Below are 57,671 nucleotides of genomic sequence, written 5' to 3'. Positions count from 1 at the left end.
AGCGGCAAGATCGTCAGCGCTTTCGATATCGCCAGCGTGCTGGCCATCGGTGCCGACTGGGCCAACTCGGCGCGCGGCTTCATGTTCGCCATCGGCTGCATCCAGTCGCAAAGCTGCCACACCAACAAATGCCCGACCGGCGTCGCCACCCAGGACACCCTGCGCCAGCGCGCGCTGGTGGTGCCGGACAAGGCCCAGCGGGTCTACAACTTCCACCGCAATACGCTCAAGGCCCTGGCAGAAATGCTCGCTGCCGCCGGCCTCGACCATCCGTCGCAACTGTCGGCCAAGCATTTGGTGCGGCGCATGTCGGCCACTGAAATCAAACTGTTCTCGCAGCTGCATGTGTTCCTGAAACCGGGGGAATTGCTCACCGGAGAGGTGAACGGCGAGTTCTATTCGCGGATGTGGCAGATGGCGCGGGCGGACAGTTTTGAGCCGCAGGATGGAATGGCTGCGTAGCCGAATCTATGTACCTTCCTTCAAGGTAAAACGCTGGATCAGAGGTGATCGGAATCTTTCACCTCATTCCAGCGTTTCATAAACACATAACCGGTTTTGTCCAATATGTAGATGTCGTAATAGCGATTACTTAGAACTTGCTGACACGTCCCACACCCCACTGTATCGCGTTCGTCTTTTACACCGCCAAAAACATTTGTCAGTCCAGCCCTGAGCATATTTTCTGGCAGCAAGATAAAATCCAGACCAAGTATGTAAGGAAGCACAGGTGAAGCATCAATTGTTTTTTTTGCACCAGGAATCCACAAATAACGGGTATCGGCGATTAAATTGATCCGCTCCAGAGCTCGAAGATTTGCATGAGAAACAACGTCATAGTTTAGGTTCTGAACGACAACTTGTTCGAATTGTTTTTTCGCCACCATGACCCGACCATAGGAAAAAGAGAAGCTAAGCATAAAAGCAATCGGAATGACCAACAGGTATGTCAGGTATCGGTTTACTTGCATCAATCCTTGTCGGTTCAAAAACATCAAAAAAACCAACATAGAAGAAAACCCCATCAGATTCCGCGCACCAAAGTTTGGATAGCGCACGAGAAGTCCGATGCCATAAATCGCAGACACAGCCCCGAGCAATGTCATCAGGTACAACACCAACGTGTTCGACTTGGCCCAGCCGCCCTCCTGTCGAGCGACACAACGATACCCCGTGAGCACAAAACACAAAGCTGCAACAAAGATGAGCAACGAAAAAAACCAAACATTGCCAATATTGAATAGAAGAAACATGTGCTGATTGAAAGTATCAATTCGCATGAGCAACTCTCTCACAGTGGAATTATCAATCTCGACAAATCCCTGACGGCTACCGCTTATCAACTGATACGAACTCAAGCAGTAAACAAGCAATCCCCCTGCCAATTGTCCGGTTCTCAGCAAGAGTTCCTTCCGCACTTCAGACGCTGTACCAGAGATCATGCAGCGGTAGACATCGATACACGCCAGACCGATAAAAACGTTCAGACACACCTGATAAAAAGAAAGCGCCAGAGCAATCAATATCGCGGAGAGTACTACCCGCCCCACAGCCGATGCCGGATTAGAAGTGATTGCATAAATCACTGCAACCAGGCCCAACGTCATGCTCGGCCCGTCATATTGATATGAAAGGTTCTGTAAATAAAACGGACTGAACCACAGGGGTAAAACCACTAGGCACTCAACAAACCCCGGAGTAGAAAAATAGTGAGTGACCAGTCGCCTCAGTCCAAAAGACATGGCAACGGTGGCAATGAGTAACGGTAATGGAAAAATATTCAACGATGAGGAAAATGTCAGAACGGAATACAGCAACTCCACCAACGGTCGGCCGTCTTCAGTCCAGCCCTTGATTCCGAGCATCGATCGCCCTTGGTCATCGATGTACAAGTAGTCGGCGAACAAAATGGGAAAAACATGCAGCAAGGTTGCTATCTGAAAAAAGAAATAGATTTCCTGTGCGCTCCAGGGCCTGCTCAGAAAGTGTTCGTTCGCATTAGCAGAAGCGCTTTTCATGACTGCCGCCCCCGAAACAGCACAAACCGGAAAAAGCAGTACCCCAGCAACAGATCCAGCAGTGAAAACACCGACACCGTCACCAGCCCCGGCAGACTCCGTGCATCGGCGATCACGCCTGTGCCGTAACTCAACGCCCCCATCACGCTGATAAATATCAGGTACGCCAGCACCGACGTTCCGGTCTCGAACGTGTAGAGCGCGTTCATGTAAAACGCGAAGGATGCGGCGATGCAAAACGCAGCGAAGTTGCTGGCCGCCTGATCGAGCTGAACCGCGCTGGTCAGTACGAAAAAAACCTGCCAGTGGACCAGCGTTGCGGCGAGGCCGATTGCCGTTTGTGCGGGAAATCCTTTCCACAAGATCCTCATCGTGAATCCTTACTATCACTGCAACAGGCGGAGCTTTCACGCTAGGGCAAGGTACGGGTGCGGTCTACTGTCAGAAATTACAGGTAGGCGCTGGTTTCTGACCAACGGTCACCATTGCAATAACCGCCCGTGGGGCGGCTCTTTCATAACGATGAAGCCGTAGTCGCCGATCAGGTAGAGGCGGTAATAGAGGCTTTCCACCAAGGGTGGATAGCCCATCAGGCCGACATGGGTCGCGTTGCGCCGTTCGCGTTCGGCGACCACGTTGGTGATGCCCGCCGAGGGCAGGTTTTCGGCGAGCATGAAGTAGTCGATGTTCAGCAAGTAACGCAGCACCGGCAGTTGTTTGAACGTCCCCTGCGTCCCCGCGAGCCAGCGGTCGGAGTACGTCACCGAGATATAAATCCGTTTGGCTTCGCGCAATTCGCGATGGGACGAGATGTCGTGGCTCAGGCTGTAGAGCGCACTGCTGGCGAAGGTTTTTTCCATCGTCAGCACCCGGCCATAAGCGAAGGACAGCGACAGCGTGGCCAGAAGCGGAATCGCCAGCATCAAAGGCAACCGTTGGTGCAGCGGCATCAAACCCAGCCAGGCCAGATAGAACAGCAACATCAACAGCACGCCGAACCCCATCAGGGTGCGTGCACCTTCGTTGAAATCGCGAAACAGCAGCGTCATGCCCGGCACCAGCAGCGCAATCAGCGGCAATGCCAGCAGGCAGCTGGAGCCCAGGAGCAAAGCCCTGGCGCGCGACAGGTTGCGCTCGCGAATCTGCCGCCCCAACTGCACGGCGCCGAACACAGCACACAGCACCAGCACAATAAAAATTGCCGTGTAGCCGCCGTGAAACAGCAGCGCAACCTTCTCCATCACCCGACCGATATTGATGCCGATCTGCAGCAACGGATCGGCGCTCGCATTCAGCAATTGCGTGCGTCCGGCGTCAGTGAATGGATAGGCCGTGACGCTGTAGATCAACACCGCCAGCAGCAGTTGCGCCAGCCGCCAGCCCGACCGGTGCCAGAGTTCATTCCATGGCACTCGCCGGTGAACATTCCTGAGCAATTCCAGGCAGCACAACCCAAGAAACACATTCAGGCTGATCTGATACAACCCGATCGCCAGCGCCAGCAGCACCGACGGCACCAGCCAACGCTGAATGCGTGAAGCGCCATAAAAAGTGATCGCATAAATCACCGTGACCTGGCTCAGGGCCATGCCGGCCCCGTCGTATTGATAGGACAGGTTCTGCAACAGGAACGGGTTGTACCAGAGCGGCAACACCACCAGACAACAGGCCAGGGTCGGTTCGGGAAAATAGTGGAAGGTCAGCCGGGTCAACGCGAACGACATGGCGACCGTGGCGAGCAACAGCGGCAATGGGAAAATATTCGGCGCAGCGCCGGTGACGCTCAGCGCCTGATACAGCCAGTCCATGAACAACCGCCCCTGCCCCGCCCAGGCGTTGCCGGCAGCGAGGGTGCGCCAGTTGTCGTCGATGTAGGGGAAGTCGGCGAGGATCAGCGGCAGGATGTACAGCAGCGTGGCGAGCAGGAAGAACAGCACGACCTGACGGCGGCCGAGTTCTCGTACGAGAAAATCGCTGATCCTCATACCTGCGCCTCTGTTCACGGCTGCGCTGGAAACAACGTAGCTAAACCTTCGAACATGACTCTGAATCAGAAGTCGTTTTTTGCGGCGTTTTCAGACCAGCGGCCTCAAGCTTGCCCCCAACGAAAAAGCCCCGGACTTTCGACCGGGGCTTTCAGGGTTCCATAACAACGAATTACGAAGCCGAACGCACCGCGCCCTGGGACGCATCGCTTGGTTGCAGCTTGAACACGTAGAACAACACGGTCAGCAGCACCAGGAACGCCGGGCCCACATAAAGTGCCACGCGGGTATCCGGGAAGTACGCCATCAGGCCGACCACCAGTACCAGGAAGGCCAGTGCCAGATACGAGCTGACCGGATACAGCCACATTCTGTATTTGAGGCCGGCCCGTTCGCTGGCGCTCAGACCTTTGCGGAATTTCAGCTGGGCCAGCAGGATCATCACCCAGGTCCAGATCGCGCCGAAGGTGGCAATCGAAGTCACCCAGACGAAGACTTTTTCCGGCACCAGATAGTTGAGCAGCACGCCCAACAGCAGCGCGAAGATCGACAGCAGCAACGCGCGACGCGGTACGCCGTTGCTCGAGGTGCGAGCGAAACCGGCCGGCGCCTGGCCGTTCTGCGCCAGGCTGTAGAGCATGCGCCCGGTGCTGAAGATGCCGCCGTTGCACGACGACAGCGCCGCAGTGATCACCACGAAGTTGATGATGCCGGCGGCGGTCTTGATGCCCAGACGTTCAAAGGTCATCACGAACGGACTGCCCTGGGTGCCGATTTCATTCCACGGGTAGATCGACAGGATCACGAACAGCGCGCCGACGTAGAACAGCAGGATCCGCCAGAACACCGAGCCGATCGCATTCGGGATGGTCTTCTGCGGGTTCTTCGCTTCACCGGCGGTCAGGCCGATCATCTCCACACCGAGGTAGGCGAACATCACCATCTGCAGCGACATCAACACGCCCGTCACGCCGTTGGGCATGAAGCCGCCGTGGGCCCACAGGTTGGAAATCCCCAGCGCCACGCCGTCGTTGCCGAAACCGAAAGCGATGATGCCGATGCCGCCGAGCACCATGGCGATGATGGTGACGATCTTGATCAGGGCGAACCAGAACTCGAATTCACCGAAGGCCTTCACCGCGATCAGGTTGATCGAGCCCATGCTGACCAGCGCCGCCAGCGCCCAGATCCAGCGCGGGACATCGGGGAACCAGATGCCCATGTACACCGCCACCGCGGTGATTTCGGCGACGCAGGTTACCAGCCACAGGAACCAGTAGTTCCAGCCGGTCAGAAAGCCCGCCAGCGGGCCGAGGTAATCCTGTGCATAGCGGCTGAAGGAGCCGGCCACCGGATTGTGCACGGCCATTTCGCCGAGGGCGCGCATGATCACCAGGATCGCCAGACCGCCAATGATGTACGAGAGCATGATCGCCGGGCCGGCCATTTCGATGGCCTTGGCCGAACCGAGAAACAGACCGACACCGATGCAGGCGCCGAGCGCCATCAGGCGAATATGCCGTTCACCGAGTTCGCGTTTGAGCGGGCCGCCTTGAGCGGTTTCGCCATGGGGCGGGTGATTGCCGACTGGCATGGGGGACTTCCTCGTCTTGTTATTGGATGTGACCACCGAGTGTTCAAGCGTCGGCCGATAAGCCTGCGCCTGGGGTAGAACCGGCCCTGCTTCGTGGGCAGAACCGTCCCGCAGAAGCAACCTGCGGGATCAGCGGGGCGTGCAGTATAAAAAGCTTGCGACAGGTTTTTTCACTCTATAAGGCATCTGATTCAGACGTAAACCTCGTCAAATACGAGGTTTACGAGACAAACCATCCTGCATTTCGAGGATTATTCACCGCGCAAATGGCCGGCGAGTATTGCACAGCAATGGTGCAACGTCACAGGCCGGCCGGTGCGACAGACCTTTCGATGGTCGTCACTGGCCGGGTATTGATCTTCAAGACTTTCGTCCGGCCAAAGACTCGTACCAGCGTATCGGGACGGGAAAACCAGCCCGGTTGCTCCTTCGAATAGTGGGCAATGGCGGTCGCCCCTTGATTGGATTGATAGTGCAGTTTCCAGACGCGAGCCGTTCGGTCGTACTTCATGAAGGCGAAGCCCGTCAGTATCGAGTCGGGATTGCCGTTCTGGTCCAGACGGAGTCCGTAGTCCGGAAGCTCCATGGCGGCACTCAGCCCCCATCCATGCTCTTGCGGGGCCAGATCGACGTATTGGGCAGCTTCATGGCTGGCCTCGACATGCCGGACCCGAAGCAGGTTTTCATCCATCTGTTCCACCACCAGGGAGCAACCGCTGAAACCGGGTGTGAAAACATGATCCGGTTGCCCCCATCCAGGGTGAATGGGGACATCGACGTAGCCTCCCTGCGGCGACCAATACGCAGAAATCGCATTCGTACCCTCAGGGCGTTCGCCCGCCTCAAGGTCGATGACTTTGAGTGCATTGAACTCCCCTTCGACGGCACCGGAATACTTCATGCGCTGCATGGTAAACAGGAAGCTGCCCCCTCCCTCTCGCATGTCGAGCTGCGACGCGATTCCCGGCGACAATTTCCCCGTGGGGCCTTCCATCAAGTCGGTTGCAACAGGCAGTCGACCCAACTCGGACATCTCGAGTGCCTGGTGAATGCTGGTCGGTTCGATGGAAAACGGAAGCTCATGCATGGGCCCCCAATCACTTGGCAAATACCTCGTGTCGGACAGGGAAACCACTAGGATTTTCGGCTCCCATAGACCGTTGGGCAGTTGCTTGCGCTCGAAAGCAGCTATTTTAGCCAGTAAGTTGTCAGGCCTGGCCCCCCCTCTCAACGACAGAGGTTGCCATTGATCGGGCGCGACCTCGCGCAGGCGCAGCTCTGTCGCACGATTACTCTGCGGATCAACAATGTTGACGTCCATGATCTCGGCGTTGAGATTGAACGAATCACGGATCCGATACACCGAGACGACGCCGGCATCGTCGATGTTGCGGATGTAGCACCATTGCCCGTCGACACTGCGATAAACACCTTTGGCCGGTTGAAGTCCAAGAATCAGCGACTCCTCGACCGCGTATCGGGCATTGACTCGGTTATCGATGCCCGACACCGCCGGGGGATGTGCGGGAGCGACGTCAAGCGAAGCCCCTTCGCCCGTTAGAACGTGCCCGTCAACGGGCGCAACGGGGGGGAGTTCGGGCGACAGTGCCGGTACGGGGCGGTGCGGGCCGTGATTCCAGCCGTTTGCACTTTCGGAAAGCAAAGGCTGATAAGCGTTGGGGTTGCGAGGATGGACGATGCGCCAAGCGTTGGTTACTGGATCGAAACGTTTTTCATAAACGTGTCCTTCGACGCGTACATACAGTTTGTTCGCGACGAGAAACTGCTCGCGAGCATTGGGCTCGACATCGGCCAGCGACACTTTGCTCCGGTAAGCCGCCAGGTCTGGTTTCCAGAGCCGTTTCTGTCCATTTTCCAGTTCGATCGGCAAAAACTCCGTGCGGCCTCCCGATGCAAGTTTCCCGATCAACGCGGCCCCGGCCCCCATGATCGCCAGATTCACCAGAACCCCGTGGATGAGCTGCCAACCGTTTTCCCGGTCGCCGAGGCTCAAATCCTCAATTCCCTCCAAAACATCATCCATGAGCTGAATCGCCGTGACGCCGAGCATCAGAACCCCGACTGCGGGCACCACGAAAGACACCAGGTTCAACGCCATCAAACCAATGTCCAGGAGTTGTGAAAGCCAGGCACGGCGCCCGCGAGCATCAGCGTCAGCGGTAGGCACAGCGGCACTGCGTGCATCAGCCAATAATCGATGCCTGAAGCGTCTGAAAGATACCTGCCAGATGTCGAGGCTCGTATCCCAGCGATCGCCTGAAGGGCTCACTATCAGCTCCTGCAGGAGAAAGTCCGGCTCCTTTTTTTGACGACGGATTTTCGGACCGTTCGCAGTGACGAGTTCGGTAAAGCTGGAAAAAAACTTCGGCCGGTCTTTATGTTTTACGAAGCGGCTAAAAAACACCTGATAGTCGGTCGGTGCTTGCGGGTCGGCCTCTTCATCCTGAGGCTTGCGCACAAACTGGCTGACAAGTTGAGACTTGAGTGCCGTTAGCTTCGGATAAAGTTTCAGCGGATGATCGGGATCATCAGGAATCCAGACGATCAAGTCGTTTGGCCAGAATCCATCAACAGTTGGCAGCAATTTATCGAGAACGCTATCGTCTTCCGGATCGGCAATCTCGAAAATCGCGCAACCTTCCAATGGCATATTCATGAAGCTAATGCCGCGATACCAGAGAGACTTGCCGTCAACCTTCACATCTTTTTTGCCGTCAGCTACTTCAAGCAGGGCCCGATGATGTCTGGCCTCAATATCGCCCTTGAGCACAGCAACATGACTTGACGCTTTCAACGAAGCGCTCTGATAAGCAGTGAAGGCATCACTCAGCGTTTTAAGACCCGTCGCATCATCCAGCTTCAGTGCTTGCCGGATATGGGCCTGATAAAGCTGGCCGACATCCAGCTCTCGACACAATTCGATGAAACGAAGTGCACTGATCCGCATATCGGTCGGTTGATAGGCTTCCCAACCGATACGGGAAAATGACCTGAAGTCCGTTTCTTCTTCATCGAAGTTGTGAAGGGCTGCTTGCAAAAACGTGTAACGTTCAGTCGGAGGATGCGAAGAGGGGATCGAAGAAGGAGAGAATGCCAGCCAAAAGTTCTGCAGCTCAATATCAAATCCCGTCTCGTCCTTCAGCTTCGCCCTGAGCAGTGGCTCGGCGAACGCCTCCGGGGACTTGACCTGGTCCATCAGGGCACTGAATGCAGTGTGCGCGGCCACGCTTTCCTCTATGGCCCTGCGTGCCTCCGCCCGTTGTTGAGGCGAAGCGCTTTTCAGCCAATCAGGTGTCGACGGTGTAATCTTTTTCAACATCTCAAGATTGGACTTCGACATATTAACAAGCGCGGGTGGAATTGCTGCCAGGACCACTTCCGAATACTCATCGGTTAAACTTTCAACATTATTAATTACTGCAGGCGCGAAGCGTGCAAAAGACCGGAAGTACGTACCCACGATGAAACTCCAACTTAAGAAATGAGCATTTAATAAACAACACCCAACTTGAATTTGACACTTGAAAAACACATCAATTAATTGCAAAACCAGACAACTTTTTTCCAGATTGGCGAGCGTCAGTCAGAAACTTTTTGCTCACCTTGTTATGTTTCCCGATACAGACGCGACGATACCTGTGCGCCTCGGATCCTCACCGCCCCGTCGCTCGATCCCGTCTCCGCTCGATGACCTTCACAATTTTTTCACCGACGCCAACCAGCGACTAAGCTTCAGTCAAGTCCGATCAATCTGCGTGAATGGATCAATCGACTATGGGCGCTTTGTGGCAAACCGATTCGAGTGAAAAAGTGGTTCCGACTGAACGTGTGGATGAAGCGCCTTTACCTGAAAAACCCCGCCGCAACCGGCACGGGTGGAAGGCTTTCTGGCTTCTGGTGGTGATCATCGCGATTGTCGTGGGCCTGGCCGCGATGAAGGAAATGCGCACCTCGCGTTTCCAGTCCCGCGAGGTCAGCCAGTACGCCGCCAAACTCAAATACGAATTGCAGCCGGGGCCCAGCGAAGCGATCCGCTATCCGGGCAACGGGCCGTTCGACCTGCGTCTGGGGTACAGCTCGCTGGACGAGTTCCTGCCACGGCTGATCAAGCGCAACTACGTGATCACCGAGCAGACGCGCTTCTCTCCGGCCCTGCTCAACTACACCGACAAGGGCCTGTTCGTGCCCTATTCCGAGAAGATCCAGGCCGGCCTGTCGATCACCGATTGCCGCGCCGCGCCGCTCTATCAGTACAACTATCCGCAACAGCTGTACGCGAGTTTCGAGTCGATTCCACCGGTGGTGGTCAACAGCCTGCTGTTCATCGAAAACCGTTTTCTGCTCGATCCAAAACAACCGTTGGCCAACCCGGCGGTGGACTGGCCGCGCTTCGGCATGGCCGCGTGGTCGCAAGTCGCCAAGTTGCTGCACTTGCCGGGGCAGTCGGCCGGTGGCAGTACCCTGGCCACCCAGCTTGAGAAATACCGCCACTCGCCCGATGGTCTGACGGTGTCCGGTGCAGAGAAGATCCGCCAGATGATTTCCGCCAGCGTGCGCGCCTATCAGGGCGGCCCGGACACCTTGCCGGCACGGCAGAACATCATTCGTGACTACCTCAACAGCGTGCCGCTGTCGGCCGTGCCGGGGCATGGCGAAGTGCACGGCATGGCCGAGGGCCTGCGGGTCTGGTACGGCGCCGATTTCAACGAGGCCAACCGCAAACTCTCCAGCTCGGCGACCGATCCGCAGTCCATGGCGGACAAGGGCCTGGCTCTGCGCGAAATGCTCTCGCTGATGATCGCCCAGCGCCGCCCTTCGCATTACCTGACCAAGGGCCGCGAAGAATTGGTCGAACTGACCAACAGCCACCTGCGCCTGCTCAGACAGAACGGCGTGATCGACGCCGCCCTGGCCGATGCGGCGCTGGCCAGCACCATCAGCTATCGCGACTGGCAGACCCAACCGACGATCCAGCCAATCGAAACCAACAAAGGCATCAGTGTCGCCCGCAGTCGATTGGCGTCGATGCTCAACCGTCCGCTGTATGACCTCGACCGCCTCGACCTGTCCGCCACCAGCACCCTGCAAGGCGAACTGCAAACCCAGGCCACCGCCTATCTGAAACGACTGGCTGACCCGGCCTATGCGACCGAAGTCGGCCTGATGGGCGAACGCCTGCTGACGCCCACCAGCACCACTCAGGTGCGCTACAGCTTCACCCTGTTCGAGCTGACGCCGGACGGCTCGCGCGTGCGGGTGCAGACCGACAGCACCGACCAACCGTTCGATATCAACGAGGGCAGCAAGCTGGAACTGGGCTCCACCGCCAAGATGCGGGTGCTGACCACCTACCTGCAAATCATCGCCGAGCTGCATGACAAGTACGGCGCCATGACCTTGCAGGAACTGAAAAAAGTCGACGTGCCGGAACAGGATCGCCTGAGCCGGTGGGTGGTCGATTACCTGATCCAGAACAAGGATCGCGACCTGTCGAAATTGCTCGGCGCAGCCCTTGATCGCAAATACTCAGCCAGTCCCGGCGAAGCTTTTTTTACCGGTGGCGGGCTGCACACGTTCCATAACTTTCGCAAGGAAGACAACGGCCGCCTGCCGACCCTGCGCGATGCCCTGCGTGAGTCGATCAACCTGCCGTTCATTCGTCTGATGCGTGACCTGGTGCGTTACACCACCTACTCCGGCCCCAACAACAGCGCCGAGCTGCTCAAGGACGACCGCGACCCGCGACGTCAGGAATACCTCGCCTCGTTCGCCGACCGCGAAGGCACTTCGTTCCTGCTCAAGTTCTGGAAGAAGTACCGCAACAAGGACACCCAGGCCCGGCTCGACACCTTCCTCGACAGCATGCGCCCGACCCCGATCCGCATGGCTGCCGTGCACCGTTACCTGCTGCCCAACGCCAGCCAGGAGGATTTCAACAGCTTCGTGCGTTCGCATTTGAAAGGCGCCAAGCTCACCGAAAAACTCACCGACGAACGCCTGGAACGGCTCTACCTGGCCTACGGCCCCGGCACCTATGACCTGCCGGATCAGGGCTTCATCGCCAAGGTTCACCCGCTGGACCTGTGGATGATCGGCTACCTGCTCAACCACCCCGACGCGACCTTCAAGGACATCGTCAAGGCCAGCCAGTTCGAGCGTCAGGAAGTCTACAGCTGGCTGTTCAAGAGCAGGCACAAGGGTGCCCGTGACAGCCGGATCCGCACCATGCTGGAGATCGAGGCGTTCCTCGAGATCCATCAGCGCTGGCAGAAAGTCGGCTATCCGTTCGATCACCTGGTGCCGTCGCTGGCCACCGCCATCGGCAGCTCCGGCGACCGCCCCGCTGCGCTGGCCGAGCTGATCGGCACCATCCTCAACGACGGTGTGCGCATGCCGACCCTGCGCATCGACAGCCTGCACTTTGCCGCCGGCACGCCTTACGAAACCAAACTGGTCAATGACCCTCATGTGGGCAAACGGGTGATGCCGTCCGAAGTCGCCACGGCGATGCGTGAAGCGCTGTCGCAAGTGGTGGACTCGGGAACCGCCAAACGTGTTTCCGGCAGTTTCAAACTGAACGATGGAACACCGCTGGTCATGGGTGGCAAGACCGGTACCGGCGACAACCGGATCGAGGCGATTGGCTCCGGCGGGCGGATTCTCAGCTCGAAGTCGATCAACCGCACCGCGACCTTCGTGTTCTACATCGGCGACCACCATTTCGGCACGCTCACCGCGTTCGTTCCGGGACGCTCGGCCGAGAATTTCAAATTCACCTCGGCCCTGCCGGTGCAGGTGCTCAAGGGCATGGCGCCGATCCTGATGCCTTACCTGCAACCGGGCAGCGACTCGCAATGTCTGCCGCCCGAGGCATCGAGAGTGGCTTCCCTGAATGCGCGCGCCTCTGTGCCGGATTGAAAACGCCCGGGTGTTATTTATATGTTTTAAACATTCCAATATTCAATCGGACCCGCTATTAAAACCGCACTTGTACAACCAGCTTTTAAACTAATCATTCCCATCCCCGAACGTTAGCCTTGAAACTTCCGACTGACTCAAGGCTTTAGCAATGACCGCAACAATTGAAAACAAAGGGCAACATTACGACTTGATTAAGTCGAACATCGACTCCGTTTTTCTCGATATGCAATTGCATCGAAGTCACGCACTGAGGCGAGTGCCCCTGCGCAATGAAAAGTGGATAAGCGCAGCACCGCCCAAGCACCTGGAACGCATGAACAATGCCAACAGGAAAGCCTGGAATGCACAAAACACGATCGACAATACACTCGCAAAACTGAAGGACATTCAGGCTTTCGCCGAACCTTTGCTGAAGGCAAAGCTGCTTGAAAAATTCAACATCGATGTCGACGTAAAAAATACTTATCTGCGGTTATACGTTTCCCGGGAAAGCAGCTGGTGGGCCATTCAAGTTATACCCGGCTATACCGCAAGAACAGTTTCATTGCTGGATGCAGCACTGCACAACTTTGCCTACGACGAAACATTCGAGAAACACTCCGCGTTCCTGGAAAAGACCGATGCGGCCCGTGAGCTGTTCGATATTTCACCGATCGACAAAATCATCAGTGTGAGCCAGTTCCAGTCACTGTGTCGGGAGCTGGATATCGGTGCGCAATACAAGGCCCACCTCGAAGAACATCTGCTCAACAGGGAGCCGGTCGCCCAGGCTTTTCTGAAACTGCAAGTCCAGCGCAGTCAGCAAGCGGCCCTAAAGGCAGCCGCGCACATTGCGCTGGCCAAAAAAGATATCGGCCGGCAGGCCCATTTGCTCATTCGGGACCTGCTCGAAGGTCAGGAGCACCTGAAGCTGGGCGAGCAAGCCATGAAGGTGTGCGAGCTGGGCATGATGGACCTGAACTTCACCGGGATCCTGATCATCCGGCCCGATCCCGATCAGAAGCAGCACTCGCAGACAATGATCGCCTACGTGCCACAGGATCCCGAACACCCGCTCAAGGAGTACCCCTCGACGATCGAATTCATGAACGAACTGAGCCGCCAGCTGAGAGACAACCAGACCGCGCAGTCCAGCGGTATCACGTATCGCCAGTTTTTCAGTCAGTTCGTCGATCACGAACAGCGCGGCCATTTCTTCGCCGACCTTCAACAGCGGCTCACTTACATCAAATGGTATCCAAAGGAACGAGGCGATCCCCGCCCCTCCTGGCGTGAAACGCCTGTGGACAAACCACAACTGCAATTCAGCGCGCCCCCGATCACCGAACCGCTGTGGACTTACCTCTACCAGCAACAACTCAACAAGATCCTCAACGACGCCCGAGTCATCGCCGTGTCCACAGCGGACGCAGACAGCCGCGCACGCTGGGCCTGGTGGGAAAACTTCAAGAAAATCGCTTCCGACATCTTCAGTGTGGCGTTGCTGGTCGTGACCCCTTTCGTGCCATTGCTGGGCGAAGCCATGCTGGCCTATACCGCGTTTCAAATCATCAACGAAGCGATCGAAGGGGTAGGAGATCTGATTCAGGGGCACTACGCCGAATTCGGCGAGCATGTGCTGGGTGTGATCACCGATATCCTGCAACTGGCGGCATTCAACGCCGGCTCGAACATCGGCAGTGCATTCCGGCTCAAATTGTCGCCCCTGGTCGAGAATATGAAACCGGTGCGTTCGATCGACGGCAAGACGCGCCTGTGGCACCCCGACCTCACGCCCTACGAGCAACTGGGCCTGGCGCTGCCAGAGACATCAAAACCCGATGCACTTGGCCTGCATCGTCATTCGGGCAAGACCTTCCTGCCCATCGAAGGCAAACACTACGAAGTGCAACTCGACCCGCAGGGCGAGACGCATCGCATCGTTCACCCGACACGCGCCCAGGCCTACTGGCCCGAAGCCCGGCATAACGGCCAGGGGGCCTGGACTCTGGAAGGCGAAAAGCCGCAAGACTGGGAGGGATCGCAACTGATGCAGCGTCTGGGGCACTCCACCGAGGGCTATAACCCCGCCGAACTGGAAAAGCTGCGCAGCATCAGCGGTACCTCCGACGACTCGCTGCGTCGCATGCACGTCGAAAACGCCGCCCCGCCTCCGTTGCTGGCTGACACCCTCACCCGCTTCAAGACCTGGGAACGTACCCGTGGCTTGAGCCACCTGGTGCGCACCGGACAGCCGCTGCCCGCCGGTTCGTTCTGGTTCGAGACCATCGCCCCAAGCTTGCCGGGATGGCCCGTCGAGAAGGGCTTGAGAGTCTATGAAAACGCGGACCTCAGTGGCGCCTTTCGCCAGTACGGTCATTCAGGCGTCACGCCTGAGAACACCCTGAACATCAGCCTGGCGGACATGACAAGCGGCCGACTGCCGGAGCGACTGACGGCGTTTTTGAGTGAACAGGACATGACTGCCCTGCTGGGCAGTCCCTATCCCCGCGACCGGCAGGTCCAGGCTTTGCGGGACAAACTGGCGCACGCCGTGGAAACCCGGACACCCGAGATTTTCGATTACCAATACCGTCTTCAGGACCGCTCCGACGATCCACAGGTGCACCTGCTGCAAAGCGAATTTCCACAACTGCCGTCCTCGGTGGCGCGTCCATTGCTGGAACGGGCAACGGATGGCGAGCGGCAAATCATCGCCGAACAACAGCGTATTCCGCTGCGCGTGAAGAACATGGCCCGTGAAAGCGCTTTCGAAACCCGTGCGACGCGCGCCGTCGAGGGCCTGCACGAACCCGCGCTGCTGGTACCGGATACCGAACGGCTCATCCTCAATACCCTGAAGATTCACACCGACACCTTCGGCGACTTGCGTATCGAAGTCCGGGACGGAACCCCTGACGGGCCACTACGTTCCAGCACCGGCCCCGAAGAAGCGGGCACCGTGCGCACGCTGATCAGAGACGATCGCGGCCGCTACGAAGTGTTGGATGCCGCTCAGCGAAAGCAGCATGACGCCGATGATTTCTATCAAGCTGTCCTGCTGGCCCTGCCCGAAGACAAACGTGCTGCGCTGGGCTATCGCACTGACCAGGGAGAAATGTTCAGACAATGGGTCACGGTCAAAACCGCCCCCCCGACCGAACGTCGGACTCTGCTCGCCCGCCCCCCCCTGCGCGCCGTTGTGCCACGGGACACCGAGTTGCTGCTACGAGGTCCGGGATTGTCGAAGGTCTGGCCGTTCGCGGAAAAAACCGTCGAAACCAAAGTGCAGGAGATGTATCCGCACTTCGATGAAAACGAGGTGGCCGCATTCACCCGCTCACTGCATGCCAAAGGCGACCCGCATCAGGAAATCGCACGCCTGAAACAGGAGCGCGAGGAGCTGAAGCAAAAACTCGAGAACTGGCGCCAGCGCTATCTGGAGGACTATGACCCGGATGACGGCGGACGCTTGCCGGACGCCTATTGGGATTACGAGCGCAAGGGTGGCAGGCTCATCGCGGAGCGCCTGATGGAGTGTTTCGACCGAAAGTCCGAGGTTTTCGGTGAACGCAGCTCCAGTCTGGAAGACGGGTATGCCCTTGACCTGTCCACGGAAGTCCTGCCAAGCGACCTCGAGCGCTGGTGGAAACAGATGCCGAATGATCTCAAACCCTTTCTGCAACAAGTCACTACGGTGAATCTGGATCGCCAGCAGTTCTCACCCGGACCAAGCGGCCTGCTCAAGGACTTCCCCAATCTGCAGCAGCTCAGCGCCAGAAACTGCGGTTTGAGAACGCTGCCCGACAGCATCGGCCAACAGCGTCAGCTCAGAACCCTGCGCCTGAGTGACAACATGATCGAACTGACTCCGCCCGCCATCGAACAGCTGCAGAACCTCGAGCATCTGGAAACCCTGAGACTGGACAACAATCCCCTGGGCGACTCGCCGCCCATTCAGCATATGCCGAAACTCAAGGTGCTGAACCTGGCCAATACGAATATCACCGCCTGGCCGGCGGGGCTGTTCAGCCATCCCAGGCCCAAGGGCTTTTTCCTCGATCTGCTGAAAAACCGGCTCCACTCGATTCCCGAAGTTGCCCCGGGCTCGGACAAGGCCTTTCTCATTGCCCGCACCCGGGTCGATCGGACAAAGCTTACGCCAGAGGTACGCAAGTCGTACGGACTGTACCGCGAATCAGTGGGGATGAGTCCCAGGGTAAGGTATCAGCAGCCCGCCGAAGATCTGATGTTGATGTGGATACCGCCCAGCGATGCATCGATGTACAGCGAATCTCCCGGTACCGGTGCCTATCGACCGGAGGCCTGGCACTATCTGGTGAACGAACCCGATTCCCTCGGCTTCTTCACCGTGCTGGAAGGACTTACTCGATCGGCCGACTACAAGCAGGGAGGCCGTGCGAAAGCGCAACTCACCGATCGTGTCTGGCGCATGGTCAATGCCATTGAAATCGACACCCCGTTACGCGAAGAACTGTTCCTCATGTCCACCGAACCCGAAGGTTGCGCAGATGCCGGTGCGCAGCTCTTCAACAACATGGGGGTGAAGGTGCTGGCTTCGGAGGCCCGGCACTTTTCAGTCAGCGCTGACGAAGTCGAAGGCAAGCTGGTGAAACTGGCCAAAGGCTCCGCCCGCCTTGAGCAAGTCACCGGGATTGCACGGGCCGATATCCGGCAAAGAGGAGGCAATCCCGATGAGGTCGAGGTCCACCTGGCTTATGAAACCGGGCTGGCCAAACGCCTGGAACTGCCATGGCAATCCGAAGCCATGAACTTTCGCCCGACAGCCGGCGTCACGGATAAAACCATCGATCAGGCATACGCTACGATCATCGACGCGGAAGCGGGCGACGGTCTGGTCAACCAGATGATCGAGCAACCCTTCTGGGAGCAATACCTGCGCAAGCAATATCCGAGTGATTTCGCTCGCAACACCGAGCTTCATCAGGACAAGCTGGAATTATTGTCCCTGACGAAGGAGTGGCAGGAAGCGCAAAGCCAGGGTCAGGAACCGACGGACGTGCTCAAGCGGCTTGTCAAACTGGCCGAAAAACTGTCCGTCCCGCTGGATGAAGTGCTGACCGGCGAGGAGATGAGTCAGGAAGAGTTCGAAAGCCGGCAACGGGACATCGGTTATCAGGAACGGGAACTGAGCAGACAACTGACGCGTGAAGCGATGGCCCGGGCTGGCATCTGATACACGTCAGCCCGCCCAGCCTCCGGAAGGCCCGGTTGCCAAGGCCTTCCCGGGGCAACACCCTGTGCCTACACTTCCGAATCCCAGATGACGGTGATGTCCCCCTTGTACGTACCCTTGACGCCGGGACGAAACATGAAATCCATGGCCTCCTGAGGCATCTCGAACCGCAGGTTGCCCGACTTGCGCTCCACGTAGTGGCCGGGCTGGAACGGCCCCACCCAGGCATTGTTCATCAACTGCACATTCCTGACCGGTACTCCGCCAGGCCCGGTAATACCGCCGGGCAGACTGAGCAGTGTGTGAACCCAGGTGGCGCCCGACTCTCCGACCAGGCGGCAATCGGGTCCGAAAACCTGGAAGGAATCACACTTCATCATGACCTTGAAAGGGGCGGAGGCGGAGATAAAAAAATTCTGGTCACGGTAGATCTGCGCAGGACGGCTGCCGTTGGCGAGCCAGCGCTGCCAGCCACCCTGAGGCTCCAGCGAGACCTTGTTTCCGCCCGGTGGCAGGTCGACTTTAAGGGTGTGCTGCACATCCAGAACAAAGTCCAGCATCAGGTGGCTGTCCACGGGCCTCAACAAAGGGCCGAAGTCGATTTGTCCACCCGAGCCAAGGATATAAGGTATCGAGCCGGTGTATTGCCCGGTGGACATTGTCAGAGGATTGGGTGTACGCAACTCGTAGGCGAAATCCAGTGTGGAAAACGCCATCGACGGAATCCGGTAGGCAGCGGCTTTGACGCAGGCTGCCTCGACCGGCGTTTTCCAGAAAAAGCCGAAGGTCGTGGCGGTGTAATAACCGACACCGGAATTCTGACAGGGGGGGGCTGCGTTGGCCCAGTTAGTCCCCCACAGCAAGCCATGGGCCTCAGCCGGGTCAGAAACCCCGACCAGACTGGTCGCCGGATCGCTCAGATAGTATTGGGAACCGACACCCATCATGCGCACCTCCACGATGGCTGTCTCCTGTGTATCCCGGTTGGTCACCACCGCCTGACGCCAGTTGGAAGGGACACGCAGCGACACCTCATCTCCGGGCATCAGAGAACGAATGGCCTGGAAAATCAGCGGCGTACGAATACTGAACATTTTATTGGCCGCACATTGCGCGGGATAATCCGCGCAATAGCCGCTGTTCGGCGTCGTGTTGATGAACATGTTTTTTCCGGGTTTGGAAGGGTCGGGTTGAAACACCGCCCGGATTTCCTGATTCGCAGCGTGCGTCACTGACATACCCAGCAGCGCAGCCAGGCCTATCCCTGCTGTGGATCTATTCATCGTTAAAAATCTTTGGCCGAACAATAAAGGGAGTCGGGTGATGTTCATGCGCCGGGTGCCCGTGCATTGAACAGCAGCATCACATTGCCGCTGTAGTCTCCTGGTCGATACCCACCGGCAGGCTTCACCGGTTCGATTTCCAGCAGGACCCGTTTACCGATGGCCGCGTCTTCCTTCGAGACCACTTCTCGCGGGGGCACCTCGGGTCCCAACACAACGCCATTGAAACTGACCTTGAGCCAGATCTCTTCACCCGAGCGGCCGTTCGACAGGTAGGCGGGGCTGTCCAGACGCGCCTCGATTGCACTGGTGTCGTGCCGCACGTCGAAATGCTTGCTCAGGGTGCTCAGAGTTTCGGAGGGATAGTCCCAGTGCAGTTGCTGCGTGCGATGCACCCAGTCCGGTTCGCTGGGAATGATGTAGAACGGCCGGCTCGGAATCGTCAGCGACACTTCGAAGACGTGTTCTTCCCGGGCCGCACCGGCCAGAGCACTCATCAGACTGCCGGCGACCATCAGCGCCAGGCGCGCGCATTGTTTGTTCATGTCTTTGTTACCTGCTGCGTCCTTGGAGGGCGGATCATCGACTCGCGACCTTGAGTGCTTTCTTGCTGTCACCCTCGATCAGAAAAAAGCGGTATTCACGCCCCTTCTCCTTGTCGAACCCGAACGACTTGCCAGCCAGGACATGGTGTTTGGTCACCGCCCCGCAATCGGTGTCATTGCTCAGCGAACAGCTCTTGAACTCATCGACGATCACCACGGAGTTGCCGTTGTTGCGCAGTTCGTAACGGCGGTCGTTTTCCTCCACGGTCGTCTGGAAGCGAGTGTCCTTGGGGCGCACGAACAGAATCGTGCCGAAGCCGGTCATCAGGTTCACCCCTGCCGACATGCTTTTGGCATAGTCCTCGCGCTCCTCGTCCCCCACCACGAAGGCGTCTTCCTTTTCCGGCACCACCGGTACGAAACGCACACGGAAGTAGCGCTCGCGTGTCCGCTCGCCCATGTACAGCAGTCGCGTTCCCTGCATGCCCTCGGCCGGAACGATCAAACGCGCCGGACTCGCCATCACGCCATCGCGAGAGCCTCCGTCGGCTGCATTTTCCAACGGGACTTCCTGCGGTTTGCCTTCGGCGTCGTAGACGATTTCCAGCACGTTCACCTTGACGAACGCCGTGCTGTCACCACTGTTGAACACACGTTTGAGGTAGGTGCTCTTGTTGCCGTCCAGATAGTCATACACCGTGCCGACATTGATTTGCGGCCCGGCCAGTACGGGCCCGCCAGGCAGACCGAGCAGTAAAAGCAGAAACAGGCGTGTCATCGTTTTCAACCCTTTTGAAAATGAAAAGAGATCGATCCGGCTCGTCAGATTTCCGAATCCCAGATAATGGTGATATGGCCCGTGAGCGTGTCGCTGACCCCGGGTTGCAGAAAACTATAGAAATATCGTTCGGGTATCTCGAAACGCAGGTTGCCCGCCTTGCGATCGACGTACTGAACAGGCTGGAACGGGCCAATCCAGGTGTTGTATTGCAATCTGCCGCTCCAGCCGTCGGCACCACCGGGGCCGGAGATCCCCGGCGGTACCGTCATCGTCGTTTCCACCCTGGCACTGCGTCCCGTCGGACTGCCCATATGGCATTCCGTACCGCCCAGAGAGTTGCATTGCATCATCACTTTGAAACGTGACGAGGCCGACAGGTAATACGGCTGGTCGCGGTAGATCCGGCTCGGTCGGCGACCGCTTTCCAGCCAGCTCTGCCAGCCGCCGGCAGGTTCCAGGGACACCTTGTTGCCACCGGGTGGCAGATCGACCTTCAGGGTGTGTTGAACGTCCAGGACGAAATCCAGCGTAAGAAGGCTGTCATCCGGATACATTTGCGAGCCGACGTCGAAGTCCCCTCCTGGCCCAAGGGTGTAATTCAAAGACCCGGTGTAGAGCCCGGATGACATGCGCAGCGGATTGGGTGTGCGCAGTTCATAGGCGAAATCCAGGGTTGGGAAAACCATCCCGGGAATGAGGTAAGCCGCCACCTTGGTACAGGCAGCTTCCACGGGGGTTTTCCAGAAGAACCGATAAGCAGTGGGCGAGTAAGCACCCACGCCGCTGTATTGACACGGAGCCGGTGCATAAACCCAACTGCTGGTGGTCCAGAGTTTTTGATGACCTTCAAGGATGTCCGATACACCGACCAGATTGGCGGCGCTGTCGCTCAGCTCGAACCGGGAGCCGATGCCCGTGACCCGCATTTCGACAATTTCGGTTTCCCGGGTGTCCTGATTGGTGACCGTCACTTGTCTCCAGCTGGCGGGCACTTTCAGTGAAAGTGGAAAGCCGGCCGTCATGAAGCGGCTGGAGGTGAAACGCACGGGCAACTCGATACTGAACACCTGGTTGTCGGCGCATTGTTCGGGATAGATGGCGCAATAACCGCTGCTCGGCGTCTTGTTGATGAACACGTTCTTGTTCGGATGCGCCGGATCGGGCTGAAACAGGGCGCGGATCTCCTGATTCACGGCACCTGCCGGAAAGGTGCTCGCCGCCGCGAGCAACCCGAGCCACCATGTAGACTTTTTCATGGATTCAACCTGCCTTCTGATCGGTTGCGTTGACATCGGCCAACGTATCGGGCGTGCAACGCAGATCACCGATCATCAACACATTGTTTTCGCTGCGGTGGCGGTCGGCGTCGAGGCGGAACTGGCAGAGCAGTTGTTGCCCCTGACGCACCTCCAGCGTGGGGGAGCCGGCGTTCATTTCCATCGAGAAGAAACCGTCGACCTCTGTCACCCCGCGACTGGCGTGGTTGATCACATGGTGGCCCTTGAGCGGACGTCCCTGGGCGTCGACCAGCCGCCCGAGCACGGTCATGGTTCTCATCACGCGCACCTTGCGGTACTCCACGCCGCCCTTGTTCATGTGATAGCGGGTGCGAGCCGGCTCGATCGTGGCGGCCGGAACGGTATTGCCCTCGAAGTCGAAGCTCACCGAACTGTTCTGATAAGCCGTGATCGGGATGAAGTTGCGGCCCGGTCTCAGCGGTGCGCTGCCGCCGCTGTAGTCATCGGCACGCAGCGCGATGTCATCGATATCGGACTCGACGTCGACAATCATGCCGGCGCCGCGCATGTCATGCTGGCTGGTCAGCACCATCCGCTCGCCGCCCATCACCAGTGTGCTGTCCAGGTTCAGACCGCCGGTGAAATTGCCGTTGTACGACGAGCGCTGCACGAAGCCGTCACCGTTGACCGAGTCCGTGCGAAAGCTCGCCAGGCTGGACAGGCCGAGGCCATAAGTGTCGCTGAGCGCGGTCACCGAGACGTTTTGCAGCACGTGATCCTGCAGATTCATGCGCCAGCCGAGGGATGCATTATTGTCGCGCCCACCCTCTCGCGCCGTGCGTGAGCCGATGCTGCCGGTGATCTGCTGACCCGGCCCGCCCAGCGCCAGATTCAGGCTCAGGTCGACCCCGCGATTGCGCGCATCGCCGCTGCTGAAGCTGCCGGGACGATCGAACAGCGAAAGCCGCCAGTTGGCATCGCTGCCGAACAGTACGGTGCGCTGAGTCCAGCCCAGATCCACGCCGAATCCTTCGGTGTTGCCTTCACTGTGGGACACACGGGCATTGATCGAGCTTTTACTGCTGACCCGGTGATTGAGTGCCAGCGATGAATTGCTGGTCTGGCCGATGAACACATTGCGCTGACGCACTCGCGTGCCGTCAGGCAGCGTGTCATAGATGTCGGTGGTATCCAGCCAACTGCGGTTATGGCTGATCACAAGGCTGCCGGCGCCGTAGTTGTAAAGCCCCTGCACGTCCAGACCGGTGCCGTGGTCTTCAGTCTGGTAAACGTTGGCGTACAGGCTGACGCTGTTGGCCAGCGTCCAGTCGATGGAGGTGCCGTATTGCAGCTTTTCGCGGATCTGGCGAGCCGAGAGTCCGAGAATCACCCGTGGGTGCCACAGGTAATTGATCGACGCCCCCGCCGTGGGGTCGCCGCTGGCCTGGCGGTCCCAGTTGCTGAGCAGCTTGGCTTCCTGCCCCGCGAACAGGTTGTAGCGCCAGCGCTCGTCGAGGTTGCGCCAGTTGTTCGGCTTGTACACCAGCTCCTGGGTGGTCGAGGTGGTCTGGCCATCCTCGATCAGGCGCACTTCGACTTCATAGATTCCGCCGGGCAATGGCCGGGTGTCGAGGGTCTGCAAGCCTGCCGGCACCGACTGCGTATTGATCAACAGCCCGTCGCGATAGACCTCCACCGATGCCTGACGGTTGGCCGTCACATAGATGGGATAGATGCTCGGCTTTGGCGAATTGATCGCCAGGCTGTCCGAACTGCCGTACATCACGCCCACGGTCGTATCAGGACTTGTACCAAATGTGCGGGGCTGACGGGTCAGGCCTTCGGATGCCGGCGTGAAGTAGCCCAGACGCACGAAACTGCCCTGCAGCTCACGCTGCGTGTGCAGTTCATGCACGGCGTGATACAGCTGGTCATCCGGTCCGCCCAGACGGGCCAGCTGCATGTTGAATGTCTGGCTCCAGTTCCCGAGGCTGGCGCTGGCTTCCAGGCCGAAACGCCCGCCCAGATCCTGTTCCTGGCCACCATTGAGATTGAGCTGGTTGCGCACGATCAGACCGCTGCTGCCGCCGTCGGGCTGGTCATAGAAGCGCTTGGCCTCGGTGTCGCGCTCGGCGTTTTCGGTGACGATCGATACCAGCGAGCTTTCCAGGTTGTAGTGCACCGCCAGCATCTGTTCGGGGCACTGCCCGGTGCAGGCGCCGAGGGCAACCCCCGGTTTCAGGTAGCTGGCCCAGACGTCGCGTTCTGCAGCACTGAAACGACTGTCATGGGTATCGGTGAATTCCAGCAGTGTCAGGCGATCGTCACGGGACAAGACCACCATGGCCTCGCCCAGCGGTTGCTGATCGAGCTCCACCCGCACGGCCAGGGGAACATCAAAAAAGTGCTCTTCAAAATCCGTCGGCAAACCTTTGGCCTGAGCCAACAGGCTTCGCGGTGTCGTACCGGAAGCCGCAGGTGCCGCCACAGCTGCGGCACAAAACAGCAACGCAAGCGCAGCCGCGATGGGCGTCATCGGAAACATGAACAGTTACTCTGATTACAAAACACACAGGAAGCCCGACTGACAGAAAGTTCTGTCAGTCGGCTTTCGTTACTTTTCAGAAGTCAGAGCTTGACACCGGCCACCGGAGTAACAGCGTCAAACATCATGGTCACCGAACCGGTGTAGTCACCCGGAGTGTAGTTAGTGCCTTTGGCGGTAATACTTACCGGTGCACGATAGTTCACATCGGACTCGGCTTCACCGACGACCATTTGCGGAGTTTGGGTGAGCACCACATTATTGAACTTGACTTCCAGATCGATAACGCTCGAACCACCGACCAGTTTCGGTACACCTTCCAGAGAACCGTGTACCGAGCCGTTGTTGTTGCGCACATCGAAGAAGCCGTTGACCGGTTTCATGGTGCCGGTAATCGGGCTGAAGCTCATGTCCTGATCCTTGCTGACCAGGTCAGGGTCGACCGGCACCACGTAGAAACCGTTGGTTGGCACGTGGGCCACCAGGCTGATGGAGTGACGCGCTTCACCGGCGGCAAATACCATGGAAGAACCCAGTGCCAGTGCAGCCAGTGGAGCAGCCATTGCGATTTTCTTGAACATCATTCATACCCTGTCTTTTTAAAAGGATGGAGCATTGAAAGTTCAAAACAACGCTCGCCCGGACGGTTCGTGCCGGTTTGAACTTTCAACGCCGGGGCATGATCGACGGTTATCACCGGAAAGTAAGCAGGCAACTTCCCACGAACATGTAGTTAAACATGCTCACATCCAGAAAGAAAAAACGCGCATTTTCAAATATTCGTGTCACTAACTGTAAGCCAGACCCTACATACACTTTCTGATAAAAAACCATACAGCAATTGCAACTAACAAACCCGGCGATAATGGCACTTTCTAGAGCATATGCTCAATCATTTATAGAGTGACAACTTTAACTTTGTGGTCATTGCGTTTACAGAAAGCCACTCGCTTCGTGGGCTCGCGAAAAAGCTCTTGAGGCTGGGCAGCCACTCGTCAGGGCGCAAGCGCGATGTGAAAAAAACGCTTGCCGCAACTTAAAGATATATCTTACGTTGTATCTAAATATGACGAGAGAAGACTGAAATGAGAGACCATCATTCCCCCCACCGCGAGCATGGCGACAGCCGTGACGGCTTCGAAAAACGCCACGGCCGCGAGCGCGGCGGTCGCGGACCACGGGTGTTTGCCCCCGGCGATCTGAAACTGCTGTTGCTGGCGCTGATCGCCGAACAGCCCTGCCATGGCTACGACCTGATCCGCCAGATCGAAACCATGTTCGACGGCGCCTACAGCCCCAGCCCCGGCGTGATCTACCCGACCCTGACCTTCCTTGAAGAAAGCGAAATGATCAGCGGCGATGCCGAGGGCGGGAAAAAACGCTACGCCGTGACCGATGCCGGTCGCCAGTCCCTGAGCGAACAGGCGGTGGCCCTGGACGGCGTGCGCATGCGCATCGACGTCAGCAAGCGCTCGCTACGCGGCCACGACCGGCCGCCGGAAATCCATGAAGCGGTGCACAACCTGCGCCATGCCCTGCAGATGCACCACGGACGCTGGAGCCCGGAAGAAATCCTGCGGGTGCGCGACCTGCTCAACGACACCGCCAAAGCCATCGTCGACGGCCCCGCCGTTCAATCTGCCCCGGAGAAAGCCGAATGACCGCAGTCGATACCCAAACCATTCACCGCGTCATGCATGAAATCAAACGTCGTCGCCTGGAAGTCTTGCGCGTCGTCGACCTGACTCCGCGCATGCGCCGCATCACCCTCGGCGGGCCGGAACTGGCCGGCTTCATCAGCCTCGGTACCGACGATCACGTCAAACTGCTGTTCCCGCAGAACGCCGAACAGGCCGCGGCGCTGGAAACCCTGGTGCTCGGCGCCGGCAAGAGCGACGTGCCGATGCCGGAAATGCGCGACTACACCCCGCGCCGCTACGACCTCGACAAGCTTGAGCTGGACATCGACTTCGTCCTGCACGGCGACGGCCCTGCCTCGACCTGGGCGGAACAGGCCAAGCCCGGGCAATTCCTGCACATCGGCGGCCCGCGTGGCTCGATGATCGTGCCGGACATTTTCGACAGCTACCTGCTGATCGGCGACGAAACCGCCCTGCCCGCCATCGCCCGCCGCCTAGAAGGGCTGGCAGCCAATCGCAAGGCGCTGGTGGTGATCGAAGTGGAAAACGGCAAGGAGCAGCAAACCCTGGAAAGCGCGGCGCAGGTCAATGTGATCTGGGTTTTGCGTGAGGGTGGCAAGGACAATCTGCTGACGACCGTCAAACAGTTGCAGGTGCCCAAGGGCAATCTGTATGCGTGGGTGGCGACCGAGACCAAGGTTTCGCGGCAGATCCGCCGGGTGCTGCTCGATGAGCACGGACTCGACGAGAAGTTCGTCAAAGCGGTCGGTTACTGGCGCGCCGAGGGCTCCGAAGAGGAGTGAATACGAGCGGCGGCGCTGCTAAAGGCGCCGCCCCTGCCAGCGGTCGATGCCAATCACCAGCAACGCAATCAGCACAAACCCCAGCAGAATCCCCCCGGCATTGACGAACACCTGTGGATAACCCAACAGCGCCACGTCAATGAACGGGTACGCGTAAGCCCCCAGCAAATGCCCGCGCAACAGCGCATAGGCGAAGTACACCAGCGGATAAATCAGCCACAGCGGCAGGTGCTTCAGACGCAAGCTGCCCTTCGGCACGCACAACCACCAATAAGCCAGAAACAGCAGCGGCATCACGTCGTGGAGCAATTCGTCGGCGATAAATTGCCAACCCTGCGGATGCCACAGATGTCGTAGCAGAATGCTGTAAGCCAGGCCCACCACCGCAATACTGACGGCAATCCCGCTGCTGACCCACGGTTGCAGAAACCAGCGCCGCGCAGCGGATTCGCGCTCGGTCACCGCGCAGGTCAGCACCACCGCCACCAGGGTGTTGGTGAGCACGGTGAAGTAACTGAAAAAACTCACCAGCCCGCCCAGCAGACTGGCGCCGACGCTCAGCCGGGCGAAGAAAATCAGGTACAGCTGAATCACCAGCCCGGCCCAGCCCAGCACCGCAGCCGAAGTAATCAGGCGTCGCCGCAATACGGCGTCCATCTCAGAGTGGTCGCTTGGTGCGCATCAGTTTCACGTACAGCCGCTCGACTTTCTCCCGCGCCCATGGCGTCTTGCGCAAAAAGGTCAGGCTCGACTTGATGGTCGGATCGCTCTTGAAGCAACGGATGTCGATGCGCTCGGCCAGGCCCGACCATTCGTAGTGGGTCACCAGTGCATTGAGGATCTGTTCGAGGGTCACGCCGTGCAGCGGATCGGGGTTGTGGTCGTTCATGCCGGGCCTTTGGGCGAAGTGAAAATACAGAAGCCGCGCACCTTAGCCGAGGGCATGGGCGGGTGGAAGCCCTTGGGTTAAATGTAGGCCAACCGGAGAAGATCGCAGGTCTGCGCCAATGCCCGCAATGCGCTGTATTGCCGCACTGTTACCGAATCCGAAAGGGTTCATGTCAGCAAAAGCCCTTTGTGTTTTTGTAACAGGACATTATCCTGCCGCCCTTCTGCTGAACCGCTTCACTGCCTGCGTCAAATCGTAGCGGCCAGCTTATCCCCCAAAAAGATCAAGAAAGACCCTATTCATGCCCGATTTTCCGTTCTCCCGAGACAGCGCTATCTCCACCCTGCGCCTGATCGGCGGCTGCACCGCCCTTGGCCTCGCCACCTGCACTCAGGCCGCCCCGGCCTTCGACAGTGAATCATCGTGGATGCTCGGTGACTGGAACGGCACCCGCAGCGAACTCGCGGCAAAAGGTATCGACTTCAAGCTCGACTACACCGGCGAAATGGGCAGCAACCTGCACGGCGGCTACGACCACGACCGCACCGCGCGCTACAGCGACCAATGGGGCCTCGGCACCCATCTGGACCTGCAAAAACTGCTGGGCTGGAACGACGCTGAATTTCAGCTGACCGTGACCAAACGCAGCGGCAACAACATCAGCAACGACCGCATCAACGACCCGCGCGTCGGCGGCTTCACCTCGGCCCAGGAAGTCTGGGGCCGTGGCCAGACCACCCGCCTGACGCAGATGTGGTACCAGCAGAAATTCTTCGACCAGAAGCTCGACATCAAGGTCGGCCGCTTCGGCGAAGGCGAAGACTTCAACAGCTTCCCGTGCGACTTCCAGAACCTGGCGTTCTGTGGCTCGCAGGTCGGCAACTGGGTCGGCGGTATCTGGTACAACTGGCCGGTCAGCCAATGGGCGCTGCGCGTCAAATATCACCTGACGCCAGAGCTGTACGCGCAAGTCGGCGCTTATGAGCAAAACCCGTCGAACCTCGATCGTGGCAATGGCTTCAAGCTCAGTGGCAGCGGCACCCAGGGCGCGATCCTGCCGATCGAACTGGTGTGGAAACCGAAGCTCAACGGCCTGCCGGGCGAATACCGCGCCGGTTACTACTACAGCAACGCCAAGGCCACCGATGCCTATAAAGACAGCAACGGCCAGCCCGCTGCCCTGAGCGGCGAAGCCTATCGCAGCGCTTCGAGCAAGCATGGCGTGTGGCTCGGCGTGCAGCAGCAGATCACCAGCGTGGCCAGTGACAACTCCCGCGGTCTGAGCGTGTTTGCCAACGGCACGATGCATGACAAGAAGACCAACGCCATCGACAACTACGTCCAGGCCGGTGTGGTCTACAAGGGCCCGTTCGACGCCCGCGCAAAAGATGACATCGGCTTCGCCCTGGCCCGCGTCCACGTCAACCCGGCGTACCGCAAGAACGCCGAGGCGACCAACCAGGCCCGCGCTGTCTACGACTACGACGATCCGTCCTTCCTGCCCCCACAGGACACCGAATACAGCGCCGAACTCTATTACGGCGTGCACGTCACCAACTGGCTGACCGTGCGCCCGAACCTGCAATACATCCGCCATCCGGGCGGTGTGGACAAGGTCGACGACGCGCTGATCGGCGGGATCAAGATCCAGTCGTCGTTCTAATCCAGCGCACGCGGCTCAGTCCTGCGAAAGAAATTCGATAGCAAGACAAGTTTTTATCTGAACCATGCCTGCGCCCAATCGTCATCTAAAGTGACTACAGCGCGGGACTACATAAACGTCACGGAGAATCACACTATGAGCACTGAAGGTGCTTCGAGTCGAAGCCGTCTTCTGCCGAACCTGCTCGGCATTCTGCTTCTGCTGATGGGCCTGGCCATGCTGGCCGGGGGAATCAAGCTGAGTACGCTCGGCGGCTCGCTGTATTACCTGCTGGCCGGTATCGGCATCACGCTGACCGGCATTCTGATGCTGATGCGTCGCCGCGCAGCATTGGGCCTGTACGCCATCGTGCTGTTCGCCAGCACCGTCTGGGCGCTGTGGGAAGTCGGCCTGGACTGGTGGCAACTGGTGCCGCGTCTGGCGCTGTGGTTTGTCCTCGGTTTTGTGATGCTGCTGCCGTGGTTCCGTCGTCCGCTGCTGCTCGCAGGCCCTGCGCCGATGGGCACCGGCGGCCTGACCGTGGCCGTGATTCTGGCCGGCGTCACCGCCCTGGCCAGCCTCTTCACCCACCCGGGCGAAATCTTTGGTGAACTGGGTCGCGACACCGCCGACACCACCAGCACCGCGCCAGCCATGCCTGATGGCGACTGGCAGGCCTATGGCCGCACCGAGTTCGGTGACCGCTACTCGCCACTCAAGCAGATCACCCCGGCCAACGTCGGCAAACTGCAGGAAGCCTGGCGCATCCAGACCGGCGACCTGCCGACCGCCGATGACCCGGTCGAGCTGACCAACGAAAACACCCCGCTCAAAGCCAACGGCATGCTCTACGCCTGCACCGCCCACAGCAGAGTGCTGGCGCTGGACCCGGACACCGGCAAGGAACTGTGGCGCTTCGACCCGCAGATCAAAAGCCCGGTCGGCTTCAAGGGCTTCGCCCACATGACCTGCCGTGGCGTGTCGTACTACGACGAAGCCGCTTACGCCAAGTCTGAAAACGCAGCCTCCGCTGTCATCTCCGAGGCCGGCAAAGCCGTCGCCCAGGCCTGCCCGCGTCGCCTGTACCTGCCGACTGCCGATGCACGCCTGATCGCACTGAATGCCGACACCGGCAAGATCTGCGAAGGCTTCGGCACCAACGGTGTGGTTGACCTGACCCAGGGCATCGGCCCGTTCACTGCCGGTGGTTACTACTCGACTTCGCCTGCCGCTATCACCCGTGATCTGGTGATCATGGGCGGCCACGTGACCGACAACGAATCGACCAACGAGCCATCGGGCGTGATCCGCGCGTTCGACGTGCGTGACGGTCACCTCGTCTGGAACTGGGACAGCGACAAGCCAGACGCCACCGAGCCTTTGGCGCCAGGCGAAACCTACAGCCGCAACTCGGCCAACATGTGGTCGCTGGCCAGCGTCGATGAAAAACTCGGCATGGTTTACCTGCCACTGGGCAACCAGACCCCGGACCAATGGGGCGCCGACCGCACCCCGGGCGCCGAGAAATTCAGCGCCGGCATCGTGGCTCTGGACCTGGCCACCGGTAAAGTGCGCTGGAACTACCAGTTCACCCACCACGACCTGTGGGACATGGACGTCGGCAGCCAGCCAACCCTGCTGGACATGAAAACCGCCGACGGCATCAAACCTGCGCTGATCGCCCCGACCAAACAGGGCAGCCTGTACGTCCTCGACCGTCGTGACGGCACGCCGATCATTCCGATCAAGGAAATCCCGGTTCCCCAAGGCGCCGTGAAAGGCGACCACACCGCCCCGACCCAGGCCCGTTCGGACCTGAACCTGCTGGCCCCGGAACTGACCGAAAAAGCCATGTGGGGCGCCAGCCCGTTCGACCAGATGCTGTGCCGCATCCAGTTCAAGGAACTGCGCTACGAAGGCCAATACACGCCTCCGTCGGAACAGGGCAGCCTGATCTACCCGGGTAACGTCGGTGTGTTCAACTGGGGCGGCGTCTCGGTCGACCCGGTTCGCCAGATGCTGTTCACCAGCCCGAACTACATGGCCTTCGTCTCGAAAATGGTGCCTCGCGAAAAAGTCGCGGCCGGCAGCAAACGCGAGAGCGAAACCGCTGGCGTTCAACCGAACACCGGCGCGCCATACGCGGTGATCATGCACCCGTTCATGTCGCCACTGGGCGTACCGTGCCAGGCTCCGGCCTGGGGCTACGTCGCCGGTATCGACCTGACCACCGGCAAAGTCGTCTGGAAACGCAAAAACGGCACCAGCCGCGACAGCTCGCCAATCCCGATCGGCTTCACCCTGGGCGTGCCAAGCATGGGCGGCTCGATCGTCACTGCCGGCGGCGTCGGCTTCCTCAGCGGCACCCTCGACCAGTACCTGCGCGCCTACGACGTGAACACCGGTAAAGAACTGTGGAAATCGCGTCTGCCTGCCGGCGGCCAAGCGACCCCGATGACCTACACCGGCAAGGACGGCAAGCAATACGTCCTGCTCGTGGTGGGTGGTCACGGTTCGTTGGGCACCAAGATGGGTGACTATGTGATTGCGTACAAACTGCCGGAATAAGTTTTAGCGGCGGTAAAGGAAAGGCGATGCCCTGAGAGGGGTGTCGCCTTTTTTTGTGGGCTGCGTATTTTTAAACGGGGTGTTTATGTCCTACAGACGGGGTGTTTGCAGGGGATGTTTCTGACATGTCGCGTCGGTTGTGGCTCGGAAATGGGGTGGATAGGCTTTGGGGGTCGCTGAAACATTCAGCGAACGGGCGTCGCAGTCCGTGCAGTTCACTTGGTGCATAATCGCCACCCCAAACTGGAGTGCTTCGGTATTTCTCGTTTGCTTATGGTGGCTGTGCGCGGGATACCTTCGGGTATGCCGGGTTTTCAGGTGGACCGGTCTGCGACCCCGCGCACAGCTACCACCCTCCGTCGCGTCGCAGCGATTCGTGGTAGCTCAAATTGCCACTTGGAGTTCCATCATGAAAAAACCAACACCCAATCCTCCCGAATCAAACGACACCTCACCCTACGAATCCGCCGATTCGAAGAAACTCCACGAAGCCGCCGAACGCGCGCTCGACCACCATTTCAATCCGATTCCAAAAAAATGCCCCGGCCGCCGACCGAGCCAGATGTTCCAGATATCGCCAGACATGGACGATGAAAGCCTGTTGGCCCATGCCTGTGAGTCCCTGGCCACCGCCAGCGTCATGGCCAGTGATGTAGCGGCTTTTGTCGATACGCCGCAGCGACATCGGATCCTCGGGATTCAGCAGGTGATCATGCTGGCGGAACTGGCGGTGAATCGGGTGCTGGATAACGTCGAAGTACAGCGTTACCCGACACACAGCTAAGTCGCCCTGACGGAATCGACTGCCAGCCACAGACCGCATTCGCTGGCAGATCGATTGGGACGCAGAGCGTCCCGGGCTGCATTCCCACGCAGAGCGTGGGAACGATCAATAACGTCGAGGTCAGTCGATATCCGGCATAAATGCTGATGAGGTCTCTGCGGGAGTCAGGCTTGTGGTGAGTCAGTCAGGACGCTGCCCTCACCCTAGCCCTCTCCCGGAGGGAGAGGGGACTGACCGCGTTGTCTGGGAGAGGTACGCCGACGTGAGATACCGAGTCGAACTCAGGTCTTAGAGCCCCAATCGGCTCCCTCCTCCTCTCACCATCACCTTCTCCCTCTGGTCTTCCCTGGTCTTCCCTGGTCTTCCCTGGTCTTCCCTGGTCTTCCCTGCTCTTCCCTGCTCTTCACCACTCAACACGATGAGCGTTAGCTCGAGTAAAGCTCTTGACGTGCCGGCCCCATCGGAAGGCTGAGTGGAGGGATTTATCCGGGGGTGGGAGCGCAGCGACCGTGCGGCGCAGCCGCATGCATCGAGAGGAGGTGCAGCGAAGCAAACCGTAGGCGATGCCCCCGGATGAATCCCGGAACGAAGGGACGCCGAGCCACAGCGAGGCGCCGAACGCAGGGGCCAAGACCTTTGGTTACTTTGGGGCGTTTGCCAAAGTGACCCGCTGTAAGAGCGGAACCGCCAGCCGCAACACCCGCAGAAACGGATATGCACACAACCCCAATACAGCATGGCCGGCCCAAAGGCCGCCAAGCCCAACCCCCAAAACCCTGTCAAAACCCTGAACACACAAGCAGAAACACCCACCCCCATTGAAACCACCCAACCCCTGCCCCATCTAACAGCCATACCCAATTGCGCAGGTGCCCCATGAGCGACCAGCAAGAATTCCCCGAGAACCCCGACGACATCACCGAAACCGACGCCGAACACATCGAACACCACGTCCCCGGCAAAGGCCTGGCCCTGCCCGGCCAGAACCTGCCGGACAAGGTCTACATCATCCCGATCCACAACCGCCCGTTCTTCCCGGCCCAGGTCCTGCCGGTCATCGTCAACGAAGAACCCTGGGCCGAAACCCTCGAACTGGTCAGCAAATCCGAACACCACTCCCTGGCCCTGTTCTTCATGGACACGCCCCAGGAAGACCCGCGCCACTTCGACACCAAGGCGTTGCCGCAATACGGCACCCTGGTCAAGGTGCATCACGCCAGCCGCGAAAACGGCAAACTGCAATTTGTCGCCCAGGGCCTGAGCCGCGTACGCATCAAGACCTGGCTCAAGCACCATCGCCCGCCGTATCTGGTGGAAGTCGAATACCCGCACCAGCCCACCGAGCCGACCGACGAGGTCAAGGCCTACGGCATGGCGCTGATCAACGCGATCAAGGAACTGCTGCCGCTCAACCCGCTGTACAGCGAAGAGCTGAAGAACTACCTCAACCGCTTCAGCCCCAACGATCCGTCGCCGCTGACCGACTTCGCCGCCGCCCTCACATCGGCGACCGGCAATGAACTGCAGGAAGTGCTCGACTGCGTGCCGATGCTCAAGCGCATGGAAAAAGTCCTGCCGATGCTGCGCAAGGAAGTCGAAGTCGCGCGCCTGCAAAAAGAAATCTCCGCCGAAGTGAACCGCAAGATCGGCGAGCATCAGCGCGAGTTCTTCCTCAAGGAACAGCTCAAGGTCATCCAGCAGGAACTCGGCCTGACCAAGGACGACCGCAGCGCCGACCTCGAACAGTTCGAGCAGCGTCTGGAGGGCAAGGTCCTGCCGACGCAGGTGCAGAAACGTCTCGAAGAAGAGATGAACAAGCTGTCGATCCTCGAAACCGGATCGCCGGAATACGCGGTCACCCGCAACTACCTCGACTGGGCGACCTCGGTGCCATGGGGCGTGTACGGCGAGGACAAGCTTGACCTCAAGCACGCGCGCAAGGTGCTCGATAAACACCACGCCGGCCTCGAGGACATCAAGGACCGGATCCTCGAATTCCTCGCGGTGGGTGCCTATAAAGGCGAAATCAGCGGCTCCATCGTGTTGCTGGTCGGCCCGCCGGGCGTGGGTAAAACCAGCGTCGGCAAGTCCATCGCCGAATCCCTCGGCCGGCCGTTCTACCGCTTCAGCCTCGGCGGCATGCGCGACGAAGCCGAGATCAAGGGCCACCGCCGCACTTACATCGGCGCGCAGCCGGGCAAACTCGTGCAGGCGTTGAAAGACGTCGAAGTGATGAACCCGGTGATCATGCTCGACGAGATCGACAAGATGGGCCAGAGCTATCAGGGCGACCCGGCCTCGGCGCTGCTGGAAACGCTTGATCCGGAACAGAACGTCGAATTCCTCGACCACTATCTGGACCTGCGGATGGACCTGTCGAAAGTCTTGTTCGTCTGCACCGCCAACACATTGGATTCGATCCCCGGCCCGCTGCTGGACCGGATGGAAGTGATTCGCCTGTCGGGCTATATCACCGAAGAAAAAGTCTCCATCGCCAAGCGTCACCTGTGGCCAAAACTGTTGGAAAAGGCCGGTGTGTCCAAGGGCAGCCTGAGCATCAGCGACACCGCCCTCAAGGCTTTGATCGACGGTTACGCCCGTGAGGCCGGCGTGCGCCAGCTGGAAAAACAGATGGGCAAACTGGTGCGCAAAGCGGTGATGAAGCTGATCGAGGATCCGAAAGCGGTGATCAAGATCGGCCCGAAAGACCTCGAAGCGTCCCTCGGCCATCCGGTGTTCCGTAACGAGCAGGTGCTGTCCGGCACTGGTGTGATTACCGGTTTGGCCTGGACCAGCATGGGCGGCGCGACCTTGCCGATCGAGGCCACGCGGATTCACACCCTCAATCGTGGTTTCAAACTCACCGGGCAACTGGGCGATGTGATGAAGGAGTCGGCGGAGATCGCCTACAGCTACGTCAGTTCGCACCTCAAATCCTTCGGTGGCGATCCGAAATTCTTCGACGAAGCCTTCGTTCACCTGCACGTGCCGGAAGGCGCGACACCGAAAGACGGCCCGAGCGCCGGCGTGACCATGGCCAGTGCCCTGCTCTCCCTCGCCCGTAACCAGCCGCCGAAAAAAGGTGTGGCGATGACCGGCGAGCTGACGCTGACCGGGCATGTACTGCCGATTGGCGGGGTTCGCGAGAAGGTGATTGCGGCGCGGCGGCAGAAGATATTCGAACTGATTTTGCCGGAGCCGAATCGCGGAAACTTTGAAGAGTTGCCGGACTACCTGAAGGAAGGGATCACCGTGCATTTCGCCAAGAAGTTTGCGGATGTGGCGAAGGTGCTTTTTTGATTTCGTCTTGAGGTATTGAGGGGGGCTGGCATCGTAGCCCCTCACCCCAGCCCTCTCCCGGAGGGAGAGGGAGCCGAGTGGGGGATATTTAAGAGATACGCCGACCTGAAAGCTCTTCACTGAATCCGTAATCAACTCGATCTTTCAGGTCGATGTATCCCAAAAGACACCTCGGTCGGTCCCCTCTCCCTCTGGGAGAGGGTTAGGGTGAGGGCCGGCGATGCTGAAGAATGACGCCAAGCCTGGCGTTGTCACACTTTGTCTCATCTTCAGTTATGCTCGCCGTTCGTCGCCAACGCCGGAGCCGCTGAATTCATGTCCCCCCTTCGCCTGTTTGTCCCGCTGTCCATCGCCCTGCTGGCCGCCTGCACCACGCAACCGAAAACCAACGTGACCGTGGAAAAACAGAGCCAATGCCCGGTGCGGCTGACCAACGGGCAAAACCTGATCGTCACGCTCCCGAGCAACCCCACCACCGGCTACCGCTGGGCCATCCAGGATTCTGCCGGCGGCGTATTGCGCGCCCTCAGCCCCGAGGTCTACAGCAATCCGGAAGATGCCGGCGTGGTCGGCGCGGCCGGTCTCTCGACCTGGCGCTTCCAGGCTTTCGCCCCCGGCACCGGGCGCCTGCGCCTGACTTCGCAGCAACCGTGGGCGCCGGAAGTGTTGCCGGTGGAAACCTTTGACTGCGCCATTTCGGTGAACTGATCGTGGGCTGGCTGATCCTCGCGCTGATGGGCGCCGTGACCTTTCTCTATGGCCTCAGCACCCATGCGGCGCTGCTGTGTCTGCTGGTCAAACCGTTGCCGGTATTGGCCCTGCTTGGCTGGTTGCATGATGCGCCGCCCAGCGACTATCGCCGCTGGATCAGCCTCGGTCTGATTTTCTCGTTGATCGGCGATGTGCTGCTGGCGTGGCCGGGGGATTTGTTCGTGTTTGGCCTGGGTGCGTTTCTGGTCGCGCATCTGGCGTATCTCAAGGCTTACCTCAGCGATTGCCGGCGCTTGGCCCTGCTGCCACTGATCCTGGCGCTCAGTGTCGGCGCTGTGCTGTTGGGCATCCTGATCTCCAGCGGATTGGGGCCGCTGACCGTGCCGGTGATCGTTTACGGAACGGCCATCAGCGCCATGCTCTGGCGCGCCCTGGCCCGGCTCGGCAGCGGCGTACCTCAGCGTTCGGCGTTGCTGGCGGCGGGCGGCGCGGTGGCGTTCGTGTTCTCCGATAGCGTGATCGGCATCAACCGGTTCGTGTCACCGTTCAATGCGGCGCCTTATATCATCATCCTCAGTTACTGGCTGGGGCAGTGGGGGATTGCGGCATCGGCGTTCTCCCAAACCAAACGTCCCGACCTCTGAAACCGATCGTTACTACGCGCTGCGTCTTTGCGTAAGTGACGCAGAGCGTCACGGGATGCATTCCCACGCGGAGCGTGGGAACGATCACCCGCTGCAAAGCGGTTTATCAGACAACCCGCGCATCTGCGCGCCAGTTTGGCTAAAATGCCGGCCTTTTCATCGACACCGCCGGAACCGCCGTGAGCAAAGAACCCGATCGCATTTTCGCCCAGCCGATGGCCCAGGTGCCTGACTTCGCCTTCAACGAAGACGTGGTGCGGGTGTTCCCGGACATGATCAAGCGTTCGGTGCCGGGTTACCCGACCATCGTCGAAAACCTCGGTGTGCTCGCAGCGCAGTTCGCCCAACCGAACAGCGTGCTCTACGACCTCGGCTCATCGCTCGGTGCGGTGACCCAAGCCCTGCGTCGCCATGTGCGCACCGACGGTTGCCGGGTGATCGCGGTGGATAACTCGGCCGCCATGGTCGAGCGCTGCCGCGAATACCTCAACGGTCAGGATTCGATGTTCCAGGAGTTGCTGCCGGTCGAAGTGATCGAAGGCGACATCCTCGCCCTCGATTTCAAACCAGCTTCGGTGGTGGCGCTGAACTTCACCCTGCAATTCATCGCCCCGGATCAGCGCACGGCGCTGCTCTCGCGCATTCGCCAATCGTTGCTGCCGGGCGGCGCGCTGATTCTGTCGGAGAAGCTGCGTTTCAACGATGCCGAAGAACACGCGCTGCTGACCGACCTGCACGTCGCGTTCAAACGCGCCAACGGCTACAGCGAACTGGAGATCGCCCAGAAGCGCAGCGCCATCGAAAACGTCATGAAGCCCGACAGCCTCGAAGAACACCGCGAGCGCCTGCTGGCCGCCGGGTTCTCGAAAGTCGTGCCGTGGTTCCAGTGTCTTAACTTTGCCTCGTTGATTGCCTTGCCATGATTGATCTGTCCCCCCTCGCCCGCCGTCTGGCCGGCACGCCGCTGGCCGAATGGGCCAGCACCCTGCAAGTGCAGCTCGACAAGAAAATGGAAAAAGGTCACGGCGATCTGGAGCGCTGGCAAAGTGCGCTGGACGCCCTGCCGAAGATCCAGCCGACCGAAGTCGACCTGCTCGACGGCCTGAAACTTGACACCGATTGCGACGACGAAACCCGCGCCCAGATGCGCACCGCGCTGATGGGCCTGTCGCCGTGGCGCAAGGGGCCGTTCGATCTCTTCGGCGTGCACGTCGACACCGAATGGCGCTCGGACTGGAAGTGGTCGCGGGTCTCCCCGCATCTGGATCTGAAGGGCAAACGCATCCTCGATGTCGGTTGCGGTAACGGCTACTACATGTGGCGCATGCTCGGTGCCGGCGCCGACAGCGTGATCGGCGTCGATCCGAACTGGCTGTTCTTCTGCCAGTTCCAGGCAGTGCAGCGTTATCTGTCAGAGCCGAATGCCTGGCACCTGCCGTTCCCGTTCGAAGACCTGCCGCCGAATCTGGAAGGCTTCGACACGGTGTTTTCCATGGGCGTGTTCTATCACCGCCGCTCACCGATCGAGCATTTGCTGGCACTGAAGGATTGCCTGGTGAAGGGTGGCGAACTGGTGCTGGAAACGCTGGTGGTCGAAGGCGACAAACATCAAGTGCTGGTGCCGGAAGACCGTTATGCGCAGATGCGTAATGTGTGGTTCCTGCCGTCGGTGCCGGCGCTGGAATTGTGGCTGCGTCGTGCCGGTTTCACCGATGTGAAATGCGTGGATGTGAGCACCACCACCGTTGAAGAACAGCGCGGGACCGAGTGGATGAAGTATCAGTCGTTGAGCGACTTCCTTGATCCGGATGATCACAGCAAGACGATCGAAGGGCTGCCGGCGCCGATGCGGGCGGTGATTGTCGCGAAGAAGTAAATCTTCCAAACACCACAAAACCTGTGGGAGCGAGCCTGCTCGCGATTGGATCTGACAGCCACGAAGTATTGAATGTCAGACCGCTATCGCGAGCAGGCTCGCTCCCACATTGGTTTTGTGTTCAGTCTGCCGGTTTCGCGCGCCGCGCCCTGAAGAACTCGGTCAACACCGCCCCACACTCCTGCGCCAGCACCCCGCCTTCATACAACACTCGATGGTTGAGAAAGCCCTGAGTGAAGAACTGCCCCTGGCTCTGCACAATTCCGGCCTTGGGCTCCAGCGCGCCGTACACCACACGCGCAATCCGCGAATGCACGATCAGCCCGGCGCACATGCTGCACGGTTCCAGCGTCACGTAGAGCGTGCTGCCCGGCAGACGATAGTTGCTCACAGCCTGAGCGGCGGCGCGGATCGCGACCATTTCCGCATGGGCACTCGGGTCACTGGCGCTGATCGGGCAGTTGAAGCCGCGACCGATGATTTCACCGTCCTGCACCAGCACCGCACCCACCGGCACTTCGCCGAGGGCCGCGCCTTGGGCCGCCAACTCCAGCGCCTCGCGCATGAAGTCGCGGTCACGGCTGCGGTCGATGATCGCCGCGGGGCGAATCTGGCGCATCACTTCACCTCGATGGCGGCCATCAGGCCGGTTTCCATGTGATCGATCACGTGGCAGTGGAACATCCACACCCCCGGGTTATCCGCCACCAGCGCTACTTGAGCGCGCTCGTTCTTGCCCAGCAGATAGGTGTCGGTGAAGTACGGCACGATCTTGTGCCGGTTCGACGCAATCACCTTGAAGCTCATGCCGTGCAGGTGGATCGGGTGCTGGTACTGGGTCATGTTCTTCAGTTCGAAAATATAGCTCTGGCCCAGTTTCAGGCTGGCGATCGGCCGGTCAGCGCAGGTCTTGTCGGTGATGTCCCAGGCCTTGCCGTTGATCTGCCACAGGCTCGGCGGCTTGCCGTTGTCGACATTCACCGACACCGAACCTACCCATTCAAAATTGAAGTTGAGTTTCTCGGCATTGGCCAGGTCCGGCTCGGCCACCGGGTTGGCCGGCAGTGCTTTCGGCCAGTCGGTTGGCGCGTCATTGTTGGCCACCGAACGTAAAGTACCGAGGCGAACCGGGCCGTTGCGCAGCGACAGTTCCTCACCGGCCGGCGGCGCCTTGATCGCCAGGCAAATGCGCATGCCCGGGCCGAGCCAGTATTCCTTGCCCAATGGGCGCGGCTCGACCGGGTTGCCGTCCAGCGCATAGATCTGCGCTTCGACGCCGGGAATGTTGATGCGATAGGTCAGGGTGTTGTCGAGGTTGAGCAGGCGTACGCGGGTGATCTGCCCGGCTGGCAACTCGATCACCGGCGTAGGCACGCCGTTGATGGTCGACAGCCGACCCGCCGTACCACCACGGGCCGCTTCGCGCGGGATGCTGAATTCGACGAAGTTGCCCTCATCATCGATGTGCCAGTTTTTCAGGCTCAGGGTCTTTTCGTACTTGAACCCGGTCGGCTCGCGCTCTTCGACAATCAGCGGCCCGACCAGCCCGCGACCGAGTTCTTCGCTGCTGCTGACATGCGGGTGATACCAGTAGCTGCCGGCATCCGGCACCCGGAATTTGTAATCGAAGTATTCGCCCGGCAGCACCGGCAATTGCGAAACGTACGGCACGCCGTCCATTTCCAGCGGCAGACGGATGCCGTGCCAGTGAATGGTCGTCGCCACCGGCAGATGGTTGATGAAGCGCACCCGCAGCCACTCACCCTGACGCACGCGCAACTCAGTGCCCGGTGCCGATGGGCCGAAAGCCCAGGCTTCGGTCTTGCGCCCCGGCACCAGTTCGACGTCCAGTGGGGCGGCGATCAACTCGTAGTCATGTCCGGCGTCGGCATCGGCCACCTTGCCCAGCCAGTAACGCGTCGCACCACCGGCTCCCGCGCCAACCACTGCCAGACCGGCCAGGCCACCGAGAATTTGTCGACGGGTAAAGGACATGGACACAACTACCTCACAGATCAGCCGCAGGCCGGGACGCCCGCAAAAGGCGAATACGATACACCTGCGCCTGGGAAACAGTAAGGGTGACGCGGCGGATGGCCGCAGATTCGCTCACCTGCGGGTGGTACATATGTACCGCACTGTCCTCGAACGAACGGCTCATTCTCGGGCTCTCTTCTCAAGGATCAGAGCCAATGAACCCAGCAGAAACCCGCACACTGCCCAACGCCGCCGACAAGGCCGCCCTCCGGCACATGGCCACGCAGGTCGTCACCGCTTGCCCGAGCCTGAACGACACGGCCCGTCAGGTCGCCACAGAGCTGATGACCAGACACGGCATCACCGGCCTCGACCCCGATCACGTCTATTACCACCGGTTCAGAACCGCACAGAGCCTGTCCGTCTCCTTCACCGGCTGGCAGCACTACGGCGAAAAACCCTATGAGAGCCTGACCCTGACGCAACTGGTGATTCACCGGTTCCGCGCCACGGATCAGGACAACGCTGACCTGCTGGATCTCTACGGCGGTTTCTACACCGCAGGGCCGGACACCGAAAATTTCGATGCAACCAACGAAGTGCGCCTGCACGGCAACGAGGTTTTGAACGACTTCTGGCACATCAACTTCAGCGAGCGCTACCGCAACGAGCTGCACACTTTCTGGAGCAGCCACGCCAGCGAGTTCCGTACCCTGGCCAAATGCAACTTCCTCAATAAGGCTGTTGAAGCGCGGGAACTCGGTCATCTGAACGACGAAGATTTTCAGACAGTGATAACGGCGTTGTGCGGCTCTCTGACCTGGCCTGTCGACCTGCACGCCCTGCAGAGCGAATTCGAACCCGGTCATGGCCTTCGGGTCTGCATGCTGGAGATCGACGGTCATGTCGCTACCAACCTCCTGCGCATCATCAACTCGCAGGGACGGCAGATCGTTTATGTACCCGGAGACAGCGAAGCATTCCATGTACTGGACACGCCCGCCGACCTGCACTGGTGGGCCCTGCAACAGTTGAAAGAGAATGTGCCCCGTGAACATTTTCTCGGCCATTTCCAGCTGGCTGACCGACACTCGATCAGCGAGAACATCAACGATCTGACAGATCGACTGGTCAGCACCTGGAGCCACGGAGACCATCACCTGGTCAATGCCGCAGATCGGGCGGTAACAGAGGATGCGTTCACCTGGCTACGCGATTCCACTCGCGATGCGATGTTCGCCGAGGCCGACTTTTCCCTGACTTCGAATGGCGATCTGCGCAAAAAGTTGTGGATCGGCTACCTCAGTGCCGGGTTGAAAGTGTTCGGACCGATGGCCATGGTGGGCTGGCCTGTTGCATTACCGGTGATTGGTGCCAGCCTGGCCAACATGGGGCTGAACATTGACAAGGCAGTCAACGGCAAAACTGCCGGCGAGCGCAAGGAGGGCGTTCTCGCAGCGGTGCTCAGTGGCATCGATGCGCTGCTCAATATTCCATTCTTGAAGGGAACCGGGGCACTGGCGGAGACGGAGTCTGGTGAATTTTCGCAAGCGATCGAGGCAAGCGAAATGACTGAAGCCGGCACGGCATCGGAACTGGAATCCGAACATCCGAACGAACTTGTTTCAGCCGTGGAGGAGTTGTCGCCAGCCCCGTCCGAAAACCTGCCGGGGTCGAGGATCCCGCAGAAGTATCAGTCCAACGAAGTGCTGGACGGACTGACGCCAGTCTCGGAGCCCGGCAAGTATCAGGGGATTTACCGACTGAACACCGAGCCTTCCTGTGCAATCGTGATGAATGACACCGCTTATTACGTTCGCTACTTCAACGATTCACAAGGTGGCGGATTCTGGGCGATCGTCGACCCGGTCAAACCTAACCAGCTGGTTCATGCATTGCCGGTGCGATTGAACAGTGAAGGCGTCTGGGAGCGGATGACTCAACTGGGGCTCAAGGGCGGGGGGCAGTGTCTCGGCAAGCAATGCACCCTGGAGGTGGCCATGGAACTCGACGCACGCGAGCCCGCACCCGAAGAACCGGAACAGCTCCCCGCGCAATCCGATCCGCAGACGCCACTGACCACCGAGCCTCTGCCTTCGACTTCAACCTCGGCCCCGGCCCCGGCTTCGAACGACATCCGCCTCGTCAGAACACCTTACGACGTCGACACCGTACGCCGGCAAGAACTGAAACGCTGGGCCATGCAACTGCGCGAAACGCATATTCAGATGCAGGTCGGTCCGGACGGTACGTTGATCGCAGCGGATCGATACGCCCCCCATTTCGCCGAGAAGGCCAGAGCACTGCTGTTTTCCGCGAGACGTTTCTTCCACAATCTTTCCTGGGCGACCTTGCCGCCCCGCCCGGCGATACCGGCTGTCACCGCCTCAACGACCTTCGCGGACTTCAGTGCCCAGGCACTTGAAGCAGCGCCAGGCCTGGTGATCGGCGAAACCCCTGGCCGCATCACCAGCATGCGCCTGATGATTCAGAACATGCCCGCTCTGGCTCGCCAAGGGGTCAAGACCCTCTACGTGCGCCGTTTGCTCAGCGATTTCGCCCAGGCCGACCTGAACAGTTACTTCCAGTCCGGGGTCATGTCCAAAGACCTGGAAAAGTATCTAAGCCGGCTCGGCACCGACCCGGCAGCGCAGTTTGACGAACTGGCGCTGGTGAAAAGCGCCCGGCAGAACGGGATCAGAGTCCAGGCTACCGACTGTGCGGCAGTATATAAAAGACCCGTATCTCTCCCGCGCCCCGAAGAGCAGATCGCGACCAACCATCTCACAGCCGACATCATGTTCATGGACCAGTCGCTGAATGTTGTCGGTAAATGGGTCGTGTTGACCGGAGCAGAAAACACCAACACCTTCAGAGGCTTTGCCGGTATCAGCGAACTGGAGGGCGGCATCGGGGTGCGAATCGAAGAGGTGGATCCGGGACAAGGCGAACGGTTGACGACAGACCCTGGTATTGAGATCGAGCGAGGCCCATACCCGCTGCCAACCATGATGGGCGGAAATTCCGATCCCCTGTACGCCGATGTGCTTCTGAAAATGGAAGCACCCTCTGTGAGCCGAAGCGAGTTGCAAATACACCAACTGCTTTATCGCGCCGGCATGTATATGTTTGAGCGCTTTCAAGGCACCTATCGGTTGTTTCACCGCAGCGTTAATGGAGAGCTGGTGCAAACCCCGATCGAGACGTTCGCTGATGGACGGTATTACATAGATCGGCCAACCTGGGGCTCAATCCATCGTGTCCCTTTCGACAATCTTGAACAGTTATCCAGCGCGTTGAAACAAATGGGACTGCAGCTCCAAAGCCGCCTTCCAAACTGATCGAACGCTGTGTCGATGGTTTTCCCGACACCGGACAGGCCTCATCCGGCCTGCCCGGGTCAGGATCACTTCGTTGCGGAATTTTCCTGTCTGCCGTTTGACTTGATACGACAACAAACTGTCCCGGCGTCTGACAGACAAATCACGCCTTGGCTTGAAATGATCGCGGTGTTTTTTTTCAACCACCACGCTCAAGGAAAGACTGTGGACACAACCAACGACATCACGCTGCCCAACTCCGACGACCGAAAAGCGCTAAGGGCGTTGGTCCCGGCACTGGTCGAGGCCTGCCCCGACATGTACGAAATGGCCTGCGCGATTGCCAGGGACATTCTTGATCGTCATGGCATCAGAGGCCTGGAGCCGGAGCAGGTTTACTGGCATCGATTCCGGGCCGCCCAGAGCAGCCCCCGAACTTTCACCGGCTGGGAACACCTGTTCGAAGTCCCGCGCGAATCGATGACCTTGCCGCAACTGGTGATCCAGCGATTCAGCGTGCACGACCAGGACAACGCCGACCTGCTGGATTCCGATGCCGGTTTCTATACCGCCGGACCGGATGCCGGCACCTACAACGAAACCAACGAAGTCCGGTTGCACAGCAGCGATGTACTAAAGGCGTTCTGGGCGATCAATTTCGCTGACCGCTACCGGCAAAAGGTGGACTCTTTCTGGAGCAAACACGGCACGACATTCCGGACACTGGCCAAATGCACCTTCCTGGCCAAAGCGATGGAGGATCGTGAAAGCGGTCGACTGTCGGATGACAATTTCAGGGTGGCGGTCAAAGCCATCGCCGGCAATGTGAGCTGGCCGGTCACGCGCAAAATGCTTGAGGTTGAGGTACTGCCGCCCGATGGCCTGCGCGTGGGTCTGCTGAAAATCGGCGGCTTCGTTGCGACCGATATCCTGTGCATCAGCGATGGAAAGGGCGGCGTCATCCTGTACGTACCGGGAGAAATCTGGGGCGTGCACGCCTTGCAGAACGCTCGCGACCTGCATTGGTGGGTGCTGTCGCAGATCAGAAAGCCTTCGGATCGAAAACGCTTCATGGCGCATTTCCAGGTTGCCGATCACGACATCATGGAAGATACCTCCTGGCGTGCGGTCGCCAATCGCCGCTGGCTCTGGGTACTGGGGCCTCTGGCAGGCATCGTTTCGGAGCTCTGGCGCGCCCCGCATATCGAAAATGTCGGGCTCAGCCATGTCCTGGATCTGCTGGTCAGTACCTGGGACAGCAACGATCACACGCTGGTTGCCCATACCGGCGAAGCGTTGGACAAGGACATTTTTTCCTTCCTGTCGACGGCAACGCAGGCGCGGATGATCAGCGATGCGGAATTCATGATGCATTCCAATGGCGACCTGCGCAAAAAGCTGTGGATCGGTTATCTCAGCGCATTCAACCGGATGTTTGGCCCATTGGCTGCCGTTGGCTGGCCAGTGGCGCTGGCGGTCGTTGGCGCCGGCATTGCCAGCGTCGGTCTGCAAATCGATCAGGCCGTGAATGGCAAAACGCCTCAGGCGCGAAAGGCCGCCGTGACCGGAGCGATATTCTCTGCCATCGATACGCTGTTCAACGCCACCTTTATCAAGGGCAGTGGTCGACTGCCGGAGATCGCCGAGACCAATACCGTCATCGCGTCGCAAGAGTCCATTGCTGAAACCGGACTGTCCATTACCACAGAAGAAAAACTTTCCGCAGCGGCCGCTATCCGTTCGCCACTGCCTGAACTGGCAGAGATCGCACCGAAACAGGTTCTACCTGCGCAGCCCGAGGATTTCCTCGCTTCATTCAAGACCGTGCCCACCGAGGCTTCGCGGATTGAGGCCGGCAATCCAAAATTCAAGGAAATTATTCGTACGCCCTCCGGTAAACAGTACATCTACATGCGCCGCGCCTCGGGCGACGGCTTTTATCAGGTTCGCTATGTCGGGCAGTTGCGGGGGTGGGTCATCATCGATCCGGCCAATCCCTACTCGTTCTATCGCAACGTGCCGGTGCGCCTGAACGAAGCACGCCAGTGGGAGCCTGTCGCTCGGCCCGGACTCAGAGGCGGCATGAAAATTTTCGGTGAGTGGCCCTGGGGGCACACTGCCGATCCGCTGCCCGAAGTATCGACAGAACCGATGCCCTATGATGTCCCCGGCGCCTCCAGAACGACGATGCAGCCCTTGGCAGAAGCCCGTGTCGATGACTTTCCGCTGGACAGCGTCAACGGGAGTGACCGCCTGTATCAGACGTTCAAATCCACACGCCGCAATCTTTATGACGACGCCATCAACTTCTACGCCGCCCCGAATCAGCCCCCACGTCCACCCCTGCCTGCATTCAAGTCCGGCACGTCCTTTTCCGAGATGAGCAAGCGCGTGCTCAAGGAAACGCCCGGACTGGTAATCGGCCAGGACAACACCACCGGCGCCCGGCAAGTGCTGATCGACAACCTGAAGGTCATGAGCAAACAGAAGGTCAAGACCTTGTACATGGATCATCTGCTGACCGATTTTCATCAGGTGGATCTCGATGCCTTCCACAAGACCGGCAAGATGTCTCCCGCGCTGGAGGATTATCTGAAACTTCTGGATTCACGGCTCGATACAGATCCAGCTTCTGCCCACACGTACACTGAACTGGTCAGGAGCGCACAGAAGAATCATATCCGCGTGCAGGCCCTCGACTGCATGGCCAGCCGGCGCTTTCCGCTCATGGAGCAAACATCCGATATCAGTAGCCGGAAAATGATGAACTACTTTTCCGATACCGTGATCCGGGCCGATCAGGCAGCAAGGGGCTCTCATCGCTGGGTCGCGCTGGTGGACCAGGAACGCGCCAGCACCTTCGAAAACGTTCCCGGGCTCAGTGAACTGGTAGGCGCTGCATCGCTGCGTGTCGAGGCAGTTTCTCTGGATCCGATTCGCGGAATCACGGTCGACCCTGGTAAAAAAGTATTCGATTTGCTGCAACGGCCTGTCGACCTGATAAAGAGTGACTTGCGCCTTCAACTGCATGCCACTGCCGCGACAACCACCGCGCGCACGCTCGATGAAGCGCTGCCACGCAAAGGCATGTTCATGGTTCAGGTCGAGCGCGGCCAGTCGATGCTGGTCCACCGCAGTGGCAACGGCCAACTGGTGAACACCCCTGTCCAGCGAGATGAAGGTGGCATTTTCGTGACACGACCACGTTGGACTTCTGTCACGGGTCGTCATTTCGAGAGCATTCAAGCACTGTCCGAAGCCCTTGAAGATGAAGGCCTGAGTCTGAGGCGGGTGCGTATCGATCCCAAAGCCATACCTGGCAAATCACCAGCCATCGGCGAGCCGCCCATTCCTTCTGTGTCGGCAAGCAGCGCGCAGAGGATGCCTTTCCCGTCATCCACCGTAACGGATACTCCGCAGGTCACTTCGCCGTATGACATCCTGCCTCAACACCGTCAGGCCCTGACAGAAGCGGTCATCGGCCATGAACCTCGCCTGCTGTCAGACGAGTTTACGGTCAGTGAATCCGCCGAGGCCTATGCGAACTTCAAAGCCCTGAGAAAACGACTGCTACAGGATGCCATACGCTTCTACGCGGATCTGCGCCTGCCTCAGCGCCCGGTCGCTACGCCGCTGGACCCCGCCTCGTCGGGTCCCACAATCATCGCCCGGCTATTCGAAGAGTTTTCGGGACTGGTCGTCGGCGAGAGCCATTCAGAGATCGGCGCCAAACAGTTTCTCATCGACAATATGCAAACCCTGGCCAGACACGGTGTAAAAACCATCTATCTGGAACATCTGCTGACAGACTTTCACCAGGCGGCTCTGGACAACTTTGCCAGGACATCGGTAATGCCCCGGAATCTTGAGTGGTATTTGATCAGTCAGGACCTCGGGCATCTGACCGATCCATCCGGACGCTATACCTTTCTCAATCTGGTGCTGGAGTCAAACAAGCATGGCATCCGGGTTCAGGCCATAGACTGCATGGCCAGTTACAAACTGGACGGCATGCAGACCTACGAACTGGCGATCCGGCAAAAAATGATGAACTTCCACGCCCGGACAGTGATAAGCGCCGACCAGACAACAAGAGGCACGCACCGGTGGGTGGCGCTGATGGGGAACTCTCATTCCAATACCTTTGAGGGCGTTGCGGGAGTCAGTGAACTGGAGGGTGCCATTGGTTTGCGCGTCGAGGATGTTGCCCAAGGGCACTCAAACGGCATCGAGCCCGATCCGGGCAGAACGTTTCTCGACCACAGTGGCGCCTCCGCCGGCCTGGCCAAGGGCGACCTGCGGCTGCAGGTGGAGACGCCCTGGTATGCGCAAACGAGACCGGAACTGGAAAAACTGCTGGCCCGACCTGGGCTCTACACCTTGAAGCGAGAACCTCGGCAAACCTTCCTTTGCCACCGATCCCGCGAGAACCGGATGGTGCTGACTCCGATCGAGTTCGAATCCGGTCGCTTTTTCATCGAGCGTCCCTCATGGCCCAACCTCCATGAAAAACGTTTCGACAGCATCCATGCGCTGCTCAAGGCACTTGATCAACGCGGCATGAAGCTGGCCGGCTGGTCAAAACCCTTGTAATCAAAAACAAAAAACCGTGTGAATCACTGATTCACACGGTTTTTTGTATTGGGTGCGTTTATGCCTTCAGGGCGTGGTCAGCCTCTCTAGTGAAGCAGTTAGTTACCGTTGAGATTCGCACCAGCCTGACAAACAGGGACTACCTTCCGTAGAATGCCCGCGTGGCTATGGGACACCTTCCTTCTAAACCCCTTATGACCTAGGGGTTCTGCTCTCCACACTGCGCCTGCTTCTTGCAGGCGTTTTTATATCAGCTGTAGATACGATGCTGCAGCTCGCCCACGACGGCGCCCCAAGGAGAAAATCAAGCATGAACCAGGAGCTGTTCCTGCGTCGCCGCAGCAAAGTTCACGTCCCGATGGGCACTGGTGGTGCCACGCGCGCTCAGGTCGCGTCGGTTGTCCGGGAAATCGCGGCATTCCGCTGCGTACTGTCAGAGCCTCTGATTGAACAAATCGGCCTGTTATCAGCGACAGAGCTCAAGTACTGGTTGCGTGACATTGTCGGAGTTCTACGGCGCAGGAGTGGCGCTCATGTGCACCACAGGCCGTTTTATCCTGACTTTCCAGAGCAGGTTCTAACGGCCTCGGAGGCCGAGCTGTACCTCAACGCCGTCATGCATTACCACACGCTTCGACGTTTACCCGCGACTGAAGAATCTCGACCTCCGCTGCTTGAAGGCAACTTCATTTCCTGGGTTATCGAACCGGGAAGCATCCCTGAGTTCGAGTCACTGCTTGAGCCGCTGGTTTCATCACGCACCTCGCTCTCCGAAGAGGAAGTGGCCGATGTCATCTGGTTTATCCGCGAGTACAAAAGTGATGTGTTCCGTCTGCTGCCTGAGGTCGTCCCGTTCCGGGAGATCCGGGCACAGGTTGGCGGCGCACTGATCCTGCATGTAGCTGGCGATGCACAGGTGGGTGCATTTCTGGAGCAAAACGTCGAAACGGCGACTGACGTGCTACGACTGGCGATCGCGCTGAATGGAGGAGACGTGTCACTGGCAACCGCTACGACACGTTTCAAAGCGATCAAGCGCTCGATGCGCCGTCTGCTGCTGAGCCTGCTTGATCGAATACCCAACGCTACAGAAGACGTGATGCGGCAAGCCGAGCGATGGAAACGCCTGGCTGAAGTGCTTCATCCGGGCGATTACGCCGATAAATACCCAAGAGCGCTGGCCGCCATCACCGCAGCGCGTCGCAATGAAGCGCCTGCCTCATTTGGTTCACGCGTCGAAACACTGTTCGCCCAGCGTGATATTGCCGAGCTTGTGCCCGTACTACAGAGTCGTCCCGGTGAGTTCGCACGACGGCTGGACGCAACATTGCGGCGCACGACGGAACCAGAGCCGGTTCTCGATGCGTTCGAGGCTGTTGCACCACAAGTGTCCTCGCCTGTCCTGCTGCAGTTGCTGGCCCAGTCACGTGCGCCGCGCCCCCTGCCACTTCGGGCGTTCACACCGAAAGGTTCATTCGCCAAAGTCTATGGCATCAAGGATCGACGCGATCCTCTCACACCTGAAGTGTTGGCCCGTGCAGCCCGCATCTGCGAAGACGCTCTGATGAAGCGTTTTGCAGCACTGCCGCCGCTGGGTAACTGTTTCATCGACCCTGCATTGCGCGATTACCGGGTACCGTTGGCGCAGCGCGCCTCATCGAAGTCGTTACGCACGCTGGTAAGAGGCAGCCTGTTGCCGATGCCCGATACACGTTTCATTCGTCTGTTCCTGTGGTGGAAGAATGGCAGTGCACGCACTGACATCGACTTGTCAGCCGCATTTTTCGACGCCAACTTCGTATTCAAACAAACGGTCGCTTACTACAACCTGAGGGATTTCGGCGGTTACCACAGCGGCGACATCGTCGACGCACCCGAAGGGGCTTCGGAGTTCATCGACCTCGACCTTGAAGTCCTCGTCGAGAAGGGCATTCGCTACGTCGTCACGTCTATCAACTCATTCACCCAGCAGCCTTACTGCGATCTTCCAGAATGCTTCGCTGGCTGGATGGCACGCGCCGATACTGCATCGGGTGAAGTATTCGAGCCGCGAACCGTGTTCGATCGTATCGATATCGCCTCCGACACACAGATCTGCCTGCCCTTTGTGATGGACTTGCAGGAGCGCCGCGTGATCTGGGCCGACCTGGGACTGACCTCATCTCCTCGGTGGAACAATGTCGGGAACAATCTCAGCGGGGTATCGTTGATGCTGCGGGCTTTGGTACATACACCACGGCCTGATCTGGAGACATTGTTCGATTTGCATGTACGAGCACGAGGCGAACGAGTGGCTTCGCCGCAGCAGGCACAAGCGGTGTTTGCACCTGATCAAGGAATAACGCCGTTCGATACGGACTTGATTCGGTCACAGTTCCTCTAATACCTGCGCCTGCCTCCGCACTTTCCGCCAAAAACAAAAATGCCAGTCAGATAAACTGACTGGCATTTTTTATAACCCCTTTTGCGCCTCTGCGAATCCAACCGCGAATTCTAGAGGGCGCGATGCGGGATCACTCCCACTCAATGGTCGCCGGCGGCTTGCTCGACACGTCGTAAGTCACGCGCGAAATGCCTTCGATTTCATTGATGATGCGGCCGCTGACGGTTTCCAGCAGTTCGTAAGGCAGGTGAGCCCAACGCGCAGTCATGAAGTCGATGGTTTCCACGGCACGCAGGGCCACGACCCAGGCGTAACGACGGCCATCGCCGACCACGCCAACCGATTTCACCGGCTGGAACACGACGAAGGCCTGGCTGACCTTGTGGTACCAGTCGGCCTTGCGCAGTTCTTCGATGAAGATGTGGTCGGCGCGACGCAGCAGGTCGGCGTATTCCTTCTTCACTTCGCCGAGGATGCGCACGCCCAGGCCCGGGCCCGGGAACGGGTGACGGTAGACCATGTCGTACGGCAGGCCCAGTTCCAGGCCCAGACGACGGACTTCGTCCTTGAACAGTTCGCGCAGTGGCTCGACCAGTTTCAGGTTCATCTCTTCCGGCAAGCCGCCCACGTTGTGGTGCGACTTGATCACGTGGGCCTTGCCGCTTTTCGCGCCAGCCGACTCGATCACGTCCGGGTAGATGGTGCCCTGAGCCAGGTACTTGATGTTGTCCAGCTTGCAGGATTCGGCATCGAACACGTCGATGAAGGTACGGCCGATGATCTTGCGCTTCTTCTCTGGATCGGCTTCGCCGGCCAGGTTGTTCAGGAACTGGTCTTCAGCGTTGGCGCGGATCACCTTGACGCCCATGTTCTCGGCGAACATGGCCATCACTTGCTCGCCTTCGTGCAGACGCAGCAGGCCGTTGTCGACGAAGACGCAGGTCAGTTGATCACCGATGGCCTTGTGCAGCAGCGCCGCAACCACCGAGGAATCCACACCGCCGGACAGACCCAGCAGCACGTTGTCGGTACCGACCTGTGCGCGGATGTTGGCGATGGCGTCTTCGGCGATCTTCGACGGGGTCCACAGGGCTTCACAGCCGCAGATGTCGAGAACGAAACGCGACAGGATGCGACCGCCCTGCTTGGTGTGGGTCACTTCCGGGTGGAACTGCACGCCATAGTAGGCGCGCTCGTCGTTGAACATGCCGGCGATCGGGCAGCTCGGGGTGCTGGCCAGGATGTGGAAATCGCTCGGCATCCTGGTGACCTTGTCACCGTGGCTCATCCACACGTCGAGGCCGAACAGGCCGTCAGCGTCGATATGGTCTTCGATGCCGTCGAGCAGGCGGCTCTTGCCGACCACGTCAACGCGGGCGTAACCGAACTCACGCAGCTCGGAGCCTTCAACCTTGCCGCCCAGTTGTTCGGCCATGGTCTGCATGCCGTAGCAGATACCGAAGACCGGTACGCCCAGATCGAACACCGCTTGCGGGCAGCGCGGGCTGTTGGCTTCGTGCACGGACTCGGGACCGCCGGCGAGGATCACGCCTTTTGGCGCAAATTCGCGGATCGCATCTTCGTCCATGTCGAACGGGTGCAGTTCGCAGTACACACCGATCTCGCGCACGCGGCGGGCGATCAGTTGGGTGTATTGCGAACCGAAGTCGAGGATCAGGATGCGGTGAGCGTGAATGTCGAGGGCCATGATTCAGTCTCGTCTAAGTAATTCAGAAACAGTCTTGATTCAGAAACAACTCGGGGCTGAATAAAACAGCCCCGGTCATTTAACGTTTTGCTTGAAGCCTCAACCTACGCGGTAGTTTGGCGCTTCCTTGGTGATCTGCACGTCGTGAACGTGGGACTCGGCCATGCCGGCACCGGTGATCCGCACAAACTCGGGCTTGGTGCGCATTTCTTCGATGTTGGCGCTGCCGGTGTAACCCATCGAGGAACGCAGACCGCCCATCAACTGGTGAATGATCGCGCTCAGGGTGCCCTTGTAAGGAACACGGCCTTCGATGCCTTCCGGAACGAGTTTCTCGGCGCCTGCCGAGGAGTCCTGGAAGTAACGGTCGGAAGAACCTTGAGCCTGGGACATGGCGCCCAGCGAACCCATGCCGCGATAAGCCTTGTAGGAACGGCCCTGGAACAGTTCGATCTCACCCGGCGCTTCTTCGGTACCGGCGAACATCGAGCCCATCATCACGCAGGACGCACCGGCCACGATGGCCTTGGACAGGTCACCGGAGAAACGGATGCCGCCGTCGGCGATCAACGGAACGCCAGTGCCTTCGAGGGCAGCGGCAACGTTGGCGATGGCACTGATTTGCGGAACGCCGACACCGGCGACGATACGGGTGGTGCAGATCGAGCCAGGGCCGATACCGACCTTGACGGCGTCGGCGCCAGCTTCGGCCAGAGCCTTGGCGGCTGCGCCGGTGGCGATGTTGCCACCGATTACCTGCACTTCAGGGAAGTTCTCTTTGACCCAGCGAACGCGGTCGATCACGCCCTTGGAGTGACCGTGCGCGGTGTCGACCACCACCACGTCCACACCGGCATGAACCAGAGCGGCAACGCGGTCACCGGTGTCTTTACCGGTACCGACCGCAGCGCCGACGCGCAGACGACCTTGGTCGTCCTTGCTGGCCAGTGGGTAGGCCTTGGCTTTTTCGATGTCTTTGACGGTCATCATGCCTTTGAGGGCAAACTTGTCGTCGACGATCAGGACTTTTTCCAGGCGGTGCTTGTGCAGCAGCTCGCGGACTTCGTTCTTGTCGGCGCCTTCGCGAACAGTGACCAGACGCTCTTTCGGCGTCATCACTTCACGAACGGTGGCATCCAGACGGGTTTCGAAACGTACGTCACGGGAAGTGACGATGCCGACCAGGTCGCCATCGTGCAGCACCGGAACGCCGGAAATGTTGTGCATGCGGGTCAGTTCGAACAGATCACGAACCGTGGCGTCAGCCTCGATGGTGATTGGGTCCTTGACCACACCGGCTTCGAACTTCTTGACCTTGCGAACTTCGGCAGCTTGCTGCTCGATGGTCATGTTCTTGTGGATAATGCCGATGCCACCTTCCTGAGCCATGGCGATTGCCAGACGGGCTTCGGTGACGGTGTCCATGGCGGCAGAAACCAGAGGAATGTTCAGCTCGATGCCACGGGTAAGGCGGGTCTTCAGACTGACTTCGTTAGGAAGCACCTCGGAATAACCGGGCACTAGGAGAATGTCGTCGAAGGTCAGAGCTTCTTGGCTGATACGCAGCATCGCGGGGGCTCCCGAGCGGGAAAATGGAAGCGCGCCATTATACTCAGACACCCTACCGGGCTCAATGTAAAACTTGTCTTATATCAATGTTGCTGATGTACGGGAAAAGTTGCCCTTACAGCTCGACCTTGACCCAGCTCACCGGCTGATCCAGCCAGTCGGCGAATTCGTCGATGAAACTCTGCTTGAACCCCGCCTCCAGCCAGTTGTTGAAGATGAAACCGAGGTTGGAAAACCCGCATTCCTGTAAATACAGAAAACCGTTGATATCGTCTTCATGCCCGCATTCGGGGCAGGTGAAGTTGTCGGTGCGGCCCGGCATCCAGTCTTCCAGGCTTTCGAACAACGCTTCGCCGATCTCCTGACGGCATTCGGCGCACCCGGCTTCTTCGAGAAAACCCTTGGCCGGGGTGTAGATGCAGCGCTTGGTGATGACTTCCAGCCCATTGATTGGCTCACCAAACGGCAGCGCCTCGGGATGCAACACCACCGCGCGCGCACCATCGGCGATGGCGTAGGCCATGCGATTGCCGGTACGTCCGCACGTGCTCAGCTCTTCCTTGACGATGTTCTTGCGCACCAGCCAGCGCAGGATCGCCCGGGCCCGGGGTTCGTGCACCGGCAGGTTGGAGATTTTCGGGACGATGATGCTTTGGGAATTCATGGTGCAAGCCTGCTGCGTCAAAGGATGTTCTGCGACGAACGCGGCCGGCAGCTTAATCCCTGACAAAATCCGGTCAAGTGCTTAAATAGCGGCCGATCAGCGCAATCCCGCTCGCCAGCACCAGCCAGGTCACCAGCCGCACGAAGGCCTCGCGGGACAGGCGCATGGTCAAGCGCCGTCCGACCCACAAGCCCAGCGCCATGGCCGGCAACAGGCACAGCGCAAGCATCAACAAGGGTAGCTCGGCATACACCCCGGCGATGGCGAACAGGCTCAAACGCACCACCGTGCTGCAACTGATCAGCGCACTTTGCGTGGCCCGCGCCGCGTCCTTGGGCAATCGACTGTTGAGGTAGATCGCATAAAGAAAGCCGCCGCTGCCAAACAATGCCCCGAACAGCCCGCCCACGGTGCCCATCGGCAACGCCCACCCAGCAGATAACTGCGCCGGCCGAGCCTTGATCCACAAGCTGTAGATCGCATAAGCACTGATGAAAAATCCCATCAACAGCAACAGCAGATCGGACTTGAGGTTAAGCAGGAAAATCACCCCCAGCGTGCAGCCCACCGCCATGCACGGCAGCAGCCGCAGCAATTCCGGTTTCGCTACATCTCGCCGCGACGGCAGCAGATTGCCGAACGCCGCGACGAAATCCAGCAGCACCAGCAACGGCACGATCTTCGACAGCGGCATGAACAGAATCAGAATCGGCCCCGCCACCAGCGCCGTGCCAAAACCGGCAATCCCGAACACGATGTAGGCCAGCGCGATGGCCAGTCCGATCACCACCCAGCCCTGCGCGCCCCACGACCATTCGCTCAACAACCCCGCCACACTCATTCGCTCGCTTCCTTTATAAGCCTGCGATGACTTTAGCCAGCGCCGAGGGTTGCGACTAATATCTTCGAAACCGCCAAGCCATCTCGAAAAGGCATGCCTCGTGCTTTCAACCCGCCAATTGCGTTACTTCGTGGAAATCGCCGAGAGCGGCAGCTTCAGTGCCGCAGCCGAACGGCTGTTCATTGCTCAGTCGGCGCTGAGCCGGCAGATCAAGGACATGGAAACCCGCCTGCAAACGCCGCTGTTCGAACGCACCGCACGCCAACCCCGCCTCACCGCCGCTGGCGAAGCGTTCCTGCCCCGAGCGAGAAACCTGATCAATGAATTGAACAAGGCCAGCGCCCTGGCCACGGAAATCGGCCAGGGCCAGCGCGGCACCTTGCGCCTTTGTCACTCCAGCACCGTGCCGATCAGCGGCCAATTGTTGCGCGACATGAGCGCGTACCTGGAGCAACAACCCGGCGTTTCGCTGGACATCGGCACGCTCTCCTCGGAGGCGCAACTTGAAGAACTGGCCGAGGGCCGGCTCGATATCGGCCTGCTGCGTCTGCCGGTGCTGCGCCAGCGCGAGGGTGTTCAGATTGTGCCGCTCTACACCGAACGTCTGCTGCTTGCTGTGCCGGCGGATCATCGACTGGCGTCGACGGAGGCAGTCGATCTGGCGCAATTGAAGGACGAAGCATTCATCTCCATCCCGCATCCGCAGCGCGGCGGGCTGAGTTATTTGTGCGCCGACCTGTGCATGCGTCACGGTTTCTTCCCCCGGGCTGCTCGAGTGATGTCGCGCAAGACCACGCAATTGCAGTTGATCCAGGCCGGATTCGGCATCGCTCTGCTGCCGGATTCAATGCAGGACATCGCGCCCGCCGGCGTGAGATTTCTGCCGCTGACCGGCGATTGCCAGAGCACCGTCGCCCTCGCTTCTCGGCAAAATCCCACACCTCTGGAGCAACACTTCCTCCAGACATTCACCGGCGAATGCCTTTAAACTGCGCCCCATGATTAAAGATCCCTTTGCAAGACTCGGCCTCGACCGCGAAGTCCTGACCGTCAGCCAGCTCAACGGCCGCGCGCGGGTGTTGCTCGAAGACGTGTTCAGCAACATCTGGGTCGAAGGCGAAATCTCCAATCTCGCCCGCCCGGCGTCAGGCCACGTGTATTTCACGCTCAAGGACAGCGGCGCGCAGGTGCGTTGCGCACTGTTTCGCCAGAACGCTGCGCGGGTGCGTCAGGCGCTGAAGGACGGCCTGGCAGTCAAGGTGCGTGGCAAGGTCTCGCTGTTCGAAGGGCGTGGCGACTATCAGTTGATCCTCGACACCGTGGAGCCTGCCGGTGACGGTGCGCTGCGCCTGGCCTTCGATGCCTTGAAGGAAAAGCTCAGCGCCGAAGGCCTGTTCAGTGCCGAGCGCAAAGTGCCGCTGCCGGCACACCCGCAGCGCATCGGCATCATCAGTTCGCCGACCGGCGCCGTGATACGCGACATCATCAGCGTGTTCCGCCGCCGCGCGCCGCAGGTGCAACTGACGTTGATTCCGACCGCCGTTCAGGGCCGAGAAGCCACCGCACAGATCGTCCGCGCCCTGAAACTGGCGGATGCCCGTGGCTTCGACGCGCTGATCCTGGCCCGTGGC

Annotated in this window: 38 protein-coding genes (2 of these 38 running past the window's edge); 18 read left to right on the top strand and 20 right to left on the bottom strand. The window is 59.3% G+C overall.

Annotation, left to right across the window (positions count from 1 at the left end):
* On the top strand, window positions 1-462 hold the end of the coding sequence (locus AC07Y2_RS20245; RefSeq protein WP_039765795.1) for an FMN-binding glutamate synthase family protein. It extends 1,158 nt beyond the left edge of the window; the window shows 462 of its 1,620 coding nt (coding positions 1,159-1,620); the start codon falls outside the window, past its left edge; its stop codon occupies window positions 460-462.
* A gap of 38 nt (window positions 463-500) precedes the next feature.
* On the opposite strand, the gene AC07Y2_RS20240 is transcribed toward AC07Y2_RS20245, so the two are convergent.
* From AC07Y2_RS20240 to AC07Y2_RS20220, 5 genes are all read right to left on the bottom strand, one after another.
* Window positions 501-2,018, bottom strand: a complete 1,518-nt coding sequence (locus AC07Y2_RS20240) for a glucosyltransferase domain-containing protein (protein ID WP_052266524.1) — start codon at window positions 2,016-2,018, stop codon at window positions 501-503.
* Window positions 2,015-2,389, bottom strand: coding sequence for a GtrA family protein (locus AC07Y2_RS20235; protein ID WP_039765793.1), 375 nt, complete (start codon window positions 2,387-2,389; stop codon window positions 2,015-2,017). The genes AC07Y2_RS20240 and AC07Y2_RS20235 overlap by 4 nt, the downstream gene beginning before the upstream one ends.
* Window positions 2,390-2,497: 108 nt before the next feature.
* Window positions 2,498-4,003 carry a glucosyltransferase domain-containing protein gene (locus tag AC07Y2_RS20230; RefSeq protein WP_103386697.1) on the bottom strand — a complete coding sequence of 502 codons (1,506 nt, stop codon included), beginning with the start codon at window positions 4,001-4,003 and terminating at the stop codon, window positions 2,498-2,500.
* 172 nt (window positions 4,004-4,175) lie between these two features.
* Window positions 4,176-5,597 (bottom strand): amino acid permease, encoded by a 1,422-nt coding sequence (locus tag AC07Y2_RS20225; protein ID WP_103386698.1) that lies wholly within the window; start codon window positions 5,595-5,597, stop codon window positions 4,176-4,178.
* 301 nt (window positions 5,598-5,898) lie between these two features.
* Entirely contained in the window at window positions 5,899-9,078 is a 3,180-nt protein-coding gene (locus AC07Y2_RS20220) for a dermonecrotic toxin domain-containing protein (protein ID WP_103386699.1), read from the bottom strand.
* Window positions 9,079-9,392: 314 nt separating this feature from the next.
* Between AC07Y2_RS20220 and AC07Y2_RS20215 the strand changes: the two genes are divergently transcribed.
* Both AC07Y2_RS20215 and AC07Y2_RS20210 read left to right on the top strand, forming a co-directional pair.
* Window positions 9,393-12,536 (top strand): transglycosylase domain-containing protein, encoded by a 3,144-nt coding sequence (locus tag AC07Y2_RS20215; RefSeq protein WP_085667923.1) that lies wholly within the window; start codon window positions 9,393-9,395, stop codon window positions 12,534-12,536.
* Window positions 12,537-12,687: 151 nt separating this feature from the next.
* On the top strand, window positions 12,688-17,736 hold the full coding sequence (locus AC07Y2_RS20210; protein ID WP_103386700.1) for an NEL-type E3 ubiquitin ligase domain-containing protein: 5,049 nt from the start codon (window positions 12,688-12,690) through the stop codon (window positions 17,734-17,736).
* A gap of 68 nt (window positions 17,737-17,804) precedes the next feature.
* On the opposite strand, the gene AC07Y2_RS20205 is transcribed toward AC07Y2_RS20210, so the two are convergent.
* From AC07Y2_RS20205 to AC07Y2_RS20180, 6 genes are all read right to left on the bottom strand, one after another.
* A complete protein-coding gene (locus AC07Y2_RS20205; protein WP_254778404.1) occupies window positions 17,805-19,067 on the bottom strand; it encodes a hypothetical protein in 1,263 nt (420 codons plus the stop codon).
* Window positions 19,064-19,564 carry a CS1 type fimbrial major subunit gene (locus tag AC07Y2_RS20200; RefSeq protein ID WP_052266521.1) on the bottom strand — a complete coding sequence of 167 codons (501 nt, stop codon included), beginning with the start codon at window positions 19,562-19,564 and terminating at the stop codon, window positions 19,064-19,066. Before AC07Y2_RS20200 ends, AC07Y2_RS20205 begins: the two co-directional genes overlap by 4 nt.
* Before the next feature lie 34 nt (window positions 19,565-19,598).
* Entirely contained in the window at window positions 19,599-20,342 is a 744-nt protein-coding gene (locus AC07Y2_RS20195; protein WP_039765783.1) for a pilus assembly protein, read from the bottom strand.
* 44 nt (window positions 20,343-20,386) lie between these two features.
* Window positions 20,387-21,601, bottom strand: a complete 1,215-nt coding sequence (locus tag AC07Y2_RS20190; RefSeq protein ID WP_039765781.1) for a hypothetical protein — start codon at window positions 21,599-21,601, stop codon at window positions 20,387-20,389.
* A 4-nt stretch (window positions 21,602-21,605) separates the two neighbouring features.
* Entirely contained in the window at window positions 21,606-24,128 is a 2,523-nt protein-coding gene (locus tag AC07Y2_RS20185; RefSeq protein ID WP_039765779.1) for a CS1-pili formation C-terminal domain-containing protein, read from the bottom strand.
* An 83-nt stretch (window positions 24,129-24,211) separates the two neighbouring features.
* A complete protein-coding gene (locus AC07Y2_RS20180) occupies window positions 24,212-24,712 on the bottom strand; it encodes a CS1 type fimbrial major subunit (RefSeq protein ID WP_178082865.1) in 501 nt (166 codons plus the stop codon).
* Between the two features lie 501 nt (window positions 24,713-25,213).
* On the opposite strand from AC07Y2_RS20180, the gene AC07Y2_RS20175 reads away from it, so the two are divergent.
* Together AC07Y2_RS20175 and AC07Y2_RS20170 are read left to right on the top strand one after the other, a co-directional pair.
* The gene (locus AC07Y2_RS20175) at window positions 25,214-25,789 is read left to right on the top strand and encodes a PadR family transcriptional regulator (protein ID WP_039765773.1); all 576 of its coding nucleotides are present in this window, start codon (window positions 25,214-25,216) and stop codon (window positions 25,787-25,789) included.
* Window positions 25,786-26,571 carry a siderophore-interacting protein gene (locus AC07Y2_RS20170; RefSeq protein WP_064383885.1) on the top strand — a complete coding sequence of 262 codons (786 nt, stop codon included), beginning with the start codon at window positions 25,786-25,788 and terminating at the stop codon, window positions 26,569-26,571. The genes AC07Y2_RS20175 and AC07Y2_RS20170 overlap by 4 nt, the downstream gene beginning before the upstream one ends.
* Before the next feature lie 18 nt (window positions 26,572-26,589).
* Here AC07Y2_RS20170 and AC07Y2_RS20165 read toward each other — a convergent pair whose 3' ends face one another.
* Window positions 26,590-27,228, bottom strand: a complete 639-nt coding sequence (locus AC07Y2_RS20165; RefSeq protein ID WP_103386701.1) for a Pr6Pr family membrane protein — start codon at window positions 27,226-27,228, stop codon at window positions 26,590-26,592.
* 1 nt (window position 27,229) lies between these two features.
* A complete protein-coding gene (locus AC07Y2_RS20160; protein ID WP_007956650.1) occupies window positions 27,230-27,460 on the bottom strand; it encodes a VF530 family protein in 231 nt (76 codons plus the stop codon).
* Between the two features lie 301 nt (window positions 27,461-27,761).
* On the opposite strand from AC07Y2_RS20160, the gene AC07Y2_RS20155 reads away from it, so the two are divergent.
* The 8 genes from AC07Y2_RS20155 (at window position 27,762) to cmoB (ending at window position 38,985) form a co-directional block, all read left to right on the top strand.
* A complete protein-coding gene (locus tag AC07Y2_RS20155; RefSeq protein ID WP_103386702.1) occupies window positions 27,762-29,123 on the top strand; it encodes a carbohydrate porin in 1,362 nt (453 codons plus the stop codon).
* Window positions 29,124-29,258: 135 nt separating this feature from the next.
* Window positions 29,259-31,670, top strand: a complete 2,412-nt coding sequence (locus AC07Y2_RS20150) for a glucose/quinate/shikimate family membrane-bound PQQ-dependent dehydrogenase (protein ID WP_103386703.1) — start codon at window positions 29,259-29,261, stop codon at window positions 31,668-31,670.
* 409 nt (window positions 31,671-32,079) lie between these two features.
* Window positions 32,080-32,454, top strand: coding sequence for a DUF6124 family protein (locus AC07Y2_RS20145; RefSeq protein ID WP_064383889.1), 375 nt, complete (start codon window positions 32,080-32,082; stop codon window positions 32,452-32,454).
* Window positions 32,455-33,330: 876 nt separating this feature from the next.
* Window positions 33,331-35,754 carry an endopeptidase La gene (lon, locus tag AC07Y2_RS20140; RefSeq protein WP_103386704.1) on the top strand — a complete coding sequence of 808 codons (2,424 nt, stop codon included), beginning with the start codon at window positions 33,331-33,333 and terminating at the stop codon, window positions 35,752-35,754.
* A 315-nt stretch (window positions 35,755-36,069) separates the two neighbouring features.
* Window positions 36,070-36,462 (top strand): protease inhibitor I42 family protein, encoded by a 393-nt coding sequence (locus AC07Y2_RS20135; protein WP_103386705.1) that lies wholly within the window; start codon window positions 36,070-36,072, stop codon window positions 36,460-36,462.
* Window positions 36,463-36,464: 2 nt separating this feature from the next.
* Complete coding sequence (locus AC07Y2_RS20130) at window positions 36,465-37,109, top strand: lysoplasmalogenase (protein ID WP_172829506.1); 645 nt, start codon at window positions 36,465-36,467, stop codon at window positions 37,107-37,109.
* A gap of 215 nt (window positions 37,110-37,324) precedes the next feature.
* The gene (cmoA, locus tag AC07Y2_RS20125; protein WP_219736936.1) at window positions 37,325-38,032 is read left to right on the top strand and encodes a carboxy-S-adenosyl-L-methionine synthase CmoA; all 708 of its coding nucleotides are present in this window, start codon (window positions 37,325-37,327) and stop codon (window positions 38,030-38,032) included.
* Window positions 38,029-38,985: a tRNA 5-methoxyuridine(34)/uridine 5-oxyacetic acid(34) synthase CmoB gene (gene cmoB / locus AC07Y2_RS20120; RefSeq protein WP_039765749.1), complete on the top strand. Its 957-nt coding sequence runs from the start codon at window positions 38,029-38,031 to the stop codon at window positions 38,983-38,985. The genes cmoA and cmoB overlap by 4 nt, the downstream gene beginning before the upstream one ends.
* 121 nt (window positions 38,986-39,106) lie before the next feature.
* On the opposite strand, the gene tadA is transcribed toward cmoB, so the two are convergent.
* From tadA to AC07Y2_RS20105, 3 genes are read right to left on the bottom strand one after another with little or no spacing between them, the layout of a single operon-like run.
* Entirely contained in the window at window positions 39,107-39,604 is a 498-nt protein-coding gene (tadA, locus tag AC07Y2_RS20115; protein ID WP_103386706.1) for a tRNA adenosine(34) deaminase TadA, read from the bottom strand.
* Window positions 39,604-40,980, bottom strand: a complete 1,377-nt coding sequence (locus AC07Y2_RS20110) for a multicopper oxidase family protein (RefSeq protein WP_039765747.1) — start codon at window positions 40,978-40,980, stop codon at window positions 39,604-39,606. Before AC07Y2_RS20110 ends, tadA begins: the two co-directional genes overlap by 1 nt.
* 13 nt (window positions 40,981-40,993) lie before the next feature.
* The gene (locus AC07Y2_RS20105; RefSeq protein ID WP_158248865.1) at window positions 40,994-41,146 is read right to left on the bottom strand and encodes a hypothetical protein; all 153 of its coding nucleotides are present in this window, start codon (window positions 41,144-41,146) and stop codon (window positions 40,994-40,996) included.
* 31 nt (window positions 41,147-41,177) lie between these two features.
* On the opposite strand from AC07Y2_RS20105, the gene AC07Y2_RS20100 reads away from it, so the two are divergent.
* The 3 genes from AC07Y2_RS20100 (at window position 41,178) to AC07Y2_RS20090 (ending at window position 51,258) form a co-directional block, all read left to right on the top strand.
* Window positions 41,178-44,303, top strand: a complete 3,126-nt coding sequence (locus tag AC07Y2_RS20100) for a membrane-targeted effector domain-containing toxin (protein ID WP_103386707.1) — start codon at window positions 41,178-41,180, stop codon at window positions 44,301-44,303.
* A 204-nt stretch (window positions 44,304-44,507) separates the two neighbouring features.
* On the top strand, window positions 44,508-48,875 hold the full coding sequence (locus AC07Y2_RS20095) for a membrane-targeted effector domain-containing toxin (protein WP_146040490.1): 4,368 nt from the start codon (window positions 44,508-44,510) through the stop codon (window positions 48,873-48,875).
* 310 nt (window positions 48,876-49,185) lie between these two features.
* Window positions 49,186-51,258, top strand: coding sequence for a TerD family protein (locus tag AC07Y2_RS20090; RefSeq protein WP_103386709.1), 2,073 nt, complete (start codon window positions 49,186-49,188; stop codon window positions 51,256-51,258).
* Between the two features lie 130 nt (window positions 51,259-51,388).
* On the opposite strand, the gene guaA is transcribed toward AC07Y2_RS20090, so the two are convergent.
* The 4 genes from guaA to AC07Y2_RS20070 all read right to left on the bottom strand — a co-directional run bounded on the left by guaA (window position 51,389) and on the right by AC07Y2_RS20070 (window position 56,040).
* Window positions 51,389-52,966, bottom strand: coding sequence for a glutamine-hydrolyzing GMP synthase (guaA, locus tag AC07Y2_RS20085; protein ID WP_064599229.1), 1,578 nt, complete (start codon window positions 52,964-52,966; stop codon window positions 51,389-51,391).
* Window positions 52,967-53,065: 99 nt separating this feature from the next.
* Window positions 53,066-54,535 carry an IMP dehydrogenase gene (gene guaB, locus AC07Y2_RS20080; RefSeq protein WP_085649329.1) on the bottom strand — a complete coding sequence of 490 codons (1,470 nt, stop codon included), beginning with the start codon at window positions 54,533-54,535 and terminating at the stop codon, window positions 53,066-53,068.
* A gap of 115 nt (window positions 54,536-54,650) precedes the next feature.
* A complete protein-coding gene (locus tag AC07Y2_RS20075) occupies window positions 54,651-55,199 on the bottom strand; it encodes a hypothetical protein (RefSeq protein WP_011335799.1) in 549 nt (182 codons plus the stop codon).
* 73 nt (window positions 55,200-55,272) lie between these two features.
* Entirely contained in the window at window positions 55,273-56,040 is a 768-nt protein-coding gene (locus AC07Y2_RS20070) for a sulfite exporter TauE/SafE family protein (RefSeq protein WP_103386710.1), read from the bottom strand.
* A 100-nt stretch (window positions 56,041-56,140) separates the two neighbouring features.
* Here AC07Y2_RS20070 and AC07Y2_RS20065 point away from each other — a divergent pair, with 100 nt between their 5' ends.
* Together AC07Y2_RS20065 and xseA are read left to right on the top strand one after the other, a co-directional pair.
* The gene (locus tag AC07Y2_RS20065; RefSeq protein ID WP_103386711.1) at window positions 56,141-57,028 is read left to right on the top strand and encodes a LysR family transcriptional regulator; all 888 of its coding nucleotides are present in this window, start codon (window positions 56,141-56,143) and stop codon (window positions 57,026-57,028) included.
* A gap of 10 nt (window positions 57,029-57,038) precedes the next feature.
* Window positions 57,039-57,671 carry the start of an exodeoxyribonuclease VII large subunit gene (gene xseA, locus AC07Y2_RS20060; RefSeq protein ID WP_007956669.1) on the top strand. Its footprint extends 747 nt past the window's final position, so only the first 633 of its 1,380 coding nucleotides appear in the window; the start codon lies at window positions 57,039-57,041; the stop codon falls past the right edge of the window.

The organism is Pseudomonas sp. GW456-12-1-14-TSB6 (assembly GCF_059424205.1).
This window is presented reverse-complemented; position numbering and strand designations above follow the sequence as displayed.

Coding starts and splice junctions, on each gene's coding strand:
- AC07Y2_RS20240 (WP_052266524.1), bottom strand. CDS start 2,018: ATGAAAAGCGCTTCTGCTAATGCGAACGAACACTTTCTGAGCAGGCCC.
- AC07Y2_RS20235 (WP_039765793.1), bottom strand. CDS start 2,389: ATGAGGATCTTGTGGAAAGGATTTCCCGCACAAACGGCAATCGGCCTC.
- AC07Y2_RS20230 (WP_103386697.1), bottom strand. CDS start 4,003: ATGAGGATCAGCGATTTTCTCGTACGAGAACTCGGCCGCCGTCAGGTC.
- AC07Y2_RS20225 (WP_103386698.1), bottom strand. CDS start 5,597: ATGCCAGTCGGCAATCACCCGCCCCATGGCGAAACCGCTCAAGGCGGC.
- AC07Y2_RS20215 (WP_085667923.1), top strand. CDS start 9,393: ATGGGCGCTTTGTGGCAAACCGATTCGAGTGAAAAAGTGGTTCCGACT.
- AC07Y2_RS20210 (WP_103386700.1), top strand. CDS start 12,688: ATGACCGCAACAATTGAAAACAAAGGGCAACATTACGACTTGATTAAG.
- AC07Y2_RS20205 (WP_254778404.1), bottom strand. CDS start 19,067: ATGAACATCACCCGACTCCCTTTATTGTTCGGCCAAAGATTTTTAACG.
- AC07Y2_RS20200 (WP_052266521.1), bottom strand. CDS start 19,564: ATGAACAAACAATGCGCGCGCCTGGCGCTGATGGTCGCCGGCAGTCTG.
- AC07Y2_RS20195 (WP_039765783.1), bottom strand. CDS start 20,342: ATGACACGCCTGTTTCTGCTTTTACTGCTCGGTCTGCCTGGCGGGCCC.
- AC07Y2_RS20190 (WP_039765781.1), bottom strand. CDS start 21,601: ATGAAAAAGTCTACATGGTGGCTCGGGTTGCTCGCGGCGGCGAGCACC.
- AC07Y2_RS20185 (WP_039765779.1), bottom strand. CDS start 24,128: ATGTTTCCGATGACGCCCATCGCGGCTGCGCTTGCGTTGCTGTTTTGT.
- AC07Y2_RS20180 (WP_178082865.1), bottom strand. CDS start 24,712: ATGATGTTCAAGAAAATCGCAATGGCTGCTCCACTGGCTGCACTGGCA.
- AC07Y2_RS20175 (WP_039765773.1), top strand. CDS start 25,214: ATGAGAGACCATCATTCCCCCCACCGCGAGCATGGCGACAGCCGTGAC.
- AC07Y2_RS20170 (WP_064383885.1), top strand. CDS start 25,786: ATGACCGCAGTCGATACCCAAACCATTCACCGCGTCATGCATGAAATC.
- AC07Y2_RS20165 (WP_103386701.1), bottom strand. CDS start 27,228: ATGGACGCCGTATTGCGGCGACGCCTGATTACTTCGGCTGCGGTGCTG.
- AC07Y2_RS20160 (WP_007956650.1), bottom strand. CDS start 27,460: ATGAACGACCACAACCCCGATCCGCTGCACGGCGTGACCCTCGAACAG.
- AC07Y2_RS20155 (WP_103386702.1), top strand. CDS start 27,762: ATGCCCGATTTTCCGTTCTCCCGAGACAGCGCTATCTCCACCCTGCGC.
- AC07Y2_RS20150 (WP_103386703.1), top strand. CDS start 29,259: ATGAGCACTGAAGGTGCTTCGAGTCGAAGCCGTCTTCTGCCGAACCTG.
- AC07Y2_RS20145 (WP_064383889.1), top strand. CDS start 32,080: ATGAAAAAACCAACACCCAATCCTCCCGAATCAAACGACACCTCACCC.
- lon (WP_103386704.1), top strand. CDS start 33,331: ATGAGCGACCAGCAAGAATTCCCCGAGAACCCCGACGACATCACCGAA.
- AC07Y2_RS20135 (WP_103386705.1), top strand. CDS start 36,070: ATGTCCCCCCTTCGCCTGTTTGTCCCGCTGTCCATCGCCCTGCTGGCC.
- cmoA (WP_219736936.1), top strand. CDS start 37,325: ATGGCCCAGGTGCCTGACTTCGCCTTCAACGAAGACGTGGTGCGGGTG.
- cmoB (WP_039765749.1), top strand. CDS start 38,029: ATGATTGATCTGTCCCCCCTCGCCCGCCGTCTGGCCGGCACGCCGCTG.
- tadA (WP_103386706.1), bottom strand. CDS start 39,604: ATGCGCCAGATTCGCCCCGCGGCGATCATCGACCGCAGCCGTGACCGC.
- AC07Y2_RS20110 (WP_039765747.1), bottom strand. CDS start 40,980: ATGTCCTTTACCCGTCGACAAATTCTCGGTGGCCTGGCCGGTCTGGCA.
- AC07Y2_RS20105 (WP_158248865.1), bottom strand. CDS start 41,146: ATGAGCCGTTCGTTCGAGGACAGTGCGGTACATATGTACCACCCGCAG.
- AC07Y2_RS20100 (WP_103386707.1), top strand. CDS start 41,178: ATGAACCCAGCAGAAACCCGCACACTGCCCAACGCCGCCGACAAGGCC.
- AC07Y2_RS20090 (WP_103386709.1), top strand. CDS start 49,186: ATGAACCAGGAGCTGTTCCTGCGTCGCCGCAGCAAAGTTCACGTCCCG.
- guaA (WP_064599229.1), bottom strand. CDS start 52,966: ATGGCCCTCGACATTCACGCTCACCGCATCCTGATCCTCGACTTCGGT.
- guaB (WP_085649329.1), bottom strand. CDS start 54,535: ATGCTGCGTATCAGCCAAGAAGCTCTGACCTTCGACGACATTCTCCTA.
- AC07Y2_RS20075 (WP_011335799.1), bottom strand. CDS start 55,199: ATGAATTCCCAAAGCATCATCGTCCCGAAAATCTCCAACCTGCCGGTG.
- AC07Y2_RS20070 (WP_103386710.1), bottom strand. CDS start 56,040: ATGAGTGTGGCGGGGTTGTTGAGCGAATGGTCGTGGGGCGCGCAGGGC.